Source organism: Acinetobacter sp. WCHAc060025, assembly GCF_004209355.1.
Lineage (GTDB): Bacteria > Pseudomonadota > Gammaproteobacteria > Pseudomonadales > Moraxellaceae > Acinetobacter > Acinetobacter wuhouensis.
In genome coordinates this window covers 173,014-230,684 of record NZ_SGSX01000002.1, presented here as the reverse complement: position 1 = coordinate 230,684, position 57,671 = coordinate 173,014, and the positions used below count along the sequence as shown (strand labels likewise).

Genomic DNA, 57,671 nt, shown 5'->3' with positions numbered 1-57,671 from the left:
GATCAGAATAGTGTGCATTTTTTAAGTGCGCAGGAGCAAAATAAATTTAAATCATTTTTATTGCTGGATACTTATCTGAATGAAAAACAAAATGAACTGAAAGCGTTTAATCAGCAATTCTTAAATGATGCAATGCTTAACCAGCGACGTTTAACCAATATTGGTACCTTTCGTGCTTATGTGACTGCTTATTTGAAACAACATTCGGGTATTTCACAAACGCAAACTGTCATGGTGCGTCAAATGCAACCGACCAGTGAGGGTTTACCTTTGGAAATTTATGCATTTGCTAACACCACGATTTGGGGTGATTATGAGATGATTCAATCTGATATTTTTGATCATCTGATGGCGATCTTACCTGAATTTGGTTTGAAAATTTATCAAGCACCGTCTGGCTCTGATTTGCAAGCGATGTTTCAGCAAAATCATGTTGTGAATCACGATCAGCATTTTTCGTCTTAATAAATAACCTGTGTTCGAAGTGGATTTTCACCAACTTTCGATACGCGGAATCGTCCTTCGCAATTGTTTGAGGCAGGACTAAACCTACAGGTTAATGTTTTTGCGATAATTTTGATATGTTTCGGTATGTGTCGAGTTCTGCGAAGGACAATGGTTTTGGTTACTTTTGCCGAAACAAAAGTAACTCCAACCGAAGGTTAATCCCCGATATATGAACAAAAACAATGAGACTCCGTCACAATGAACTTTATATAAATTATTAAAATAACGTATCAAACTCACATTAAATATTCAATTCATTGCACTTAGTTTGGGTGCAATGAGGGTTTCGTTATTCTAATTTTAAATTTTTTATTACACATAAAACTAAAGCCCCTTTCGGGGCTTTTCAATCTTATAGCTTCTCAACCAAAATACGGTCAATTTGCTTTAAACCAGTTTGCTTTTCATGGTTCTTACGACGAATTTTAATCAACTTGTCTTCTTGAAAATCCTGAAGTAACAACTCTACAGCAACCATTGATTCAAGTGGTAAATCTTGTCCGATCCACTTTTGCTCACCTGCATCCATTAAAGTGATTTCGTCACTAATTTGCTCATAAAGGCTCATATTTTCCTCACTTATGGAATTTAATCCATCATATCTCATGAAAACGAAATGACGCAGGACACTATATACCTTTTAATAAAAACTGCCAGCTCTTTCCTCTCTATTTCAGCATCATCATATAAGCTTTTAAATTAAAACAATTTTATAAATTTAAAATCACCTATTTTAATTCATGAGCAAGTCACTGGAGTCAACAATAAATCAGCATTCCGATTTACAAAATGATATGGGGCACCATAAGCATCTGCGTTGAATTGGATTTTTTTTGCACTCAATATGGCTTGTTTAAATTTTTCCAATTCTACAGCACTTTGCAAAAATGGATTTCCATAACTCTGACCATCCAAAACAATATCAAGATCATTCTGCTCTGCATTTAAACGATCAAGTCCACGATGATCCTCTATGACAAATTTACTTTTCTCATCAGATTCTATGCAATTCAGGCTCAAATTTAAAATCGCCCTTTTATCATTCATATTGATCAACATTTTATCGCTGGCTTTCTGATATTTTTCAGGATATTCAAGCTCTACATAAGTCCAATGCCCTATAGCGACCTTTGATAAAATGGTTTGCTCAAATTTTCCTTTATCATCCCACTGAACTTTGATTGTTTTTTCAAAAGCTTGCACTTGGGTTCATGCATTCAATCCAATCAAAGTGCCAATCATAAATGACTTTATACGAACCATAAGATTGTCCTTTTTATTTTTGTGCCCATAAAATATAAACTGCGCTGAAGCAAAGCATGGTAACCTTTTGTATTTCTTTTCAAGCCAAAGTCAAATAACGATACTTTTAAACTTTTTTGCAAAAAAAACGCTCCAATTTTGGAGCGTTTTTTAAACAGAAAATTTAATGATTTAAATTAAGCTGTTAATTCTTTTACTGCTGCAACAACGGCTTCAGTGGTAATACCGAAGTGTTGATACAAATCTTTAGCAGGTGCAGATTCGCCATAAGTCGTCATACCGATCACACGACCGTCAAGACCTACAAATTTCCACCAGTAATCTACATGTGCAGCTTCAACCGCAACACGCGCACGAATTGCAGATGGAAGAACAGCTTCACGATAAGCAGCATCTTGTTTTACAAACTCTTCAGCACATGGCATAGACACAACACGTACACCTTCAAGTTGCGCATACGCTTCCATTGCCAAGCCCACTTCTGAACCTGTTGCGATAATGATTGCTTTCAACTCGCCTTTTTCTTCAGCCAATACATAACCACCTTTCGCAACATCAGCAATTTGAGCTTCTGTACGTGTTTGGAAAGCCAAGTTTTGACGAGAGAAAATTAACGCTGTAGGACCTTCTTTACGTTCTAAAGCAGATTTCCAAGAAATAGATGCTTCTACAGTGTCACATGGACGCCAAGTATTTAAATTTGGAGTACCACGTAAAGATGCGATTTGCTCTACAGGTTGGTGTGTAGGACCATCTTCACCCAGACCAATTGAGTCATGGGTATACACATGAATCACACGTTGTTTCATCAATGCAGACATACGAACTGCGTTACGTGCATATTCCATAAACATGAGGAATGTAGCAACATAAGGAATGAAGCCACCGTGTAAAGCGACACCATTGGCAATCGCAGTCATACCGAATTCACGTACACCATAATGTACATAATTACCCGCAGCATCAGACTCAACACCTTTTGCGCCTTTCCAAAGTGTCAGGTTTGAACCCGCTAAGTCAGCAGAACCACCTAAAATTTCAGGCAATAATGGTGCAAATGCTTGGATTGCATTTTGGCTTGCTTTACGTGTTGCGATGGTTTCGCCTTTTGCATTCACTTCCGCAATATAAGCATCTGCTTTTGCAGCGAAATCAGCAGGTAAATCACCTTCTAAACGGCGTTTAAGCTCAGCCGCTTCAGTTGGGTATTTTGCAGCATAAGCAGCAAAAGTTTCATTCCAAGCTGCTTCAGAAGCAGTACCCTTAGCTTTGGCATCCCAAGATGTATAAACATCTTCAGGAATTACAAACGCTTCTTCTTTCCAGCCTAAAGCTTCACGGGTTAATGCAATTTCATCATTACCCAGTGGCGCACCGTGGCAATCTTCTTTACCTTGTTTATTTGGTGAACCTAAACCGATCACAGTTTTACACATGATCAATGTTGGTTTAGTAGTTTCAGCTTTTGCTTCAACAGTTGCAGCACGAATTGCATCAGCATCGTGACCATCAACTTTAAGTACTTGCCAGCCATACGCTAAGAAACGCTGTTCTGTATCGTCAGAGAACCAACCTTCTACTTCACCATCAATTGAAATGCCATTGTCATCATAATAAGCAACAAGTTTACCTAGACCCAAAGTCCCTGCCAATGAACATGCTTCATGAGAAACACCTTCCATTAAGCAACCATCACCCAAGAAACAGTAAGTGAAATGATCTACAACTTTAATGTCTTCTTTGTTGAATTGAGCAGCTAAAGTTTTTTCAGCAAGTGCAAAACCAACTGCATTGGCAATACCCTGACCCAATGGACCTGTGGTTGTTTCGATCCCAGGTGCATAGCCCAATTCTGGGTGACCTGGCGTTTTAGAATGTAATTGACGGAAAGATTTTAAATCTTCTATTGAAAGATCATAACCAGTCAAATGTAATAATGCATATTGAAGCATTGAGCCATGACCATTTGAAAGTACAAAACGGTCACGGTTCGCCCATTGTGGATTTGTTGGGTTGTGGTTTAAAAACTCACGCCATACCACATCAGCGATATCTGCCATCCCCATTGGTGCGCCTGGATGTCCAGAATTTGCTTTTTGCACAGCATCCATTGCGAGTACACGAATTGCATTGGCAATACGACGTTCATTCAGCGGGGTTGTCATAAATCTCAGTCCAATAATGGGTTAATAAATGTAGAAGATGAATACAAATTCAATAACGATCTATTGTCTTAAAAAAATATGTAAGCGTAAAGACTAATAATCTATATTTAACGTGCTTACACACAAGAGAACAAAAAATAGGCAAAATTTAGCAAAAAATCTAATTTCTTAGTCAACCTAAAATATCTTTTGAGAAACGAATTTGATTTCGACCCTCCGCCTTTGCTTGATACAAAGCGATATCGGCACTATTTAAAGAATTAAAGAGCTCTTAATAAGAAAAATTGATATGTTTATTCGTTTTAAAACCATCTAATTGAAATAATTTCATGCATTTTGGCTAAGATGTGCTAGTGCTTAGACTGAAGTCGATGTAACATAACGCGTCTTTATAAATTACTGCGATAGGACTTTCATGCGCGAGTATGCTGTTTTTACTTCGGAATCTGTGAGCGAAGGTCATCCTGACAAAATGGCTGACCAAATCAGTGACGCTATCTTGGATGCAATCTTAAAAGAAGACCCATATGCAAGGGTTGCATGCGAAACATTAGTAAAAACTGGTGCTGTCGTACTTGCGGGTGAAATCACAACAACTGCAAACGTAGATTTTGAAGCAATCGTACGTCATACAGTGAATGGTATTGGCTATCATCACACAGACTTAGGCTTTGATGGTTCTACGTGTGCTGTGATCAACATGATTGGTAAACAATCACCAGAGATTGCACAAGGTGTAGACCGCCAAAAACCTGAAGATCAAGGTGCGGGTGACCAAGGTTTAATGTTTGGTTATGCAAGCCGTGAAACTGATGTTTTAATGCCTGCTCCTATTTCATATGCACATCGTTTGATGGAAAAGCAAGCTGAATTGCGTCGTAATGGCACACTTCCGTGGTTACGTCCAGATGCGAAAAGCCAAGTCACTTTCGCTTATGAAAATGGCAAACCAGTTCGTCTAGATGCTGTTGTACTTTCAACTCAGCACGATCCTGAAATTTCACAAGCGAATTTAAAAGAAGCTGTGATTGAAGAAATCGTGAAGAAAATCATTCCAGCTGAAATGTTCCATGCAGAAACCAAATTCCACATTAACCCAACAGGTTTATTTGTGATCGGTGGTCCTGTAGGTGACTGTGGTTTAACAGGTCGTAAGATCATCGTAGATACATACGGTGGTATGGCGCGTCACGGCGGTGGTGCTTTCTCTGGTAAAGATCCATCAAAAGTTGACCGTTCTGCGGCTTATGCAGGTCGTTATGTTGCAAAAAATATTGTTGCAGCTGGTCTTGCAGATAAATGTGAAATCCAAGTGTCTTATGCCATTGGTGTTGCTGAACCAACGTCTATTTCAATCAATACTTTCAATACAGGTAAAGTATCTGATGAGTTAATCGTTCAATTGGTTCGTGAACATTTTGACTTACGCCCATACGGTATTACTCGTATGTTGAACTTAATCCAACCAATGTATAAGCAAACAGCTGCTTATGGTCACTTCGGTCGTGAAGGTTCTGATACAGCCTTTACTTGGGAAAAAACAGACAAAGTTGAAGCATTAAAAGCTTCTGCAGGTCTATAATTTATACAAAACCCATCATTCTTATCCTAATTTGAAGTGATGACAAAAAAGCCCAATCTATTTATTGGGCTTTTTTTAATTGAAAATTCATTACAATCTATAAAATAGTTCAACTTTTTAAGTGCATCAGGATGATCACAAGTTCAATTTAAAAAGGTAAATTATTTCAAATAGCATCGCTTTCATTAACCAGCCAAAGCACTTTCAATGTCTTTTTCTAAATCTTCAGGTTTAGTCGTTGGCGCATAACGGTTGAGTACTTCACCTTTTTTATTGATTAAAAATTTAGTGAAATTCCATTTTATACCATTGCCCAAAATTCCCTTACTGTTATTGGTTAAATAACGGAAGATCACATGTGCACTTGGGCCTTTTACATCAACCTTGGCGAACATCGGGAAACTCACCCCATAGTTACGTTGGCAATATTCACCGATTTGCTCGTTTGAACCAGGGTCTTGTCCACCAAACTGATTACATGGAAAACCCAAGACTTCAAAACCCTGATCTTTATATTTTTCATAAAGTTTTTCTAAGCCTGCAAATTGTGGAGTAAATCCACATTTACTCGCAGTATTTACGATCAATAAAACTTTCCCTTCATAATCTGAAAAAGATTTATTCTCGCCCTCTAACAGTTCAGCGTCAAACTGATAAACATTTGTCATGGATAAGTTTCCTCGTCGCCTTTTTCTTGTGTTTTTAATTCTAATGAAGCTGAATTCACGCAATAGCGTAAACCCGTTGGTTGAGGTCCATCTTCAAAGACATGCCCCAAATGCGCGTCACAGTGATGACATACGATCTCAACACGTTCCATACCATGTGAATGATCATCATGTTCTTCTATAGCAGAATTGTTGATGGCTTTAAAGAAACTTGGCCAACCACAACCACTGTCAAATTTTGACTCTGAAGTGAATAGTGGCTCTCCACAGCACCGACATACATAAGTCCCATTCTGCTTGGTATTCCAATATTTTCCAGTAAATGCAGGCTCAGTCCCTTTTTGACGAGTAATTTTAAATTCCTCTGGTGATAACTCTCTTTGCCATTCTCTGTCTGTTTTATTGAGTTTTCCCATGATTATTTCCTTTACTATCATGCTACTTAAAATAGGTTAATCGTATATTTACGTTATTCATCTTAAAATTTCTAGTCCTAAGTTCACAATTTACAAAAGACTTACATCAGAACTAATAGCAAAAAGAAAGCAATACAAAAATTAAAGTGAGCAAATTAATTTAATTTATCCTTTTTTGTGAGCAATTTTAGTGTTAATCTAAGCGCTGTTCTTGCTCAGGATTAGAAAATGTCGCAAAAAAAGAGCGTTATTTTTAAAAATCTGCTTCCTGTGATTCGACAATATCAACAGGATGGATTTACCCATGAAAAAATTGTTGCCTTACTTAGAGACGAACATAATCTTGATCTCGTAACAACTGAAACATTTAAAAGTTATTTATATCGTTATGCAAAAGTGAACTCCACTCTTTCCGAGAACCTCAAAATGCCGAACAGTATCCAAACCCCACGCGAAATAAAAAAATCGTCTAAGCTCGAGCATGTATGCTACGACATCCGTGGACCTGTGTTACGAGCGGCCAATGAGATGGAAGAAGCGGGCCATAAAATTATCAAGCTCAATATTGGCAACCCTGCCCCATTTGGTTTTGAAGCACCGCAAGAAATTATCAATGATGTGGCTTTAAATCTGCCGAATGCAATTGGCTATACCGACTCAAAAGGTATTTTCCCTGCACGTAAAGCAATCTGCCAGTATTATCAACAGAAAGGCATTCTCAATATGCATGTCAATGATGTGTATGTCGGGAATGGTGTATCAGAACTGATCGTAATGGCGATGCAAGGTCTATTGGATGATGGCGATGAAATGCTGATTCCAATGCCTGACTATCCACTGTGGACTGCTGCAGTGAATCTTTCAGGCGGTACTGCGATTCACTATAAATGTGATGACCAAAATTACTGGTACCCTGATATTGCAGATATGGAAAGCAAAATCACCCCGAATACGCGCGGGATCGTGATTATTAATCCAAATAACCCAACAGGTTCAGTTTATCCACGTCATGTTTTAGAGCAAATTGTTGCACTAGCTAAAAAATACGATTTGATTTTATTTGCAGATGAAATTTACGACAAAATCGTCTATGACGGTATTGAACATGTATCTGTTGCTGCGCTTGCAGGTAATCAATTATGTATTTCATTTAATGGCTTATCTAAAGCGTATCGTATTGCTGGCTATCGTTCAGGTTGGATGGCGATCACAGGTGATAAATCTCGTGCTGCCGACTATATTGAAGGTTTAGACATGCTCGCTTCTATGCGCTTGTGTGCCAACCATCAAGCACAGTATGCGATCCAAACAGCACTTGGTGGTTATCAGTCGATCAATGATTTGATTCGTCCAGGTGGACGTTTGTATGAACAGCGTAATATTGCATGGGAAATGTTGAATGACATTCCAGGTGTGAGCTGTGTAAAACCTGAGGGTGCAATGTACTGCTTCCCTCGCCTTGATCCTGAAATCTATCCAATTCAAGATGATGAAAAATTCATGTTAGATTTCTTAAAAGCAGAAAAAGTGCTTTTAGTTCAGGGAACTGGATTCAACTGGCCAACCCCAGATCATTTCCGTGTGGTGTTCTTACCTGCTGAAAATGAACTACGTGAAGCATTAACTCGTTTAAGTCGCTTCTTAGCTAAAATGCGTTAATTCTCCAACAATTAAATAACAGGCACTCTACTGAGTGCCTTTTTTACGTTTTCTATATTGTATTTTCGATTTACTCTAACAACACTTTTCAATTATAAATTTGAATGATTATTCAAAAAATAACATTTTTAAATAGATATGGGCAAAAGACCATTTTTTATATTAAGTTAAAAATCGGCATAGAAAATGCTTAAAACTTAAATAATAGATCAATGGATAGAAAAGGAACTTTTATGAAAAAAACGGTTACCGCCCTTGCGCTTTCGATTGGTATGCTTCTGCCATTCTCCAGTTATGCCAAAAATAATGTCGTCGTTGTTGCGACTGGTGGCACCATTGCAGGTGCAGGCGCCAGCTCAACCAATAGCGCAACTTATACCGCAGCAAAAGTCCCTGTCGACGATTTGTTAAATGCTGTGCCTCAAATCCAAAACCTTGCCAATGTTACAGGTGTACAAGCTCTGCAAGTTGCATCTGAAAGCATTACTGATAAAGAATTGCTTACCATAGCGCGTAAAGTCAATGAACTGGTTAAAAAACCTGATGTTAATGGTGTGGTGATTACCCACGGAACAGACACTTTAGAAGAAACAGCATTCTTTCTAAGTTTAACTGTTCATACAGACAAACCGATTGTCGTCGTGGGTTCGATGCGTCCACCTTCAGCACTTTCTGCCGATGGACCTTTAAATCTATATAGTGCTGTTGCACTTGCAGCAGCCGATAGTGCAAAAGGCAAAGGCGTTTTTGTGCTGATGAATGATAGTATTTTTGCAGCACGAGATGTGACCAAAACTATTAACATTCATACCAATGCTTTTGCAAGCCAATGGGGTGCTTTAGGAACGCTCGTTGAAGGAAAGCCATATTGGTTTAGAAATGTCGCAAAACGTTTTAATAACAGCTCAGAATTTAATATTGAAAATATTCAAGGTGATGCCCTACCTTTAGTTCAGATCGTCTATGGTTCAGGTAATATGCTGCCTGATGCCTATTTGGCGTATGCTAAAGCAGGAGCAAAAGCGATTATCAATGCAGGCACTGGCAATGGTTCTGTACCGAACTATATCGTTCCGACTTTAAATCAGTTACAACAACAAGGCGTGCAAATCATTCGCTCTGCACGTGTCCCACAAGGTTTTGTCTTACGCAATGCAGAACAACCCGATGATAAATATGGCTGGGTGGTTGCTCATGATTTAAATCCGCAAAAAGCCAAGCTTTTAGCAGCTTTAGCCCTGACCAAAACCAAAGATGCTAAAGAGATTCAACGTATGTTTTGGGAATATTAATTTTATAATTTAAATATAAAGTCTTGGAATTTAGATAAAAAAACCGTCAATGAATTTGACGGTTTTTGCTTTTATCAACTCTTTTATTTACATCAACTATGAATCAACTGACAAATCCAATTGATCAATAATATAAAGTGTATTGCTATCGATAATGTTCTTTTCTTGATCTAAATATTTTTGTTCTAAAACACCATCGGTTTCAGAAAAGCCATAATCATCATCATTCAAAACCGCCAAATGTTGCGCATCAATCACCCATAAACCTTCAACTTTATCATGTGGATACTGCAAACGCTCCACCAAATCCACGACTAAAGTTTTTGTAACTGGATGAATACCGTGTTGCGCTAAACCTTCCCAACCCGAACTTAAAACATACTGCTCTATCGTTTGCCCATCAATCAATAAACCCAGATTTTCATCTTGCTGAAAAGTTTCATTATTTTGAATACTTTCTAAATCGATTGCATTGCGAATATCTATTTTATAAACACGCTTAAACGCTTGCGGATTATCTTTATAAAAATCGTCATCACGTTCTGCAACTAAAAACTCGTTTGAACTTAATGCTGTGATTGCCGTATTTGAATAAGCAATTCCCTCTTGTTTGTATAAATATTGCGAAACTTGTTTATTTTCAAGGTTAATCATCACAATACGCACAAGGTCTGATTTCGAAAATGATGAATCAGGATTACTCATTGTGGATTGCATGATCCCTACTAAAGTTTTCTGATCTGGTGTGATCGTTAAACCTTCCATACCTCTATTTTGACGACGATTGGCAAATTCTAAGGGTAATAAATAGTCTGATTTTCGTCGTGTATCTTGTTCATAAGCATTGATGCGATCTATTTCGATGCCATTTGCATCAAAATGCACAATATGTGGACCATATTCATCACTCACCCAAAAAGTTCCGTCTCTTAAAGCCACCAATCCTTCTGAGTCCAAACCATATTCATCTGTGCCAAGTTCTAAGACTTGACCATGCTGATCGTATGCAATTTCTTTAGTCGCGCCAAAATGCTGATTGGGTAATCCTGTAATATTTCGCCCTGTTGGATCTTTAAGCAGGATTTCTTTTATTTTTTCAATCGTGCCATTTTCATGTAGCTGGAATAGTCCAATTTTAGGCGTATAACTTGGATCTAAAAATATTTTTCCTTTATCACCATTTACATCATAGGTTGTATTAGGCCCACGATCTGTCAAAGCATAAAATTGATTTCTTTCAGTTGGATGTGCCGATATTTCTGAACCAAAACCACCACAACGAATTTCTATAAAATTCCCTTGTTTTGCCCCATCTGGAATATTGTGTATATCTAAAATATCGTAAGGTAATTGCACGCCTTTGCTAAATTTTTTATAAATTTCATTATCTTGAATCATTATACACACCCTCATCTATAGTATTTTTTAGATTTAATATTACCGCTATTCATGTGCTTCATCTTCCTTAGACTTATAAATCCTCAGCTCTCTTCTCACGAATTTTTAAATAAACTTGCCATAATTCAGGGCAAAATTTTACTGCGAGCAGATCAGAATCACTGTCTTTTCCAAAAATTGAATACAATACGTAAGACCACTCCCAATCATCAAAATGTGGTTTGGCATCCAATAGGAATTGTAAGTTCTGAGCTTTTTGGAAGTGCTGAATATAATCAGGGTTAGATGGATGTTCTTGCATAGAACGGATTAATTTTAAAAATAATGGGAAAGTTTGCTGATCAATTCCATATTTTTTGACAAATGCGACCGTAAAATGTTGTTGAATCGATTGATGCCCATCATCTACAACATTTAAATACTGTTCTAACACATTTAAATATTTACGATCTTTTATTGCCAAAGCAAATACTGCAAATGTACTCGGTATCGCGCAATCTTCCGCCTCTAAATTGCTATACCATTCATGCTCTTTTAATGAAAGATTAATATATTCAATTATTTGCGGATGTAATTGTGGATATTTTACCGCACCTGAAAACAAATAGTTTTGCCCACATAATTGTAAATTTTCAATATTTAAGGCTTGCTGATGTGGGCTAACAAACTCGATAGAAAAACTACGAGGAAAATCCATCTTTAATAAATTATTAATAAAATTTAATGCCTTACAATAGGTTTCTTCATGATCATTTTTCGCTGAAATCGCAATAGTTGCAAAAGCATCGTTGGCTTGGCAAAGCAAATCTTTATCTTGAAAAAAAGTAAGTTGCTTATCAAATTGTTGTGAACCATTTTGTTTAAACTGTTGAAAAACTTCGGCATCCAACTCATTTACAATTTCAAAATATTCATTTGCAGTGACAGACTCATAACTTGCACCAAATTTCATATAACACGTTGCAACATAGCAAATGAATTTCAGTTTATCTAAATCTTGATTATCAAATTGAATTTTATTTCTGAAAGGCTTTGTAGGATACAACTCGAAAAAACCTTCATTTTCATTAGTAATCTCATAGTATTTTTTTATGACATTCTCTCGGATCCAATTTTTCAAATCGTAGCTAAAACCACCAAACCCACTCGCATCAATCTTCCTCAATTTCTCAAAAAAATCTTGGTAGATTTCAAGATTAAAACTTTTAATCTGAAAAAAATACTCAACAACTGAACTGTTTAAAAAAGATGGAGATGCATCAATACTATACGCACAGTATGAAGTTGCATCGGCTTTGCAATTATTATTTTCAATTGCTGAAATATAACGCTCTAACAAAGGCTCATTACCACTTATTTCAATAAGATATTCTTTTTCTGCCATATGTTTTCTACTAATTCAAAAAACAAATTAATCTAACACGATTTGATCTTTTTTATTGTCTTGAAATATTTATTATTACGAATAAAACCGTCTAAAAAAGAGGCTTTCGCCTCTTTCATTACTAATATTTACTCAGGTTTGGTCAATTCCGTCATCGGCCAGCGTGGTGTTGTCGTTACAGACAAACCATCCTGTTGCCCTGCTTTTAAACGTTGATAACCTGCAAAAGCAATCATTGCACCATTATCGGTACATAAAGCAGGTTCTGCATAATAAACAGTCGCTTTAATCTTCGCTAAATCAGCCTCTAAACGTTCACGCAAACGCTTATTGGCACTCACACCACCTGCAATCACCAAAGTTTTCAAACCTGTTTGTTTCAATGCTTTTACAGATTTTTTAACTAAAGTATCTACTAAGGCTTCTTGGAAAGATGCTGCGATATCAGCGTCACGATTTTCACCATCTAATTTTTTCAATTGAACTGAAACGGCTGTTTTTAAGCCACTAAATGAAAATTGTAAGCCTTGATGCAACATTGGGCGTGGAAATTCAAATGCGTCTTTATCGCCTTGTTCTGCCAAGCGAGAAATATTTGGACCACCTGGATAAGGTAATTTCAACATTTTTGCAACTTTATCAAAAGCTTCACCAGCAGCATCGTCAATCGACTCACCGAGGATTTCGTATTCACCGATGCTGTGTGCAGCCATCAACTGTGTATGTCCGCCAGAAACCAATAAAGCGATAAACGGAAATTTAGGCGGTGTTGCAGATAAAAGTGGTGCAAGCATATGACCTTCCATATGATGTACACCAATTGCAGGTTTATTTAATGCAAAAGCCAAAGTTCGACCGAACAAAGCACCTGTCATCAACGCGCCCATAAGACCTGGCCCACGCGTATACGCAACAGCATCAATCTCAGATTTCTTCACACTACTTTGTTCAAGTAGTTGATTAATTAAAGGAATAAGCTTTCGCACATGGTCACGAGATGCCAACTCAGGTACAACACCACCATATTCTGCATGCAATTTAATTTGACTATATAGCACCTGTCCTCTTAAGCCGACTTCACTGTCATAGAGCGCCAATCCTGTTTCATCACATGAAGTTTCTAAGCCAAGAACGATCATTAAATTGCCTTTTACCCGTTTCAAAATATTGCCAGAGCTATTATAGACTTGTGATATGAGATGTAAATGAGTAAAATACTGACCTTCACTTGTGATCAAGGGTAATTCGACCCTGATCTTATCCATAACTTAATGAGGATTCTTCATGCCACAAGTTAAATTGAAAGAAGGCGAACCAGTAGACGTAGCTATCCGTCGTTTCAAACGTTCATGCGAAAAAGCGGGTGTTTTAGCTGACGTTCGTAAACGCGAATTCTACGAAAAACCTACTCAAGAACGTAAACGTAAAAAAGCTGCTGCTGTTAAACGCTACCAAAAGAAATTGGCGCGTGAATCAGTACGTACTACTCGCCTTTACTAAGATTAATTTGTGATTGATTGACTAACCTGGACAAGATAAATGACTACTTTAAAAAACCAAATAACTGATATTTTGAAAGCTGCTATGCGTGCGAAAGAAATGGATAAGTTAACGGTAATACGTAGTCTACAGGCAGCAATCAAGCAAATTGAAGTCGATGAGCGCATTGAGCTTGATGATACTCAGGTTCTTGCGGTCATTGAAAAGCAAATCAAACAACGCAAAGAGTCGGTTAAAGCCTTTTTAGGTGCTAATCGCGAAGATTTAGCTAGTAAAGAACAAGCCGAAATTGAGGTTTTATCTCAGTTTCTACCTGAAGCTATGTCAGAGGACGAGCTTGATTCTCTCATTGCGCAGACTATTGAAGCGCAAGGTGCTACTAGCATGAAAGATATGGGTAAGGTGATGAATTCTCTACGTCCGATCATAGCCGGACGTGCCGATCCTGCACAAGTTTCTGCAAAAATTAAAGCAAAACTTGGCTAATTCCCACATCGCAAATCTTGATTTAAATATTTATATTTAAATATATTCTGTTTGATTTGGTCTATTTAACGATTTGAATAAAATTATTTTGCAATGAAGTAATTAAGGTTCAGGTAGATACGTTAAATAGTCCAGATTCATCAAATCCTCTATTCAATATTTTTTCTCAATCATTTATTATAAATTTTTATTTCTATTTGACTGATATTCCAAAGTAAATAACGCCAATATTATTGCTAATAAATCTAATCAATTTTAAATATTTTCAAATTATCAATATCTTACTTCTATTAACTTAAAGCAAATCACATTGAATATTATATTTTTTTAGCAATTGCATTTCAGGTGATAACATCACTTTATCAATTACATTTTGCTTGGTCATGGATTGCACTGAAAGCGGTAAATATTGACGATTTTGATCAGACACCTGATACATATCATCGACATATTTCTTAACAATGCCACAAAACTGTTGCTGTTGCTGGGGTGAAAATTGCGTGATTTTCGGATCTAAACTTCGTAGAAAAAACTTCATATCCGCACTGTATTGATTCGATATTTTTTCAACGGCACGCACATATTGATCTGGTACACCTGTAGCAATAGCAAGCTGAGCCGACATAGCAAGAATCAAAGTAAATATTATTTTCTTCATACGAATCAAACAGTTTTATTGAATTTTAAAAAACTTAGATTAACCTGTTTATAACAGAATAGAAAGTAAATTTTCTTTAATGGTTTAGATGATCGTATTTTAGATTTTCAACTTACGTTCGTCTTGCATGACTTTTAAGCGTACGTCAATTCGAGCGCTCATGGCATTGTTTTCTTTCGCCAAACGTTGCGCATGAAGCAATGATTTAATGGCATTCTCTTCATCCCCTGACCAATATTGTACCTCTGCACGATTACGCAAAACATTCACAGTACGCATCGGATTATTTTTATCTAAATTTGCAGCTTGTTGGAGTAACTGCCACCCCATAATGTCTTTACTATTTTTATTCACAAAACGATTCACCAACTGTTCAGCTTCTTTAGACTTCTGTTGTCGTATATAAACTTCTGCTAATTTATAACTTAAAGCTCTATTTTCTGGTGTAATTCGCTGTTTACTGATAATCGTTTGATATGCATCATCAATTTTATTTTTACCCAAATCAATATCGGTTTGAATGAGTGTGATTAATGCATGATCCGTGTTGATTTTTTTAGCCAAATCAATTTGAGTTTGTGCATTTTCATAATCACCCTGCATGAGATAAAACTCACTCAAAGCAATCAATCCTGCTATATTTTTATTTCTTGCAATCGCTTGTAGCTGGCGCTCTGTTGCCTGATTCGACACCACAGCTGTGTACCATTTAATAATATCAAAATCATATTGCAGATTACGATAAGGGATCCGCGGAAATTGGTTTGCTCTGAGTCTTGCTTCACTCATACGCTCAGTTGTCAGTGGATGAGTAAACCAGAAGTCTGGTAAATAGCTTAAGCGACTGGTTGCTCGATTCATGGTTTCAAAAAAATCAGCCATGCTTTCAGGATTAAAACCTGCCCCGTACATAAACTGCATGCCGATGCGATCTGCTTCACGCTCTTGGTCACGACTATAACTCAGTTGCTTATCCATGATAGCAGCTTGCGTTCCCATCATCACAGCACCACCAATATCACCATCGGCTTGTGATGCAATCGCCGCACCTACCAGAATACCTGCAAGTGCAAGTAAACCCTGCCCTTTAAATGCTTCCTGAGAGCGACTGTAATGACGTTGTGTTACATGCGCAATCTCATGCCCCATTACACTCGCTACTTCATCCATACTCCCTGAAGCTGTGACCATCCCAGTATTTAAGGCAAATAATCCTCCAGGGACTGCAAAAGCATTGATCTGTGGATCTTTAATCACCACCAATCCAACAGGCTGTCCAAGTTGAGTTTGGCTTAAAATACGCGAGAAAACCTGCATAAACTGATCTTCCAACCATGGATCTTGTATCACAGGCATTTGTTGCTGAACTTGACGATAGACTTTTTCACCAATCACTTTTTCTTTTTGTTGATCAATAAAACCTACGCCACCACCAATTTCAGGCACATCAAATTGAGCTCCTACCTTATTTTGATAAAAATCATTTGCAGAGCTCAAACTTGTAGTCAAACATAGACAAAGACTTAATAAGGTTTTATTCAAAGGAATTGCTCTTTTACTCTAACTATTTGAATATAACATCGAATTTAGGATAGATTTGCAATGAAGTGTAGTTTTGTTTTAACCAATAATATCGAGGAGGTTTTTACAATATTGTAAATTACCTCCTCTCCCACATTTTTAAAATTGTGGATTAACCAAATAACGCGGTGCGCGATCTTCCAAAGCATCGATTAAATTTTGATACGCCAATTCAGCCATTTTCTTACGTGTTTCTGCTGTTGCTGAACCAATATGAGGTAAAGTCACGACATTATCCAATTTGAATAATGGCGAGTCTTGCAAAGGTTCTTTTTGATATACATCTAAACCTGCTGCAAAAATCTGTTGATTACTTAAAGCATCGATCAAAGCCTGCTCATCTACCACCGAACCACGTGCAATATTGACAAAAACTGCATGCTTTTGCATCAGTGATAATTCATGCTTACCAATCAACGCCTTAGATTCTGAATTTAAATCCACAGCAACAACAACGAAATCTGATTGCTGTAATAAATCCTCCAAGCTTCGATATTGCGCATTGAATTGTTGGGCAACTTCTATTTTTTCACGGCGATTATGGTAAAGGATATTCATATTAAAACCATGAAAACCACGTCGTGCAGTTGCAGCACCTATATGACCAAGACCAATAATACCTAAAGTTTTGCCAAATATATCTTGACCGAATTGTGCTGTACCCACTGTACGCTTCCACTCGCCTTGCTTTGTCCATTGATCAAGCGAAGGTACTTTACGTGCTGCACTGACAAGCAATGTAAATGCTAAATCTGCTGTGGTTTCTGTGAGTACATGTGGTGTATTCGCCAACCATATTTTCTTTTGATTTAAATATTGAACATCATAATTGTCATAACCCACGCTCACAGATGAAATAATTTTTAGCTTTTGAGCGGTTGCCAAGTTCGATTCATTTAATAGTCGACCTGCTCCAACCATGGCATCAGCATCGACCACTTCCTTTCGAATTTGTTCATTCACATCACCCTGTTTCGGGTTAATTACCACAACTTGATATTGCTGTTCTAAGCGTGCCTGAACGTCTGAATCAATCTGACTAAAAACAATGACTTTTTTACTCATATCCCTGAACATCTCGTTAATGACTATGTCTAAAATAATAAGTTTTTTATCCAAATGGTATTTATTTCTGCATAAACTGCCATAAGCGACGCTTTAAAATAGGTTGTTCAATCATTTCTTGTAAACTTGCCAATTGAATCACTTCACTCTGATTTAAATGCGTTAATTGTCCTAAACTAATGATTTTACGCTCTTGACGTAGTCCATCGATAAAACCTTGAATATACATCGACGCACCTCGACCATCTTGAAATTGAAGCATTGGAAAAGGCCACTTAAGTTCAAAATACTGACCAAAAGCTGCATGTTGGATATTTCCCCATAAAGTTTTTTGATCATCATTCAGCTGAGTAGCATCCACAAAGATTACGCAATGTTCTATTTGATAAGCTTGAATTTCAAATGACGCGATTTCTAGGGCGGGTTCAACGCTGATCGCCGTTTGTTTTTGAATTTGTTCTGAAGAAGTGATCTCTTCTGTCTGTTGCGTTTCAGCATTCACTTTAAGCAGTGAAACTTCTGATTGAACTGCGCTTTCACAGCGTGCTAAGACATTTTCTGTGTTTTTAGTTAATGCTGTTATGGAATGATTAAAGTCTTTAAATTCAACTGTTGTTGCAATTTCAGCTTCATTTTGAGCAACATCACGATATAAAGTATTTTGATAATGACGTGTTTGAACATCGACCCGAGGAATCCAAAGGTCTATTCCCATTGCAGCTAAAATACTACGCTGATGCTCTGCTAAATTCACATTCATTACGATTCAGAAATTGGTTATTGAAAGTTAATTAAAGTCACTAGTGTAACGGTCTTTTCTCAAGTTTAGAGATGAAGTTTAAAGAAAATTTTGAAATAAAATGATGGATCAAAATTGATGCATGCAGATCAATTGCTTAGCCATTTTATCCTAACGCTATAATGATGTGACAAGAATGCCGTACTTTGCGGTTAAATACATCCCTGAACGAATAATATCTATACCATTGGCATGATGTACTTTCAGTTCTTGGGTCAAAACATCAAAATGTAAGGCATCAAAACAATCTTGATGCTGAGATAACCAACTTAAAGTATCTGCAAGCTGCTCGTCTACAATATAACTCTCAGTAGAAAAATCTTTAGCCATACAGCTCAAATATGTAAAAAAGAAATATTGTAGCTTAAATCATATAAGAGTGAGTGGATTAATATGGAATTGTTTAATTTGATCAAATGTAAATTGAATGAAAAGGTCTAAATAAATGAATAAAACCCAATCTCATGAATATTATTGTTATTTAAATCTCAAATTTGTTTGATTTTTTCTGTTTACCTATGATTTTGAAATTATTTCAAATATCACCATAGTTTAGTCATGTGCCATGAATGATTTCATATGGTGATATTTTTACACTTCGTTTAGAAAATTAATGATGAGCACCACACTTACGGCACTCTTTTATCACACTATTTTTTCCAATTTCATATTCAAAACTATGGATACACAATAATTTTCTAATCATCTGAAACATTGCAAAACTCCTTCTGACTATTTCGTCGTAAACGATAGTTTCATCCTAAAACATCAATACCTTAGCAAGGTATAAGATATATTTATCACATTTTATTCTAAAAATGTAAACTTTATTTTTCATTCTTTAGTAGTATATTCCAAACGTTTTTTCACATTAATTTCGATAGATTTTTTCATATTACGATAATTCTTAAACTATTGTTTTTATTGGTTAATAATTCACATAATCTAAAAAAATATTTGTCTTTTTTCTTGATTTAATCCGACTTTTATATAGGATGAAATAATAGCTTTTTCTATTTGAATCATCTTTCCCAATAGAAAGCTTTAGAAAAATTAATATTCAATATTTATCAATATGATTATAAAGGAATTTTATATGCAAGGATGTATGATGCAACAACCACTGTTAATCAGTAGCCTGATTGAACATGCGACTCGTTATCACAGTGATACAGCGATTATTTCAAAAAATACTGATGGTACGATCACCACAACCAATTGGGCTCAAGTTGCTGAAAACTCAAAACGCTTTGCCAACGCCTTATCTGATTTTGGACTCACACTTGGTGATCGTGTTGCCACAATTGCATGGAATAATCATCGACATCTTGAATCATGGTATGCCATCTCTGGAAGTGGTCTAGTGTGTCACACCATTAACCCACGTTTATTTCCAGAACAACTTATTTTTATTATTAATGATGCTGCCGATAAAGTGGTGCTATTTGATAAAACATTCCTACCTTTGATCAAAGCTGTTAAGCCACACACACCTACAGTCGAACACTTTGTCTATCTCGGTGCTTTTGATCAAGATGTTGCTGATGCAATTCCTGATGTTAAATTTTATGATGTATTGATTGCGAACCATTCTGCACAATTCGAGTGGCCTGAATTAGAAGAAAATACCGCGAGTTCGCTGTGCTATACCTCTGGAACAACGGGTAATCCTAAAGGTGCATTGTATAGCCATCGTTCCACCATTTTGCACACCTATGCCATCGCACTACCTGATTCACTCAATCTATCCGCAAAAGACGTCATGTTGCCTGTCGTACCAATGTTCCATGTCAATGCTTGGGGTACGCCTTATGCAGCAGCGATGGTCGGTTGTACCGTAGTACTCCCAGGTCCAGGCTTGGATGGTGCAAGTTTAGTACACATGATTGATGAATATAAAGTTAGCATCGCGCTCGGTGTTCCGACGATTTGGCAAGGTTTATTGGCTGCAGCTCAACAATCAGGTAGTAAGCTTGATAGCTTGAAACGTAATGTCGTTGGTGGTTCTGCATGCCCTGCTGCCATGATGAAAGCATTTAGAGATATTTATCAGTGTGAAACCATTCATGCATGGGGGATGACTGAAATGAGCCCTCTAGGTACAGGTAACCAACTTAAAGCTAAACACTTACAGTTGAGTGATGATGAAAAACTCAATATCCGTCTTTCTCAGGGTCGCCCACCATTCGGGGTAGATTTACGTATTACTGATGAAGAAAATGGTACCAATGAAGTCGCACGTGATGGACACACTACGGGTAACCTTCAAGTCAAAGGGCATTGGATTATTGACTCGTATTATGGTAAATCAAGCAATGCATTGAGTGCTGATGGTTGGTTTGATACAGGTGATATTGCTACGATCAATGAAGATGGCTACCTGCTTCTCAGTGATCGCGCCAAAGACTTGATTAAGTCAGGTGGTGAATGGATTTCATCCGTAGAACTCGAAAATATTGCCATGAATCACCCTGAAATTGCGATGGCTGCAGCCATTGCGGCTCAACATCCAAAATGGGATGAACGCCCAATTGTGATTGCGATTAAACATAAAGACAGCCAGATTACCGAACAAGATTTATTAGATTACTACAGCGATAAAATTGCAAAATGGCAAATTCCTGACAAAGTCATTTTTGTTGATTCAATCCCATTGACTGGTACAGGAAAAATGTTGAAACGTGATTTGCGTGAACTATATGGCAATGTCTTACTGACTGAATAATCAAATCCATATTTGAATCAAAAGTTAAATAAAATGCCCAATTCATATTGGGCATTTTATTTATAACAATTTCAAATTTAAATTTTTTTACATTTAAGTCTTAAGCCAGTTTTTAAATAAGCTAAATGAGTTGTGAATTTTGCACTTTAAGTATTTTATTTTTCATTTGCTTCGTTTGTGCTAAATCAAAACTCAATAAAAAAGTCTCTCCTGCAAATGTCACATTTTCGTGTAAAACACGCATGGTCTGCACAATCGCGTCTTCATCCACTTTACCGAATCCTTGCTTCAGGCTAAAACCAAGTACATAGCATGGAACATGTGCTAAATATTGAGTTTGTTTTCTCACCAAATAGACTTTTTTGATGTTTGAATAGGCTTTCAATTGCGACAACAACGCTTCCAATTCAATATCCGTTAAAGCATGTGGAATAAATTGATCTCGCGCTGTCACTTGCTCTCTTTCCTGCATCGCATTCTGTTCAAGCTCCACCCTATCTAATAAAAGCTGCTGATACTTATCCGCTAGGGTCGAACTCTGTTGAGATAAATAAAATTGTTGCAACGTTTCATATACTTTAACTTGATAAAACTCATTCAATTCAGCTGCGCGCTCTAAGATTTCACACCCCAAATCATTTTTTCGCTCAATCAAGAATTGTCCATAAATAAAATTGACACGTGCATTATCCGAATCCTGCTGATACAAGACTTCACAAAGCAGAAATGCGCGTTCAGGATCATGTGCAATACGCTCTGTTAAATCAATATGATCAATTTTTTCATCTTCAGTCAGAATTATATTTTGTTCAATTTTCTGATTGAGCTCATCCAAATATTCCTTCTGCTTTTGAATATTCTGATAATGATTCTGCCAGCTTTCGAGTACATCACTTTGCCATTTTTGATCAAAAATTTGAGTAATTTCAATCAAACGAGAACCGAGTAATCGATCAGATTTAGCTTCATTGCTCACCCATGCAACTTTGGCAGACTGTCCGATTGCATCTAAACGATCTTGTAAAGATGGATGTGTATCCTCAAAGCTGGTTTTTAGGCTCAAAGATTGATTTAACCAAAGCTGTGTTTTGTCATTTTGCGCAAAGTCTGTTAATCGTTGGACATAACCCAAATAAGGTGACACATTTGGTTTTGGCATCTCTTCTGCATGCTTAAAAATGGTCGGCCAAAATTCTTCATTTAAATAGCAACCGACTATATTTACTGTACTTAAAGTTTCAGCAACTGTTTCAGCAGAAGTTAATTCTACTGAAATTCTATCCGCTTCGTACTCGTTCGCTCGTGCAATTGGAAATGAATAAGCTGCAAAATAAGGTACAAATCGCTTAAAAAACGGACGAAATATAATATCAATTCGGCTGGCATTTTGTTCAACCAACATATAGAGCTGTGACCAACGAATACGTTGCCGATAAATCCAATTGGCTGCTCTGGCATGATTTTTCGATAAATGTCCAAATTCATGTGCTAAAACTGAGGTTAATTGCTCAGTTGAAAGCGATTGCATCAAAGGCAAACCAATAATCAAATAATTTTCATCATGCCCCAAGATACCCAATCTTGGGCGTTGTACCACTGCTGCATTGAACTCTTCTGTAATGAGCACATGATGAAAATGTGGCGAATTTAATTGTTCACGCAGTCGATGAATAATCTGAAACAATTCTGGAGCATCTTGTTGAAAAATTTCAATACCTTGTGGTTTATCTACACTCACCCAAAGTGAACGAACAATGACATATAGAAATATTGCCACTAGAATGATAATTTTAATTGCAAAAGCCTTCAGCACAAGAATGGATAAACAAGCCAAGACCAATAAAATCAGTAGAACAATCACACCAAAAGCAATATACAAATTACCCAACCAAGCTAAAAGCGTCACCTTTGCTTGATATTTTTTAGGATTTTCCTTTAAAGCCTGTTCTAATTTCTCAATACGTTTTTGATCATACATTTATTATTTTTCCAAACTTAAATCGGAGTAAAGCAACGCAGTTACAGCATGGAATAATTTATTTATTAAATCAACTTAAACCTCTTTTTATCGACAATATGCAAACTGACCCGCAAATAAAAACTCGGACAAATTGCCCGAGTTTTCTAGTTAACCATTTTTTTCTAAGCACTTAAACTCTTAGGCTAGAATCTCCAGTGATAGAACAAATCGATGGCTTTCTCAAGTGACTGACTCGCTTCCAAATATAAACGTTTATTCATTTGATAACGCAAGGTTAATTTATTCACTGGAGTAAATACACCTACACCATAACGAATATAAAGATCTGGTGTGATATAACCCGTCAAACTGACTTGCGTATCATCACCAGTACCTTGTGCATCAAACGACAAACCACTTAGACCAAAAGTACGTCCAATTTGATTGGTAAATGCCCGAGTTCCACCCAAACCTAAACTAATCCCTGCCGCTGCAATAGTATTATTCACATCAGATTTAAAGCCTTCCGCATTACTCAAACCACTCGAACCTTCATTAATACGACCTGTAATCAACGCATTCATCGCTTCTTGATCAGACAGTCCTGCATCATTATAAACCTGAATATTCGGACTCGTCGCTGTACCTGTAACACGGATACCCACCGTACTGCCTGAAATGCTCTTATTGGTATCAACATCAAGCGTTGGATTTGCCAATGGTCCATTGAAACGTGCAATTGCACGATTTAAATCAAGACGCTGACCATAAGCTTCGATCACGACTTTTTGGCTCACACCAATTGCACCATTGGCACGCATAGCGCTTTCTAAACCGCGTTGTGATAAATACAAACGCCCAATCAGAGGAATACGACTATTAAAGCCTTGGAAAATAACTTTATCACCTAAGTTCACAGAAACATCAGCACGAATATCCCAAGGTTTCGCGGCTTTTAAAATAGCCAGTTGGTTTTGTCCTTCTTTGACGATCCGAACATCTGGAGATACGTTCACCACTGTTGCACTTGATTCAGGCATTGAAATCAACGCACTTGGCACATCAACTTTACCATTAACTTTGATACGACGACTTAAAGGTAAGGCATCCAGTTGTATATCGGTATCGACCACTGCTGTGATCAATGGCGCTTGACGAATTAATAATTTATCGCCTTTCACACGCAATTGGACATGTGGATCATTTTTCCAATCAATTGAGCCATTAATCTGACCGACACCACGACCACTGTTGAATGCACCATTAATCGTTGCAGTATCTTGGCGTATTGACGAATAGAGTTGAATGTTATTTAAATTGACAGGCAGTGAAATCATACTAATTTCACCATTGCGCAATCTTAAATCACCATCAAACAACGGCTGAGTCAAAGTTCCACTGATTTTCCCTGCCAATGACAAGGTTCCATTTAATTTACGTACATCTGCTATAAATGGTTTTAATATCTTCAACTGAACTTCATTAAATGCCACTTCACCGCGCATTGGTTTTGAATCGACGTATGGATTGACAACCACACTCGCATAACCAGTACCAATATTCGGTGCTTTTAAATCTACACGGAGCAATAAACCATCTTTGATGCTTTTTGCAATAACACTGGCTTCATCATATTCCATAGAAGTTGATGGATCATTCGGATCTTCAGCCGCTAAACCGATTTGACCTTTTTGCGTTACTAATTTTGCATCTAACTTCGGCTGAGTACCTTGTGCCCATGAAGCTCTTGCATAACCATTTAGCTTACCTGTTAATGCCAAACCTTCTGGCATAAAGGCTGCAAAATCTTGAAGATCTAAATTTTTAGTGATGAATGAAACATTACCATTTTGCTTACTTGCACGAATTGGCTGATCAAAGCACAGTTGGCTTTGTTGGCTCATCCAACAATGTTGACCAACAAACAATTCCGTTTTTGCCGAATTGAAAATTACAGGTGCATTTTGTTGCTGTAGCAAATGTACACGGACTGAGTCAAATTCACCTTTTTGAATTTGCCCTAGCCAATCATTTTTCTGGGTAAATCCACCCGCAAGTTGTACATAGAATTTAGAATAATAGTTCCAAGCTTGAACTTGCAATAAATGTGCCTTGTATGTTCCAGATAGGGTCATGGCAGCATGTTGAATTTCTCGATCACTACTGCGCAATGTATCCATTTGCGCCACCATTTTAGATGGTACGGTATCAGAGGTTGGCATTTCCCCTTTTAAACTCAGCTTTTTAATACTTAGTGTGTCGCCAAAGGCAAAATTATCAACGGCTAAATTAGCTGTAGCACTTAAGCGAGGTTGAGCTTGTAAATTCAAATAACCATAAGCTTTACCACGCAAGCTTGGATACAGTTCATACAACGCAGGTGCATTCACTTTTAAACGTAGGTTTTGTGCATTTCCTGTTGCTTGAACTTGGTTTTGTGCATAAGACAAGAATAGGTCATTTGCCTCAAACTGTTGTGGCATAAATCTTTTTTGATTATTGTTTAAAACAACAGCTAGGTTACCTTTTCCACGTAAAGGCTTACCATTAATCATCCCTGCAATATTTAATTGCTGAATATTAATTCTTTTTAGTTGATCAGACCAATTGCCTTGTGTTTTAACATTACCAGAAACTTCACCACGTACAGCAGAGACAAAGTATTGTGGTTTAAAGCGAACCAATGAGGCATTGATGTCCCAACCAATTCCATTGCTGATATGCACCAAACCATTGGCAAGTATTTTTCCAGCGATACCATCATGCTGAAATTCACTAATTTTGATGAGTTCAGGTGTTCCTGCAACTTTAAGTTTGAGTAAGCCACTGCCTTGTTTCATTTGTGCTGCATTTAATGCACCGTCGTAATTCACCGCAAAGCCTTTAAAAGCGCCACCCGCTTTTTGATCATGGAAAAGTACAGCAGCGGTGCTCTTGCCTGTTAACTGAATTGTTTCAGCATTGGCTTGACCAGCCATGCGCCCCGTTAAATTAATCGACTCTAAGTTGATAATTTGCTGATTTGGTTGTGCATATCCACTGGCTTTGAGCTGACCATTGAGTAAATTAACTGGTGCTGTATCAATGATACTTTGCGGATTAAAATTCTTCGCATTTAATAAAGCGTTCCATTTTAACTGGCGTTTCTCATCTGGTAATTCTACAACCGCACTCCCCGATAAAGCGCCTTGATCAGCTAGATAATTGAACTGTGGTACATGTAAGTCATTGCCTTTTAGATCAAGTTGAGCATCGTATTTTCCAGCAGGTAGACTGCCTTTTTCATGCTTTTTCACTACTGTTGCGACATGAATATTTTGCTGACCTTCAACAAGTGCTAATTTGACTTGCCCTTGCTCACTACTCAACCAACCAACATAGGGTACCGCACGATCAATATTTTTCCATGCAACATCCATTAACATCGGTTCAGGTTTTTTACCTTTTTGCTCTGCCTGATCTAATCGTACATTCCAATTTTCATACTTATCAAAATCCACTTTTGCAGATAAATGTAAGCCTTGTTTTAATTCGCCAACTGAACCAATCTCAGCATCTAAAGATGGGGGTAAGAAATCCTGTACCACTTGTGGAATCAGCTTGTCTTTTGGATTTAGACGATCTAAACGACCTTTAATATCCCAATGCACATGATCTTGCCAACTGACTAACCCAGCCGCATTGATTGCGCCCCCCATCAACTGAGCATTTAAATTATTAATATTGAGCTGATGTAATAAATCGGTATGTGCGGATGCAGTGTATTGTCCCTGTGGAATATTCTGTCCACTCAAATCTGTATTTAAATCTAGATTTAAACCTTTAATATCACCTTGGAATGTCGCTTTACCTGATTTCGCCAACAATTTTTGCTCAAGTAAAAATGGCAAATGGTAATCTTTAAAAATTAAAGCACCATTCATTGGTACATTTGGACGCATCGGATGAACAATCGCCCAACCTGTCAACATATCAGGCGTCTTGGTTGCAATACCTGCTCTGATCGTACCCAATGAACCACGCGCATGTACATAAATGTCTTCAACATTGATACTTTTTAAAGAGGGTAATTTTACAATTGCTGTTGCATTTAACGGATAATCACCTTGTTTAAAGTCCATATTCCCTGTGGCATTACGTACTGACAGATAGCCCATATCCATTTTGGAGTTTTTAAATTTGAGCGCAGTTTCAGACCACAATGTATCTTCAAGATGAATATCATTAAAACTTATTTTTGATGAGGCAGTTTTTATTTCAAGATGATCGACATCAGCTTTATCTAAACGCAAAACAAAAGGCAGTTTAATTTCGTTGAATTTGAATGGTTCATCACTAGGTGGTGATTTGCTGATGATTTGTAAATTGTTAACATCGGCATGGCTCAAATGAATTTCTTTATCTAGAATTGCGCGCCAACCCAATGATACATCCGCACGATCAATTTTCACATCGACAGGTTTGAGCGTTACCAAAATATTTTTGAGAATAATACCTTTGAGTAAGTTACCACCTTCATATTCATAATGAATAATTTTCTGACTAGAAGCGACACGGTCTAATAAAAACTTACTGCCTTTATCCGTACTAAACATAATGACCAATGCCGTAATCAAGAGAATGATCACCAAAAGCAAAGACATCAGAACATTACGTAACCAATGACGTTTTTTTGCCTGCTCTTGCTCTAGTTGATCATTTTGCTGTTCATTTTGAACATCTTGATGCTCTTCATCAGCCATAATATTTCCAGTAATTCTCTTATATTTTTAGTCGATTAAAGTTGCGAACCAATAAAGAAGTGCAGTCGAATTGGATGCCCAGGATCGGATATACCGGACGCGACATCTAAACGAATTGGACCAATTGGAGATTTCCAACGAATCCCTAACCCTAAACTGTATTCTGAATCATTACTAAATGACTTGTCGTAAGCATTACCAAAATCACTGAAGATTGCACCACGCCAACCTTCTTTAAATTGGTAATTGTATTCCAAAGTACCTACAGCTAAACCTTGACCACCCACTTTATAACCATATTCAATTGGAGAAAGGCTCTTATAATCAAAACCACGCAAGCTTTGATCTCCACCCGCGAAGTAACGTAAATTATAAGGAACTTTCTCAAAGTCTTTGGCAAAAATATACCCCACATTCAAGCCACCTACGACTTGGTGATTATCATTTGCCCCAAAAGAATATAAACCTTTCCAATCTGCACTGGTAATCGCCATATCTGTATCAGACAGTAACGATCCACTACCTAATTGAATTTTATAACTTTGTTTATAACCACGGGTTGGGTTAATACGGTTATCACTTGTCGTTTTAGTCGCTTCATAACCAAGCAATAAAGATTGTTGTTCTTGATTTGAACCTGGAATCAAAAAAGCATCTGGAATATTGGAAATATCGACTGGACCATCTTGAGTGACGCGGTCTAAACGATAACGCACGCCCAAAATATGTTGCCACTCTCGACGCGAACCTTTGATAATACGGTCTACCCCTGCAACAGCAGACTCAATAACCAAATCCATGTCATTACCAATACCATCCCTAGTTTCACGCTCATAACCTGCGACTAAACTAATATAGTCATTCAGTGGATGCTTATATGGAATGTTGTAGCGTGCATCTATAGATTGGCGGATCTGAGACAATTCCATATTGGCGTCAAAAGAATGCCCTAAATGATTGACGATGGCACGGCGGTATTGTCCACGTAAACGAACACCTGTATCCGTTCCATAACCAATACCTGTTTCTAAACTATTTAAACGATCTGCATTCAAAGTCACAATTACTGGAATTTTTTTAGTTTCACGCGCTTGCTCACGCATCGCATCTTCATCCAATTCTTTTTCTTTTTGCTGGGCTTGTAATTGTTTCAAATTAGGATTTACACCCGAATTCTGAGTCCCCGCAAACTGATTCTCATTGACTACATTCTGGGTCACTTCCTTATTGGAAACATGCGCCTTTTCCACACCAGTCTGTTCAGTAAATACAGATTCAGCGACTTTTTCCTGATCCACCAATGCTTGTAGATCTGCAGGAAGCTCTAGTGGTTTTACAATTGCATCAGGCTTAACAGCATCTACTAAAGTGTAGTTAAAATAACGCGAGTTGGTTAAGTTATTGGCTAAACCATTGACACGCCATGCCGTATAGTCTGCCCCATCTTTCCAAGGTGCTAGTGTTTTGAGAATTTTTAAATCAATAGGCAATGGCTTAGATGGATCACTCATTCTAAATTCGACATCAGCCAATTTATAACGATCACCCGTTTCATATTTTAAATCAATTTTGGCCGTATTTTGAGGTTGCTCAACTTTGACATCATGTAAGCGCCAATAGCTATCAAAAAAACCATTGTTTGAAGCAGCGTCGCTAATCCGCATTTTCATGGTTTCATAAGCACCATGATGCAGAATATCTCCCTTATCTAAATCTGGTAATACGCTAATCACTTGGAATTGTGCAAGCTTCGAGCCTGCCCCAGAAAACTCTATATTTTGATCAACAATTTTAACTGGATTATTCGGTGTTACATCCACATGTAAAGCATTATCACCCGCTTTGGAAAATTTAAATTGTGTATTGTAATACCCGACTGCTTGTGCCGCTTGAACCGCTAGAGTACGCAGTTGAGGAACCGAACCATTAAAATCAGAATAAGCTTCCTGAGTAAATGTTCCAAGTTTTGCTTTTAAATTATTGGTGAGAATCGTAGGCGCACCTGAAACCGATACACTAATTTTTGCAATTGCCACACCATTGTCTTGAGGGCCTCGAACACGATTTACAATCCGTTTAAAAAAGCCTGGTTTCTCTTGCTCAGCTTCTACATTTTCTGAATCATTGCGATCGACTAAGGTCGTACCTGATGCATTTTCACGGACATCAATTTTATTGTCTGCGCGAATAGTCTGAATCAATTGATCAACATTAATAGGCGCCTGAGTGATTTCAGACATTTCTATTTGTGTCGCTTCACTTACACCGACTTCTGGTACTTTCGTTACACCATGTTCAAAATTTTGTGCTTCTGTTTTGGCAGCTTCAGCTGTTTGATAAATTTCATTTGCTAAAGACTGATCAATAGATACTGCTGGTAACTCTTCAAGATCTTCAAACTGAATTGGTTTAAAGTCATTTTGAACACCTAAACCTTGTTGTTGCTGTTGCAACATTTGAGTGCTGTCAAATTGATCAATATGTTGTGCATCTTTGATTTTTTGATCTAACTGATCTATTTTTTCGTTCGATACACCTTGTTGTAATGCAGCAGATTCTAATTGTTCTGCACTATGCGTAATTTCACTTTTCACCTCAGTCGGATTCGAACTGTTTGAAATCTGTTCAGCATTACTTACAGGTACAGCAAAAATACTTAAAAAAACACTTGCGCATAACATTTTATTGATATGATACCAATCGAAATGTGGCTGTATAGAATAAGCAAGCACTGATTTTTTAAACTGATTTTTTGCTGGCATACCAAGCTCGAATAACCTGAATTTATGGAAAGTTAATTCTGTTTAAAAAGAATCTTTCAAAACACTCAAAACAATTGGTTTTAAACATGATTTAAGGTTAAAACATCATACATGATTTTGCACGAGAGTTACTATTTTCAAACATTTCTTCTAAATAACTAAATGAAGTCAACTCAATGGAAAAAAATAAACATATCTTAGGTACACGACGGTTTTTACCGATGTTCCTGACCCAGTTTTTTGGGGCTTTAAATGACAATGTGTTTAAACAATCACTGCTTTTAGTGATTACCTATGGATGGATTCAACAACAAACTGCCGCAGTCAGTACCTTAAATAATGTCGCTGCTTTGCTCTTTATTTTACCTTATTTCATCTTCTCTGCGACCGCTGGGCAAATTGCGGACAAATATGAACGTTCATTTTTAGTCCGAAACATCAAAATATTAGAAATCGTTATTATGCTGATTGCGACAGCAGGATTTTTATTGGGCAATTTATGGATTTTATTGGTTGCTCTATTTTTAATGGGAACGCACAGCACCTTTTTTGGTCCAATTAAATATGCCATTTTGCCTGAAATATTGAAACCGAATGAACTGATGTCAGGGAATGCGCTGTTCCAATCTGGGACATCTATTGCAATTTTAGTGGGAATGATCTTAGGTGGTGCGGTCATTTCACTTTCGCAAGGCAATATGGTTTGGATTTGTTTAACCATCTTGGCGATTGCAGTTTTAGGCTATTTATCTAGCCGATTTATTTTAGAACAACCCACTTCAAATGCTGATTTAAAAATAGATTGGAACTTTTTCCGCACCAGTTTTCAGACTATTAAATATGCCAAAAGCCTTCCATTAGTATTTCTCGTATTGCTTGGAAATTCATGGTACTGGTTCTACGGCGCAACCTATCTGACTCAAATCCCACAGCTGACACAACAAAACCTACATGCCAATGAAAATGTCGTCAGCCTTTTACTGACTTTCTTTTCTGTTGGTATTGGTGTCGGTTCATTACTGTGCCGTAAAATTGGTGGCGCAAGTGTAAATATTAAAATGGTGCCCATCGGTGCTATAGGTTTAACTGCATTTGCACTTTACTTAGCTGGGAGTTTAGCGTTTGTTCCTGTAGTTACTGGAGATTTGCTTACCGTCGGTGATATGTTTAGCTCAGGTTTAGTCTATTATCATGTGATGCTTGCTGTAACACTTCTTGGTATCAGTGGTGGTTTTTATATCGTTCCCCTTTATGCCATGATGCAAGCTTATGCACCGAAGTCGCATCGTGCGCGCGTTGTTGCAGCGAACAATATTTTTAATGCAATATTTATGGTTTCATCTGCAATTTTCTCGATTATTATCTTAAGTATTTTGAAAATAGATATTAAAATTCTATTTTGTATTACTGCTGTACTCAGTGCTATTTTTAGTATTTGGTTACTGACTCGTTTAAAACCATTAGTGGCTACAACTCAAGTGTCTTTGGAGGACTAATATGCGTCAATATACGGGCATCGACAAATTGATCAATTCATTCGATCAAGCTTTAAGAAGTTTAGTGCCTGGCGCAACTTCTGCTCAACGTACCAATCCTTCAAATGAAACTGAAACCAAACTTGCAGTGAGTGAAGCTCGCCATGTTGCAGGTTTAATGCGTGTCAACCATAGTGGTGAAGTTTGTGCACAAGCACTTTATCATGGTCAAGCTTTAACAGCGAAACTTCCCAATGTCCGTCGTGAAATGGAATTTGCTGCGATCGAAGAGCAAGATCATTTGGCATGGTGCGAAGATCGCTTAAAAGAATTAGATAGTCATACCAGTCTACTTAATCCAGTTTGGTATGGGCTCTCTTTTGGTATGGGCGCACTTGCAGGTATTGCAGGTGATAAATATAGTTTAGGCTTTGTAGCTGAAACTGAACGCCAAGTCAGTATGCATTTACAACATCACATTAGCCAGTTGCCTGCACAGGATGAACGCTCGCGTAAAATCCTAGTGCAAATGAATGAAGATGAATTACATCATCGTGATACCGCTTTAGATGCAGGCGGTGTAGATTTGCCGATTCCAGTAAAAATCACCATGACTGCGATTTCTAAATTGATGACCAAAACCAGTTATTTTATTTAAATCTTAAAATTTTAAATCGTATAAGTTGAATATGAAGACCTGTTTTTATAACAGGTTTTTTTATCTTAAATATTCAGCAAAAAATTACTCAGGCTTTAAATCTTTTACATTTCTCAGACCATCACCATCCAATGCTAAAATAAGTAATCCACCTTCCCCTGCATCAAAACATCCAACTGCTTGCCATTGACTCGGCTTAAACCACGTATAATTTTGTTGATACCGATAATTTTCAGGTAATTTTTCAGTATATGCGAGTTGTAAAATCCAACCTTTCGGGCAATTCCATTGTGTCCCTTTCGCTTCAAATTGATAGTCTTGCGCAACTTCAATCAACAATTCACGATGCAGTTCAAAGGCTTGTGCCGAATACTGACCTAATTTCACAGGCTGTGGAAAATATGCTCTCGCTAATCCAATACGTGCATCATTCGGAAGTAATTCAATATCATGCTCAGAATCTCCATCACGATTTACCCACGTCCCCTTCGGCAATATAATTTCACCATAAGGCAACGCTGTTTCAAGCTGAACATTCTGTTTTTTCACGATATTAAATCGGGCACGATCTGTTGAAATATCACTCACCCAAATCATGCACCATGAAATAACAACCAGTATTGGAAATACACTTAACAGCACTAACAAACCTTTCACCATTGTGTCAGCAAATCGGCTTGTTGTTCCTTTACCTCGACGATAGTATTTCCAGCCACCCCATATTGCAAAAATGACCAATACATTGATAAAGGTAAGGAATAAAACAATCACGCCACCTGCACCAGCGCCATATCCTAAGCCCATGATTGTTTTCCTATAAACTGATGCAACTCATTTACCCGACATATACTTTTGGAATGTCGTTTCAAAAGCATGCAATTTGTATTCTATCTACCTTTTAAAAGTTATGACATAGTCAAAATACGATGCATTATCCGCACTTATTTTCAATTTTATGGGTTAACAATTTAAGCCAGTATTCATTTTAAAGCACCGACCTATTTTCATTATCAACTAATGTTACGCAGTAACATCAAAACATTTTTTATTTCTCAATAGAATTGGATACGCGGTAACGTCATCCGCAACGTGTTTGAGGCAGGACTACATCTATAAGTTAATGTTTCTGCGATATATCAATCAAAAGTTGGTAGTTGACGAGTTTTGCGGTGAGAAGCGAAGCTTCGCAAGATGGTTTCCTTGCGCAGTTTCACTGCTCATTTTGCCGAAACAAAAGTAGGTCAAGCTGAAAGCTAATCCTGAAATTGAAATTTTCGATGTACGACTCCGCCGAGTGTGCTCTAAAACTATTTGAAAGGTGCATTGTTTTTTTAAGTGCGTAACATCAATTATCAATAAAAAAAGCCCGTGGAAACGGGCAAGTTAAAACCAATCTTATTTATTTTTTCGTTAATTTCTTCGTTAAAAAATCAACAGCTTTGGCATAGTGTGATGGTGTCACACGCTGAATCAAATCTAAAATTTTTGCATCAGTGCCAATCAATACACGCGCTTTATCTTGTTTAACTGCATCTAAAATCACTTTAGCAGCAACTTCTGGTGGTGTTTTGAGTACCTTATTAAATGAACGACTGGCTTTCTCAGGATTCATGCCTAAAGCACGAATGCTATCACTCATCCGTGCCGAATTGGCAATATTAGTACGAATACCGCCTGGATGCACTGAGGTTGCACTTACACCTGCATTTTCAATGTCTAATTCTTGACGTAAAGATTCGGTAAAACCACGCACTGCAAATTTAGTCGCGTTATAGGCACTCTGTGAAGGTTGAGCTGTTAAACCAAATAAGCTCGAAGTATTGATAATATGCCCTTCACCACTTTGTTTCAAATACGGTAAAAAGGCTTTCGTACCATAAACCACACCCCAAAAATTGATATTGAAAATCCATTCCAATTCATCATAACTCATCCCCTCAACGGTACTTGCAAGTGCCACACCTGCATTGTTGAAGATCAGATTAATTTGACCAAATTCATTGAAACAACTTTCTGCCCATGCATAAACTGCCTCACGATTTGCTACGTCTAATTTTGTGATGCTTACTTTTACAGGGTAATCTTTGAGTAAATTTAAAGTTTCAACCAAACCTTGTTCATTCATATCACTCAATGCCAAATGCGCACCTTGTTGTGCCAATTGAATCGCAAGTTGACGTCCAATGCCTGAACCTGCACCCGTAATTGCTGCCACTTTCTGATTAAAATTTTTCATGAATGAATGTCCTAAAACCAAGTCACAACTTGATTCATTATAAATATTTGAATTGAATAATTTTAGAGTACAAAATTAAGCGACATGAATAAAATGATATTTTCTAATATTTTATTATGAATTTTATACATACTGGAAATGATTTTAAAATCTAGTCTAATTAGTTTAGGCAGAGGTCGTTTACTAGATCAAATAATATCTCTGAAATATATTATATCCGAAGCCCATTCTAAACTTTTACCAATCGAGCATGAAATCCCTTCATCAGCAAGATGAATAAATTGATCCGGTATAAATGAATATAAAACTCCATTTTCAAAACTTATCCAAAATTCAGGTGGTGGTGTATCACAAGCATCGAAAAAACCTTGCGTCGCACCTTCAGCCATACCATCATCCAATTGATCATCAACTAATAAAGCTAATATTTTCCCGATGATAGGTTCCATTGAATCTTCTTGTTCAAAATTCATTCTTTTTTGAATAACAACATTGATATAACGATTCACATAAATATGATATTGCTCAGTATTTTGTGCACATATATGATAAAGAAAATCACGATCAGCAAACTGCCAAAATCCATCTTTGATATGCTTCTGAGCTTGATAGAGATAATTAATATTTTGGATAATAGGTAAATAATGTTGTAATTTTATTGGATTCATTCATGACAACACATGACAGGAAAGTCATGTAGATTATGCACAAATTTTTCATTTTCCCAAATATCCAACATCGGAATTTTCACATCCAATGCTAAAGGCAGTTTTTTTGGATTAAATTGCATTTGAGATAAATCCGTTCCCCATGCAATCAGATCAACATCCAAAGAAATTTGATGTGATGGACGTACACGTCCTGAATCTGCTTCCATTTTTTTTAATAAAGCAATCATGTCATTTACAGAGAAATGACTTTTGACGAGACACGCAGCATTCCAATAATCCGCACCGACACCATCACGACATGGAATTAGATAAATTTTAGAAAACGTTACTTCGCCCAAATGACAGATTTGAGCAAAAGCATTTTTAAAATTTTGTTGAGGATGGTTGTTACTCGCCAGTGCTAAGGCGAATATCGTTGCGGTGTCGTTCAAGACGAATTCCTACAGAATTTGCTTGCGGGATAATAGCAGGCTTACGGATCGTAATCATAATTGATTCAACCACTGGATAGGTAGTAAAAAGTGCATTTAATACTAACTTAGCTGCATGTTCGATCAATTTCGGGGCAGCTTCTTGAATCACTTTGGTTGAAATTTCACAAATTTCCGCATAATTCAAAGTATCGTCTAATTCATCTGAATTGGATGCTTGCTCTAAACTGGTTTGAATCGTGATATCGAGCATTAAAGGCTGAATGATTTGACGTTCCCAATTGAAACACCCCACCACTGTATCGACTTTTAACCCTTCAATGATAATTGCATCCATGAATGTTCCCTTAGAATCCCCCCTTGCGGAGTATGCTCCTCACCTTTTATAAGGGGGACTTCCAACTCTCTAATTTACAATATAAAAGAAAGCTCCTCCCTTTTATAAAGGGAGGTTGGGAGGGATTATTTAATCTATGAAGTTTACTTAGAAAATCAATGCTTCAACAACGAAGCAGGATCTAAATCTTGCACCATTTGCAAACGCTGATCAGCATAAATATCAGTATACGGCGCAAGCACACGCATGAAACGATCAAAATACAACATTTGCTTAAATAACAATGCGAAATCACGTGGGAAACGGATACCGTGACGCTCACCTACGCCAACCATATCCATCATGATGTCATTTAAATCTGAAGGATTCGAAGTCATGATTTGTGCAGGATCAGCCAATAATACGCCACTAAATAAACGCTCTAAATCATCTGCAAGCACTTTGGTATCAATCTGCTGACTGGTCATGCCCATTTTCAGCATATTTTCAGCCATGAGTGGATAATCTGTCTTTTGCAGCGCATCCATAAATGCCATACACGCTTGCCAAACTTCAGGTTTTAATTGACCAACAATACCAAAGTCAATAAAGCCGATACGACCATCTTCAAGCAACATCAGATTGCCTGCATGTAAGTCTGCATGGAACGATTTACATAGCATTAGACTACCAAACCACGTATTCATCGCGGTGATCAATACTTGAGAAGGATCTTTAGCCACCTTCTTCACCACGTCAAAGTCGGTTAATGGTACACCGTATAAACGTTGCATGGTGAGTACACGACGAGTTGAATATTGGTGATAAACCTTTGGCGCAGTCGCAGCGGTATTTTGTGAAACATTTAAATAATTTACAAAATCATCGAGGTTTTGTGCTTCTTCAATAAAATCAACTTCACGCACCATACGGGTTTTAATTTCATCGACAATATCTGCCAATGAAGCAAATTTAACCTTTGGCACAGCTTTTTCTAAAATTTTTGTCGCCCAATGCAAAACATTCAAATCTGTATAGAGAATGGTTTCCACACCCGGCTTTTGTACTTTAATCACCACATCTTCGCCACTGACCAATTTCGCGGCATGTACTTGTGCAATGGATGCTGAAGCAAGTGGCTTTTCTTCAATTGAAGCGAAGATTTGACTTAAATCACGCCCTGCAAATTCAGAAGCTAAGACTTCTTGTACATAGCTAAATGGCAATGATGGAGTTTGATCTAAACAGCCTTGAAATTCTTCAACATATTCACGTGGAAAAAGTGATGGCGTACTGGCAATAAATTGTCCTAACTTAATATAAGTAGAACCCAGCGACTCAAACGTTTCACGCATTAACTTTGCATTACTCGGTTTTTCAGTCGCATATTTAATGCCTGCTTTGGCTGCGATCACCGCAGTTTCCCCCACTCGGGCAACTGAACGCAGACCATCTAGAAAGATATTATTTTTCATAATGTCAAAATAAAATTAAATTTGTCTGAGTGTAGCAAATTATTGAGCATTTGCAGTATGGCTTGCCTGACAGTTTGGACAATCTCTATCTTTTTCAAAGGCTAAAATTCGTTGTTTCATTGTTAAACCATCCCAAAGCATCAATTTTTGCTTGAGTGGTGTTGCACCTAAACCTAAAAAGAGTAATGCGTGATGGGCTTGTAAACTCGCCATCACATTCGGTGTGGTTGCTAAAACACCTGAATCTGCACAACGTAAACTTTCATTTGCCTGTTGTTCTTTTGGGAATAGACATTCATAACATGCTGAATCCCCTTCGACCATAAACAATTGCCCCTGAAAGCCAATCGCAGAAGCACTAATTAACGGGACTTGTGATGATGTGCAAACTTGATTAACGAGATAGCGTGTCGTGAAATTATCACAACCATCGAGGACTAGATCTTGCTGTGAAATCAAATTTTGTGCATTTGATTGATCTAACTTATATGTATAACTTTCAACTTGAATAAATGGATTGATGCCTTGTAATCGTTTGGCAAGAATTTCTGCTTTGTAAAAGCCAACATCTTGTTCTGTATAGGCTATTTGGCGTTGTAAATTACTGATCTCAATGGTATCTGCATCGATTAAAGTGATTTTACCGACACCTGCACGCGCGAGTAATTCTGCGGTAGTACAACCAATCCCACCACAACCAACGATCAGCACATTGGCAAGTTTTAATTTTTCCTGTGCGTCTATGTCCCATCCATCTAACAAAATTTGACGTGAATAAAGGTGCATTTCTGCTTCGGTGAGTTCGAGGTCTACATCAAAAGAATTTGTCACTGCACAGCCTAAATTAATTACTGATTATAAATATTACACATGTGATTATAACGAAAAATACGCGCTTTTAGATAAAAACCATTCGTACAATCAATTTTCAACTTAGAAGATTTTTATTTAACTTTTTCTCATGAATTAATTTTAAATTGAAAAATAATTCATTTCATTCTAGATTAATTGAAAATAATTTTTCAATCGGACTTCAATCATGGAACTTGACCGCTACGATAAACAAATTCTTGAAATTTTGACGCATGAAGATATTAACCTGAATGAATTATCTGAACGAATCAATCTATCTGTCAGCTCTGTACATCGTCGGATCAAACACCTGATTGAAACCGATATTATGACCAATTTAAAACGTGATATTAATTTTCAAAAATTAGGTTTTAAACTGCATGTAATTTTACAAATCTCACTCAGTAAACACGATACTGATACCTTTGCTAAATTTCTAGAAGAACTTGAAAATATTCCTGAAGTCATTAATGCGTTTTTAGTGACAGGACAAACAGCGGATTTCTTGGTCGAAGTGATTGCCAAAGACATGGAAAATTACAGTGAAATTTTACTCAAAAGAATCGGGAAAATTGATCATGTCGTTGCACTCCATTCAAGTTTTGTGATTAAAGAATATAAACAAGTATTTAACTGTACTGGTTTGTTGAATCGGGTTTAATTAAAAAGGCTCATCACATGAAATTCTACGCATCTGAAGAGTATCAACCACATTGCCAAAAACTTTTTGAACACTACCAGCGGAAAATTAAATTAGTCATACCAAATGCTCTGATTGAACATATCGGTGCATCATCTATCCCTCATGCAATCTCAAAAGGCGATTTGGATATTTATATTGCTGTGGAACAATTTGTTTTTGAAAATGCAATTCAAAAATTAATCACTTTAAATTTTCAAGAAAAGAAAGAAACACTGAGAACACACCAACTGTGCATGTTGGAATCATTGAATAACGACGAGGTTGCTTTGCAATTGATTGTAAAAGGTTCAGAATTTGAATCATTCATTATTTTTAGAGATACCCTAAGGCAATCTAGCGAATTGGTTCAACAATATAATGCTTTAAAAAGTCGTTGTTCTCATTTAAATATGGATGATTATCGTAGCGAAAAAAATATGTTTATAGCCAAAGTTTTAAGGAATCCAACTCAAAAAACAATAAAAAACGCACTCTAAGGTGCGTTCTTCTATTCAAATTAGATACTTACATCGCGTCTAATTCAGCCATTACTTCGTCAGTGAATTCAACGTTGGTATAAACGTTTTGAACATCATCTAAATCTTCAAACATATCAATCATTTTTACGATTTTTTTCGCTTGATCAATATCAGAAATCAATGCTTTTGTTGATGGGTTCATCGTCACTTCTGCATTATCAGATTTTAAACCCGCTGCTGTTAAAGCATCTTGTACATCACCAAATGCTTCAGGAGTTGTGATGACTAAGATCTCTTCTTCATCCACTTCGATGTCTTCTGCGCCTGCTTCCAAAGCGATTTCCATGATTTTATCTTCTAAAGATACATCTTCAAAAGAAATTTCACCACGTTTCGTAAACATATAAGCCACTGAACCCGCAGTACCTAAATTACCATCCGTTTTAGAGAAACAGTGACGAACATCTGGAACAGTACGGTTTAAGTTATCTGTCATTGTTTCCACAATCACAGCTACACCACCAACACCATAACCTTCATAAGTGACTTCTTTCAAGTCAGCATTTTCTTCACCACCAACACCACGCTGAACAGCACGGTTGATGGTATCGCGTGTCATATTTGCGACCAATGCTTTTTCAACAACAGCACGTAAACGTGGGTTAGATGCAACATCACCACCACCTAAACGAGCTGCTGTTACGATTTCACGAATAAATTTTGTGAATACTTTAGCGCGGCTCGCATCTTGTTTTGCTTTACGATGCTTTGTGTTAGCCCACTTGGAATGACCCGCCATGCGAAATATGCTCCTGTAGATTGGCCTTATGCCATATCAAATTTTTTGCAATTCTACCATAAGCGCTTTTTTTTGAAAAAGGGCTTATTTTTTAGATTTAGAATAAATTAAGTATTTTTTTGTTCAGGAATCACAATATCCAAGCCTGTATGCTCTTTATATAAGCGCTTGATTTCCGCCAAATCTTGATCTAAGTCTGTTGGATAGATCTTTCCAAAAATCCCACCCTGCTTTGTTTTAGAGTTTGCATACATCAAAACAATCGGAACACCAGCTGCTTTGGCGATATGCCAAAAACCTGTACGAATCGGTTTACGTGCTTGACCTCGTTCTGCGCGAGTTGCTTCAGGCGCAATCACCAAATTGAACTCATCATTATTTTGAAAATGCTCAACCATTTGCGAAACAATGTCTTTATTTGATTTACGATCAACTGGAATGCCCCCTATTTTTTCTAAAATAGGTTTCATTGGACCTTTAAATAGTTCTTTTTTAATTAAAGTATGAATTTTTATATCGTAAATTTGGAAAATAGCGAGTGAAAGGACGGCATCCATCATTGAAGTATGTTCAAAACCAATAATAACTTGTTTTTTTTCTAATACACTTGGATCAACTTCGTATGACCAACCCGATAGCTTAAAAGTAAGCTCTCCTAACAACTTTTTCATAGAAACCTGATGTCATAAAATCGTAATACGCAAATTGTCGGAGTAAAAACTAAAAAAAACAATCTCTATTCTGATTATTTTTTTACATTTGTATATTTATTTTGTTATCTATATTCTCCAATGAGTAAAAAGTAAATTTACTTAAAATGTGAAATAGTTTTTTCAATCTAAAATTTATGATAATTACCGCATATAAAAAATCCAACATTCATAATAAAAAACAATGGTATAAGTGATTTTTTGTATTAAAATTAATCAAATAAATATATTCAGATTTCGATGAATCATATAGACTTTAGTCTTAATGAGCCACAAGCTCAAAATTCGAAAATGCGCAAAAGGATTGCAGCATGCTTATTACATTATTTGTTGTTATTGTTTCAGTATTTTTGATCATATGTGCTTGGAGCGCATTTGATATTTATTTAGATAAACGTAAACAAGCCAATCAATCACTCAATGTAATCGCCCAAAGTACTGATGATCATCAATAATTTAATATCTCCCCCTAAACAATGTTTAAAATTTATCCATTAAATTTAAGTACTTGTTAAAGTTCTTGTAATTCAATTTTATTTTCGCTAGTATTCTTCAACGAAAATACTTGCAATAGCAGTATTTATAGGGCCTGTAGCTCAGTTGGTTAGAGCAGCGGACTCATAATCCGTTGGTCCACAGTTCAAGTCTGTGTAGGCCCACCATATAAAACAACCACTTACGTGCATTAATCGTAAGTGGTTTTTTTGTTTTTAGATTTTAGTAAGCACATAGTAAGCAAAATAAATCAACTTTAAGAATCTAAAGAAAGATACTTGAAATTGCTTCAACCAAACAGTGACTTGTGGAATGCAGCGAATTCCAAATTTGGACTGTTTATAAACTGGGTAATTTGAGGATGAGTAACCAAGAGGTTTTCTTCTTGTATTGATAGATTTTTAATGTCTTCACTCCACTCTTTTTCCCGATACTGTCTCCAATTAAACTGTACCTTTAATGGTCTATTATAACCCATAGTATTTATCGCAAATATTTGTTCGAAAAGCTCATCAAATAAAAGCACATGAGAACGATGTAAGTGGCTATTTTTTTTTACAAGCTGATCTAAGCTTGCAATGATAATAGAATTGCAATCATTGATTAGACTATGACTGCCTATGGTATAGCCCCATCGATGAAGTAAATACAACACAGCTAGACTATTTAAGGAGCTGAATTGAGCAATATTAATTAGATCTTCTTTGTTAAATTCTCTCATCGAATAAAAATCTTTATCCCAAAGCACTTCTGTTAGGTAACCAGGGAGTTTTCGTAGCTGAATTAAAATTAATTCTTCATCTTGTGGTTGATTGCTTAGATCACTCCAAATCTGATGAGTTAAAATTTCTGCTGATCCTATGACCTTCAAGTCGACGATTTCTAGCCATTCATTCTGAGGGGTTGAAAGCCCATACTTATATCTTTTAAATAAGTTATTATCTTGATTTTTATCAATATTATTATAGATTAATTTTGTAAAAGCGTAGTCTGTTTTAATGTTGTAAAAGTGGGACAATTGATTAAAACAGAAATCGTACCAAGTAATAGTTTTTACATATTCAATACGTGATCTTGAATGTCGTCCCACAATGGTTTCCTCAACATAGCTATGTAATAGGGTAAAGAAAAAATATATATCTATACAATATTTTTACCCTAAAAAAGATGTTTTGATAAGTCAAAAGATATCTAGAGACATCTAAAATGAATGAAAAACTGCTACTTACTACTGCTGAAGCTGCTCGCCTTTTAGGGATGCAGCCACAGACTCTTCGAAAATGGGCAATCTACGAAAATGGACCAATTTCTCCCAAAAGGCACGGTCGGTTATTGCGTTGGAATCGTAATGAGATTCTAAAGTTTGCTGGTGAAATCAAGTAATTTTTTTATGAATCCAGCATTTTTTGCTGGGTTCAACTAAAAATTAAATCACTGATTTAAATCTCATTTTTTCTAGTGCAGTACATAAACATCTACTTGAATTTATTAAGTAGACAGGAAGAGCTTTGCTTGAATTTTTGAATATGGTAAGAATTAAGATGTTGAAAATAAAATTAGATGAAGAACACCCTATATTAAGTACACATCCTTTAACTGGACAAGTCACTTCTTCATCTACATTTGAAGAGTTTTCTTTAAACTTTATAAGAGACGATCAAATTTCAATCGAGAGTTACATACATCCACACTATCCTGATTTGGATTGCGGTGGGTGCAATGTTTTTAAACTTGTGAATAATTCTAATCTGAATTTTGTGACTGGTTATTTGATTGTGGGGGTAGGTTATCAATACGATATATCCTATGAACCCCACAAAGGCATAGAGCGGCGGAAAGTAGCACTTCAAATTGGTGATGGTGTATTAGTCAATCGGTTGTTGAGTAAAACGAAATTATCGCGAGTGGTTTTGACTGATGAATTGGATGTTTTTTTAAAAATTTGTTTTACAAAATCATATGTAATTTACTTGCCAGATCTTATATTGGGGTTGCAAGAAGTAGAAAGCTTGTTACCTGAATCTGTTTTGATCATAACAGCTAATTATGACGAAGTCACTCAACCTCACGTAAGGTTTAGTAGAGAAAACTTCTCTACGCTATCGTCTACCGATGTTCAAGAGCAGATTGACGCCATTTATGCCTCATATATTGATTTACTAAAACATAAAAGTGTAGAAAGTGAGTCAAAAATTCAGTCATCAAATTCTTGGCCTGCCTTATCAACTTTAAGTTTAGTTAATCAAAATACACCACAAGAGTATCCCCTTTGGGCTTTTCCGACATTAATCGCAAATGCAATTAAAAAAACAGCACATATTCATAAAGTTCCAATCTCCGTTGCAGGACAAACTTACTTAGGTGAATTGGCTTTTTTGGCACAAGGACATATCGATGCTCCTAGTGATAAAACGATCAAGGGTCAACCTTGTAGCCTTTTTACCATTACGATCTTCCCAAGTGGTGCAGGCAAAGATAATTGTATTAATGATGCCTGTTATGTTTCTAAAACTATAGAAAAAAGCAGTATGGCATTATATGAGAAAGAGTACGATGAATGGATTAGATCAAAAAATGAATTAACTGAGCCAAAAGTTCCTTTGGCTAGATTCAAAAAACTTACAATACAAGGACTGATTTCATTAGTAAAAAAAAGCGATCAAAAAAGTTTTACATGGACAACTGGCGAAGGGGCATATCTATTTTCTGGATATACCATGAAAAGTGAAACGGTAGGCGAAGCACTTAGTGTGATTAATAATTTACTGGATGGGGAATCTATAAGTAATGTGTTGAAAGGCAGTAATATTGAATATGTAGATGGTGTTCGTTTTTCAATCAATATTGGTGTGCAAGATGTGATTGCCTACCCGGCTTTGCAAAATGAGTTATTACGAGAGCAAGGTTTTTTAGCGCGTGCCTTAATTGTTTTTGCCGAACCTTTGAAGAATGTTCAAATCACAAAACAGGATCGATTTATAAGGCCAGATCAAGATACAGACCTCAAGGCATATTGGAATTTATGTGAGAAAATCTTATCGGATGTTCCAAAAGCTTTAGACTGTGCAAATGCTCATATGGTTATTTTGAAAACTGAAGAGGCAGACGATCTGCATATTGAATATGAAAACTTTGTATTGCGTGAAGTTGAAAAAAATGGACGATATGCTTTCATACACTCGTATGCAAGGCGCACTGTTCAGTATGTTTTAAGAGTCGCTGCAATTTTCGCATTTTTTAAGCAAGAGAACGTGATTACATCTGAAACGATGAAAGGTGCTATAGGTATCTGTAGGTATTCTTTAGAGCAGTGGATTGATTATTATGCTAAAGATAGTAAATCTGACAGTGAAATTTTGCTGGAGTGGCTAAAAGATCAGTATCGGAAAGGTAATAAAAAGGTTTTAAAATCGAGTATCAATCAAAAGCATGCAAAATTTAAGTCAGCTAAGCTACGAGATGCTGCTTTGCAATATTTAATTGAAACCTATCATGTTCGAATCGAAACACTAAATAATAGTGACTATGTAGTTTTACATCCAGAACTTGTAGAAAATTTATCTAATTAATCTAAATCCAGGTAACTTATTGAAATATAGTTAAAGTGATTTAGATAAGTTGTTTTTCTAATTATCTAAATCATCTAAGTTAGATGATTTAGATATCTTAAATAAAGTTCATCTATTTTTAAAACATTATAATTCAATGTGATAGTCTTAATTTAGATAGCTAGATAACTTTTTAATACCAAATTTTTTTTGAAAATCACTCAACACTTCATCGTAAATAGTACTCACATTAATTAACTCTAATTGATTAAAACCATATCTTTCAAAAAACTGCTGATCAACAAAATAGGCGACTGCCTCATAACTATTCAGATGTTGTGCTACATCAAGCTGATTACAAAATATTGTATTAAACTGAAGTTGTAACGCCGTAGTTTCAATAATCTTTGTTGCTATTATTTTAGCAATTTGACGGACATTTAAATTTCGAATAGCTGGGTGTATAGCAATAGGGATTTGGCCTGGTGAATTGCTCATAATAGACTCCAAGTGAATTTACTTAAATCGTCTGTTATGAAAGAATGTAAATGTAGAATGTCGAAATTTTACAATCTTTCATTTCAGTCATTTTGAATGAAAAGCATGAGTGCTTTATTGTCGAGATAAGGCACTCATGCATATACAATACTATTCATATAATTTTCCTCCTTAAATTTCTTTTAAAGATGTCTTTTTGTCGAAATAGACAATAAAATACTGTCAATATATATATGAAAACTTGTCTAAATAGTCAAGTTTATATTGTCGATTTATGGTGTTTTATGTTGATTGAGATGGATTCAGAGCTGTTTTGTGCACGGCTCAAAGAAATAAGAACACAAAGAAAAATGACACAGCAGGATATTTCTGAAAAAACTGGAATTCCAGCGACCTCAATTTCGCATATTGAAGCTGGCTCTCGAAAGCCATCTTTGGAAAATTTTTATAAGCTCATTATTGTTCTGAATGTGTCTGCAGACTATCTCTTAGGTCGTACAGATCAATACTCTGATCTAGGCACCGATCCAATTTCAAAATCTATTCAAGGCTTACCTGAGTCAGAAAGAGAGATGATTCAGAAGTTCATCTTGTCTTTGCAAAAGTAACACATCCGTATTGATATATTAAATGTAGTAAACCTATGACTCTTCTTGATTTAAAAGACTTAGAAACCCATTTGTGGGAAGCGGCGCATATTATTACTGGCCCCATAGATGCGTCAGACTATAAGACCTATATTTTCCCGATTCTGTTCTTCAAGCGCATTTGTGATGTTTACGATGAAGAATTAGCAGATGCGATTAAAGAAATAGGCGATGAAGAGCTTGCTCGTGGACCAATGTTTCACCGTATTGATATTCCTGAAGGCTGTCATTGGGATGATGTCATCGCCCATACGCAAGATGTAGGTCAGCATTTAAAGGAAGCCTTCAATAAAATCGAACAGGCCAATGAAAACTTATATGGTATTTTCGGCGATGCGAGTTGGACCAATAAAGAGCGCTTATCGGATGAGCTTCTAATTACCTTACTTGGTCATTTCAATAAATATCATCTGGGTGTTGATGAGGTCCGAAATGATGATATGGGGCGTGCATACGAATATCTGATTAAACGCTTTGCCGATAAAGCCAATAAAAAAGCTGGTGAATTCTACACTCCCCGCTCTATTGTACGTTTACTTGTAAACATACTAGATCCCAAAGCGGGTGAAAACATCTACGACCCAGCCTGCGGTACTGGTGGTATGTTGTTGGAAACCATTCACCATGTTGCAGAAAATGGCGGTGATCCACGTTCTTTGACATTGAAAGGTCAAGAGAAGAACCTGACAACGGAAGCCATCGCACGTATGAACTTGTTCCTACATGGACAAGAAGACTTCCAGATTGTACGTGGTGATACGCTACTTGAGCCTAAATTCCTGCAAAACGATCAGCTTGAGCAATTTGATTGTGTAATTGCCAATCCACCATTCAGCTTAAAAGAATGGGGTTATAACAAATGGTCATCAGATCCATATGCACGTAATGTCTATATGGTTGAAGAGCCTGATGAAAGCAGTGAAGACCCTGAAAAAACCAAATTGGTACGTAAAACGTTCTTAGCACCAAAAACCAACGGCGATTTTGCTTGGATTCAACATATGTTGGCCTCAGTCAAAGCTGAAGGTCGTATGGCAGTAGTATTGCCCCACGGCGTATTGTTCCGAGGTGGTTCAGAGCTCGAAATTCGTAAACAGCTTTTATTGTCGAATCAGCTTGAAGCTGTGATTGGTGTGGCACAAAACCTATTCTATGGAACCGGTATTGCCGCTTGTATTTTGGTCCTACGAAAAGATAGGAAACCTTTACAGCAAAAAGATGGAATCGTGGTGAATGCACCAGTTCTGTTTATTAATGCTGAAGAGATTTTTACCAAAGGCCGTGCTCAAAACACATTGAGTAATGAGCAGTCTGATGAAATTTATGACCTTTACATCAAAGCTAAAGAAGAAGGACAGGAAATCATTGGTCAGTCTCGTTGGGTGCCCTTTGCTGAAATTGAAGAAAATGAATTTAACTTAAATATTGCACGTTATGTTCAGAAGCCTTTAGAGCAAGAGACCATAACGTTAGAGCAGGCTTTAAGTGACTTCACGACTAAAATGGCAGATTTAGAAAAAGCTGAACAAGAGTTAGAAACGTTGTTAAAAGCCCAAGGTTTTAAGATTAAGGATGTAGGTTAAGCAAATGGCAAGTGAAAATGCAAAATTAGAAGACCTACTTTGGGGTGCTGCCGAATTCCTCCGTGGGCAAATTGATGCTTCCGACTATAAGCAGTATGTCTTCCCTCTTCTATTCTTTAAGCGTTTGTCGGATGTATATGATGACGAGCTTGCGGATGCTCGTACAGAAATGGGTACAGATGATTTATTTGATGCTGAATATTTCCATCGCTTCCAAATTCCAGTTGAAGCAAGTTGGCAAACAGTTAAAGAAACCACTCAAGATATTGGTAAAGCCATTCAAACAGCATTACGCACGATTGAAGCTAAAAATGAGCGTTTAGCTGGCGTATTTGGTGATGCGCAGTGGACCAATAAAGAACGCTTACCAGACCATCTATTAAAAGACCTGATTGGGCACTTCAGTAAGATTGATTTGGGTTTACATAAAGTCAAACAAGATGATCTTGGTCAGGCTTATGAATACTTGATTAAGAAATTTGCAGATGATTCAGGTCATACGGCGGCGGAATTCTATACTAACCGTACTGTGGTGCATTTCATGACGCGTATCATGGAATTAAAACCAGGTGAAACCGCTTACGATCCAACTTGTGGTACGGGTGGGATGTTGCTCAATGCTGTGATGGACCTTCGTGAGAAAGGTGAAGAATGGCGTAGCGTAAAGCTCTATGGTCAAGAGGTGAATTTACTTACCTCTGCCATTGCACGTATGAATATGTTCTTACATGACATTGAAGAGTTTGATATACGCCGTGGTGATACTTTAGGTGAGCCTAAGTTTATTGAAAATGATCAGCTTAAGCAGTTTGATGTGATTTTAGCGAACCCGCCGTATTCGATTAAGAAATGGGATCGTAAGAAATTCTCAGCAGATCCTTTCCATCGCAATATGTATGGTGTACCGCCACAAGGCTGTGCCGATTATGGCTTTTATACGCACATCATTAAGAGTTTAAAACCGGATACAGGTCGTGGTGCGATGTTATGGCCACACGGCGTATTGTTCCGTGATTCAGAGTTTGAAATTCGTAAGCAAGTGATTGAATCAGACATTATTGATGCCGTCATTGGTTTAGGTCCAAACCTGTTCTATAACTCGCCAATGGAGTCTTGCATTGTTGTTTTGGGAACCAATAAACCTAAAGAGCGCAAAAATAAGATTCTCTTCATTAATGGTGTTGAGCATGTAACACGTGAGCGTGCGCATAGCCGTCTTTCTGAAAAAGACTTAGAAGTATTGGTTAATGCTTACTTTAAGCCTGAAAAGAGTGATATTGCACGTTTGGTGGATTTAGATGAAGTCCGTCAAAACAACCATAACCTTTCTATTCCCTTATATGTGTCTTTAAAGAAAGAACAAGAAACGGTATCGATTGATCAGCTTTTGGATGATTGGGTAGATAACCGTAAACAGTTAAAAGATTTAGTTGCAGATTTGATGAAAGATTTAAAAAGTTTAGATGTTCAATCAGTGGAGCAAGATGTATGAGTACTGATTTGAATATGGAATATCAAGAAGTTAAGTTTGGTGAGATTGCCAAGCATATTTCTAAGCGTGTTGAGCCAAGCGAAACGACTTTGGAAATTTATGTAGGCTTAGAACATCTTGATCCTGATAGTTTGAAGATTACTCGCCACGGCGTACCCAGTGATGTTGCTGGTCAAAAGTTATTGGTAAAAAAGGGCCAGATTATTTTTGGTAAGCGCCGTGCCTATCAGCGTAAAGTTGCAGTAGCAGATTGGGATTGTATTTGTTCTGCACATGCAATGGTGCTTGAAGCTATTCCGGGAAAAATTTTACCTGAGTTTTTACCGTTCTTTATGCAGTCTAATCAGTTTATGGAAAGAGCGGTCGATATTTCAGAAGGTTCGCTGTCTCCAACGATTAAGTGGAAAATATTAGAACAGCAACTATTCAAAATTCCTATGATTGATGATCAAAAAAGAATAATAAGATTGTGTCAATCAACACAAGGTTTGGAAGATAGTATTTCTCAAAGTATCCAAGCTTTCTCTAAGGTTAGATTAAAGGCTTGGATAGAGTTGAAAAAAATATTTGAAGGAAGTTCATTTATTAATTTATCTGATTGTGCCAATGTTATTGACCCTCACCCAAGTCATAGAGCGCCTGAAATAGATACTGATGGAATTCCTTTTATTGGTATTGGGGATATTGATATAAATGGGATTATCGATTTTTCAACAGTAAGATTAGTTTCTAAAAATGTTTTAAAAGATCATAAAAAACGTTATCAAATTACTGATAAAGTTTTTGGTTTTGGTCGAGTAGCTTCAATAGGAAAAGTTATTGAGTTTAAGAATACGAATGGAGATTATGTTATATCTCCAACTATTGCGTTAGTAGAAGTTAAAAAAGAAGATGATTACGAGTATTTTCGGTTATTAATGAGTTCATCTTATTACATGGATTTAATAAAACCATACTTAACAGGAAGTACCAGAGTATCTATAGGTATGAATAAACTTCGTGATATTAAAGTCCCTTATATTAAAGATTTAGAAAAAAGGGAAAAGGTAATCAATATTATGAAGTATCTCGAAAATATTGATAAATGTTTAGTTGTAAAACAAACGAATATAAAAGAAATAAAGCTATGCAGCTTAAATAAACTTTAATACGAGAGAAAAATGTTTAACGAATCAAATGGACCAGAAGAAGCAATTGTCCAAAAACTACAAAATTTAGATGGGGTGAAGTGGGAATTTGTATCGGGGGATACAATTCCTAAAACTCCGCAAGATGTCTTGGTGGGTACTTGGCTTAAGCAGGCGTTGATTAAACTCAACCCTGCCATCCAAGCCAATCCAGACTATGCGGATGAAGTCATCTATAAACTGCGTGCGGTATTCCTAGATGCCAAACATACAGGTTTGGTCAAAGCAAATGAAAACTTCTATGAATGGTTAAAAGCAGAGAAGTCATTACCTTTTGGCGAGAATGGTGAGCATGTCACCATTCACATGATTGACTACAACAATCTTGCTAATAACCATTATGTGATATCAAAACAAGTCCATTTTATTGCAACCACAGAAGCGTATTTCGACATTGTCTTATACGTAAACGGTATACCGCTTGTAGTTGGTGAAATGAAGACAGCAACCCGTCCAGCTATAAGTTGGGAAGACGGCGCTGCTGATTTCTGTGGTGGGACAAAAAATTATTGGAGTAATGTTGCTCCTTTTTTTGTGCCTAACTTACTGTGTTTTGCATCAGAAGGTAAAACATTTGCCTACGGCGCAATCAATGCACGTCTAAAAGATTGGGGACCATGGCATAAAACCGAACAGCGAGACGAAATTTTACCGGGAATGGCATCAGTACTTGAAAGTGCAGCAGGTTTGCTTAATCCAAATACACTGTTAAAGCTACTGCAATCATTCACGCTATATTCATCAGTGAAAATCGGTAAGACCTTAGCACCGACAAAAATTAAGATTCTGCCACGTTACCCACAGTTTGAAGCAGCATCACAAATTGTAGACCGTGTAAAAGCAGGCTACCCAAAGAAAGGTTTGATTTGGCATTTCCAAGGTTCAGGTAAATCATTACTTATGCTGTACGCAGCGCAAATGCTACGTGCAGATGCAAAGCTTAAGAATCCGACTGTATTGGTAGTAGTAGACCGTAAAGACCTAGATGGTCAGATCAATGACACCTTTGGTGGTGCAGATATTAAGAATCTAGTACCTGTGCAAAGCTGTAAAAAGCTTGGTCAGCATATTGAACAGGACAGTCGTGGCATTCTCATCACCACCATCTTTAAATTCCAAGATGTAGAGATTGAGCAAGACAATGCCAAAGGCTTAAATGACCGAAGTAATATCATTGTGCTTGTAGATGAAGCACACCGTACTCAAGAAGGCTCACTGGGTGAGAAAATGCGTTGGGCTTTACCAAATGCGTTTTTCTTTGGTTTAACGGGCACACCAATTTCAGGACTAGAAAAGAATACCTTTAAGCTCTTCGGTGCTGAAGAAGATGAAGGTCGCTATATGAATAAATATAGCTATAAACAGTCTATCCGTGACGCTGCAACCAATCCTGTGAAGTTTGAACCTCGTTTGGCTGAACTACGTGTAGACCGTGAAACGATTGATGCTGAGTTTGAAAAACTCGCACAAGAGAATGAGCTGACTGATGAACAAAAAGCACAGCTTTCACGCCGTGCAGGTAAGTTGGCGCTTATGCTGAAAGCACCTAAGCGTATGCAACGAATCAGCGATGACATTGTTGAGCACTTTAATTCGCATGTTAAGCCTAAAAAGCTTAAAGCGATGGTGGTGGTTTATGATCGCGAGGCTTGTGTGCAAATGTATTACTTACTGAAAGAAAAACTCGGTAAGGACAGTGTTGAAGTCATTATGAATGTGGACCGTGCGCCAATTGAAGTGACGGACGGTGATAAGCAAGGAAAGCTCAATAAAGACTGGCGCCGTTGGAAAGAAGAGCTTAAGTTGCCGGTAGAAAAGGATGATTTTGAGCGTTGGCAAAAAATTGATGCTGATAGCCAAACACAGAAAGATATTTTAGAAGGTTATAAAGATTCAGAGAATCCATTACAGATCATTATCGTAACAGCGAAATTGCTCACAGGCTTTGATGCGCCAATTTGCTATTGTATGTATTTGGATAAACCGCTTCGAGATCACACCTTACTTCAAGCGATGTGTCGAACGAACCGTCTTTATGAAAAAGACGGATTTAAAAAAGAGATGGGCTTAATTGTCGATTATCTTGGTGTGTTTGAAAATCTACGCACGGCGCTGGCTTATGACCCTGAAGATATTGATAAGGTGGTTGAAGCAATTGAGAGTTTTAAAGAACTATTCCAACCAGCCTTACAGAAGTGTTTAGATTTCTTCCCGGGTGTAGATCGAACAGTGGAAGGCTTTGAAGGCATTATGGCAGCCCAAGAATGCCTGCCTACCAATGAAAAACGAGACAACTTCGCTCGTGCATTTGGTGTGGTGAATAAACTGTGGACAGCGATTTACCCAGATAATTTTTTAAATCCACATCGACAAGATTTTAAATGGCTGGCGCAGATTTATGAAAGCATTCGTCCTGCAACAGGTACAGGCTCGTTAATTTGGGCAGCACTTGGTCCTCAAGTGATTCAGATGATTCACGAGAATACGGATGTGAATCGTATTCGTGATGATATTAGTTCACTGACTATGGATGAGCATGCAATCTTTACCCTTACAGAAAAAGAGCAAGAGCGTAAAGCAAGACAGCTTGAAATCAATTTGCTTGGTCGCTTACGTGGTCATGATGATCCACGCTTTGTAAAACTCGGTGAGCGTTTAGAAAAACTTCGTCAAGACTATGAAGCAGGTGTGATTAAAGCCATTGATTGGTTGAAAGGCTTGCTTGAGACTGCAAAAGAAACCGTTCAGGCTGAGCGTGAAACCGGGGATGCACCAGTCACTGAGCTGGATAATAAAGAGGCTTTAACTAAACTATTTATTGAAACTCGACCTGAAAAAACACCAGATATTATTCGTCAAATTGTTGAACAGATTGATGAGATTGTAAAAGTAACACGTTTTGACGGCTGGCAGACTTCGGTAAGTGGTCCACGAGAAGTACAGAAAGCCTTGATTATTACGTTGAATAAGTTTGGTTTAGGTAAAGATAAAGAGCTTTTTGAAAAGGCTTATGGGTATATCAAGGAGCATTATTAAGATGGATTTTCAGGTTTTAAATCGGACTACTTGGTTGCCTAATGAAGGTAGAAATACTGCATATCTACGGATCGATAACTGGAATGATTATCTATATTACACATTATTCCAAGTAAAAATATTTGATGGAAATGGAAAAGGATATGAACTTGGAGATGTTAAAATTGCCTATAAAGGACAAGAGGAAGGTGGTGCTAATGCAACATCTGAAAAAATAGAAACACATTTTTCTAAGCTTTCAGAAGACTTTTTTTCTCTAGGGAATAGTACTGAATACTATAAAAAGTTAAGTACCATGCCTAAAGAGACTAGAACAAATTATTTAAATGGATTAAATGATTTAGTTGCTCATCCAGAATTAATACCAATAATTGAAGGTGAGAAAGTTTTTGGCACTTCATTGTTAAGAGATGTATACATTGCTTCAATTCGAGGTAAATTTAGAAGTGTTTTAGATGGCAATAATGAATCGACACCGTTTCAATTTCATTTTATTCGGGATGAAACTGAAGAAATTGATGGGATTAAGCTTTATTTTGATGTGGGAGTGGATACGAAACCTCCAACAAATATCCATGCACTCATAGGTCGTAACGGAGTAGGTAAAACGACTCTATTGAATGGAATCATTTCAGCAATTAGAAATCCTGAAAATAATCAAGAATGCCGAATAGAGCCCCTAGATCATAGATATAACTCGAATGATAAAGATTATTTTAGCTCATTAATCTCAGTATCTTTTAGCGCTTTTGATCCATTTGTACCTCCAGTAGAACAACCCGATCCTGCAAAAGGTACTTGTTATTTTTACTTAGGTCTAAAAAAGCCGGGTGATGATGAGAAAATATTGGGTTTTAAAGAATTAAGAAAAGAATGTATTCGTTCATTAATGAACTGTTTTGTGCAAAAAGATAAGGCACAGCGTTGGTCAAATGCTATTCAGAAGCTATCTTCAGATGTTAATTTTGCAGAAATGCAGTTGGAAAAGTTTTCTGAATTTTATGAGGAGTTGGCTGAGAAATATCAATTACATAGTTATGAAAATGAGGTTGGATATAAAAATAGTAAGCAGCATATGCAGAAGGAATATGAGGCTTATGTTTTAAAAATTTTACAACGTATGAGTTCAGGCCATGCGATTGTATTTATGACAATAACTCGACTGGTTGAAAAAGTTGATGAACGTTCATTAGTACTATTAGATGAACCAGAAAGTCATCTACATCCACCGCTATTATCAGCTTTTATACGTGCTTTATCTGATCTTTTGGTAAGTAGGAATGCTATAGCAATTATCGCCACACATTCTCCTGTTGTGCTTCAAGAAATACCTAGGTCATGTGTATGGAAATTATTTAGACGAGGGACAAGTAGTGAGGCAGATCGTCCAAAAATTGAAACTTTTGGTGAGAGTGTAAGTGATTTGACTACCGAAATTTTTGGGTTGGAAGTGGTAAGTTCAGGATTCCATAATCTATTACAGGAATCAGTTAATGAGGGAAAAACATATAAGGAAATATTAACAGAATTTGATAATCAAATTGGGATCGAAGGAAAATCCCTACTTAAAGTCATGATTGCAGATCGAAACAGAGGTAATTGAAGTTGCAAAAAATAGAACTGCCTTTAATTAATTACAGCGATCTGATAGATACATGTGCAGAAGGAATTGTAAGAAATGAAAGTCTTAAAAATTCTTTAAATGTAAATAAAAGTCAATTAATTGAGGATGCTGCTACATATCAAGAATATGGGAATACTGGAAAGATTTATCAGTTTGAGCCTTATTCTGTGATTTTGGATATGGGGCCATTCCCCCTGCACACCGTTTGCTTTAAAGATCAGTTTACTAAAATTTATGATTCTTATTTCGTGCCAGAAACAAAAGCAACGAGAGAAACATACAATGCTATTTTGAATGCAGCCAAAGATGAGTGTCCTTTTTGTGGTGGTGTAGGAACACCAACTAACTTGGACCATTTTTTGCCTAAAGCAGAGTTTCCTCAATTTAGTATATTGCCATTAAATTTAGTTCCAGCATGTCGCGACTGTAATATGGGATCTAAGAAAGTTTCATATGCTAAAACTGAAGAAACTCAAACCATTCATCCATATTTAGATCATTCATTTTTTTTTAATGAGCAATGGATAACAGCTAAATATATTATAGATGATCCTGATGAGCTAGGTTATCTTGAATATTATGTTTCATGCCCATCTCATTGGACTGATGTAAATAAAGATAGAGCTCTAAATCATTTTAAGGACTTTGGTATAGCAAATAGATATGCGAAACATGCTAATTCATCAATTAAAAGTGAAGTACGGCGTATTAGGCGTCAAATTGATGCTAACGTAAATATCTTTGAAATATTAAAAGACCATCTTCTCGTGGCAAAAAGAGATAGTCCATTTAAAAACCATTATTTTTCGGGTTTCTATGATGCTTTTTTTGTTTCTTTGGTAGAAAATTATACTCGAAAAGATGGCTTATCAAATTGGCATAAAGACTTAGATATTTAAGAAATTAATGATTTTATAATAGACCTCTTGCGAAAGTATCGTTTTGCCTAATTTTTGAATTGGCTAAAACCTTATTAAATGTAGCTTTAGGCTGTTTAAATTTTGACTAACGCAAGAGTCTAATATTAAAAAGTAAGATTAATTGTATGTGTGAAATTAGATTTCACTGTTAAATGAAATTTTTAATCCTTTTTTAATTAGTAAAATTTTAGGGGTAATATGAATAGATCACTTTTTATTGAACCAATGAATATTCAACAATTGTTGGATAAGAACTTTTTTATTCCGGCCTATCAGCGAGGATATAGATGGGCTCCTCAGCAAGTTAAAGATTTTCTAAATGACATAAACCAATTTGAACCTAAAATTAATGACAAAGGTGAAAAATCCTGGTACTGCCTTCAACCACTAGTACTAAAGCCAATGGATACTGAATCTGTAGCTATTAATGGATTGGATACGGAAAAAATTTGGTATGAGGTGATTGATGGACAACAGCGATTAACAACTATTTTTCTAGTAGTCCATTACATCAATGAAATGTGGAAAGGAAAATCTAAACATAAAGAGTTCACTTTAAAATATCAAACTCGCCAGTCTAGTTCTAATTTTTTAAATTTTTTAGAAGTTGATGCTACTAATAATGATGTAATTATCAATGATCAGAATATTGATTTCTTCTTTATTAGTACAGCTTATCAAGCTATTCATAAATGGGCTGAAAATTTAAAAAACTGTGAAGAATTAAATGAAGATGAATTTGGTTCAAAAATAATTCATTACACAAAAGTAATTTGGTATGAGACAGAAAGTGATTCTGTAGAAGTCTTTACTCGTTTAAATGTAGGAAAAATTCCATTAACTAATGCAGAGTTGATTAAGGCATTATTTTTAAATAAAACTAACTTTATTGAACTTGATGATAAAGATAAGGCTAAAATAAGATTGCAACAGATTGAAATTTCAACGGAATGGGATCGCATGGAATATGCCTTGCAGAATGATTCGTTCTGGTATTTTTTAACTGATAAAAAAGTTTTGACTACTCGAATAGACTTAATTTTTAACTTAATATCTAAAAAGACGATTCATCATGATGAATTCTTCACTTTTAGATTCTTTTCAGAAAAATTAAAAAAAGATAAAATCAAAGACATTTGGGGTGAAGTTAAGCAATGTTTTCAAACACTTGAGGAATGGTATCAAGATCGAAAACTATATCATAAAATTGGTTACTTGATTGCTATCGGTTATAGTATTAATGAA

At 36.6% G+C, this 57,671-nt stretch carries 49 protein-coding genes and 1 tRNA gene (2 of these 50 only partly in view); 23 read left to right on the top strand and 27 right to left on the bottom strand.

From position 1 onward, the window contains the following. A protein-coding gene (locus EXE09_RS02705; protein WP_130116257.1) for a mechanosensitive ion channel family protein crosses the window boundary here: on the top strand, nt 1-465 show its 3' end. It extends 807 nt beyond the left edge of the window; only the last 465 of its 1,272 coding nucleotides appear in the window; its start codon lies beyond the left edge, outside the window; the stop codon is at nt 463-465. A 394-nt stretch (nt 466-859) separates the two neighbouring features. Here EXE09_RS02705 and EXE09_RS02700 read toward each other — a convergent pair whose 3' ends face one another. The 3 genes from EXE09_RS02700 to tkt all read right to left on the bottom strand — a co-directional run bounded on the left by EXE09_RS02700 (nt 860) and on the right by tkt (nt 3,935). Next, nucleotides 860-1,075 carry a hypothetical protein gene (locus EXE09_RS02700; protein WP_068976156.1) on the bottom strand — a complete coding sequence of 72 codons (216 nt, stop codon included), beginning with the start codon at nt 1,073-1,075 and terminating at the stop codon, nt 860-862. A 170-nt stretch (nt 1,076-1,245) separates the two neighbouring features. Further along, nucleotides 1,246-1,710, bottom strand: coding sequence for a hypothetical protein (locus tag EXE09_RS02695; protein ID WP_130116256.1), 465 nt, complete (start codon nt 1,708-1,710; stop codon nt 1,246-1,248). Nucleotides 1,711-1,946: 236 nt separating this feature from the next. Next, nucleotides 1,947-3,935 (bottom strand): transketolase, encoded by a 1,989-nt coding sequence (tkt, locus tag EXE09_RS02690; protein ID WP_130116255.1) that lies wholly within the window; start codon nt 3,933-3,935, stop codon nt 1,947-1,949. A 415-nt stretch (nt 3,936-4,350) separates the two neighbouring features. Between tkt and metK the strand changes: the two genes are divergently transcribed. Continuing rightward, complete coding sequence (gene metK / locus EXE09_RS02685; RefSeq protein WP_068976160.1) at nt 4,351-5,517, top strand: methionine adenosyltransferase; 1,167 nt, start codon at nt 4,351-4,353, stop codon at nt 5,515-5,517. A 185-nt stretch (nt 5,518-5,702) separates the two neighbouring features. On the opposite strand, the gene EXE09_RS02680 is transcribed toward metK, so the two are convergent. Both EXE09_RS02680 and msrB read right to left on the bottom strand, forming a co-directional pair. After that, the gene (locus tag EXE09_RS02680; protein WP_068976161.1) at nt 5,703-6,185 is read right to left on the bottom strand and encodes a glutathione peroxidase; all 483 of its coding nucleotides are present in this window, start codon (nt 6,183-6,185) and stop codon (nt 5,703-5,705) included. Continuing rightward, complete coding sequence (gene msrB / locus EXE09_RS02675; RefSeq protein WP_068976162.1) at nt 6,182-6,601, bottom strand: peptide-methionine (R)-S-oxide reductase MsrB; 420 nt, start codon at nt 6,599-6,601, stop codon at nt 6,182-6,184. The genes EXE09_RS02680 and msrB overlap by 4 nt, the downstream gene beginning before the upstream one ends. A 228-nt stretch (nt 6,602-6,829) precedes the next feature. Between msrB and EXE09_RS02670 the strand changes: the two genes are divergently transcribed. After that, nucleotides 6,830-8,260: a pyridoxal phosphate-dependent aminotransferase gene (locus EXE09_RS02670; RefSeq protein WP_111858695.1), complete on the top strand. Its 1,431-nt coding sequence runs from the start codon at nt 6,830-6,832 to the stop codon at nt 8,258-8,260. A 233-nt stretch (nt 8,261-8,493) separates the two neighbouring features. Continuing rightward, complete coding sequence (locus tag EXE09_RS02665; RefSeq protein ID WP_068976164.1) at nt 8,494-9,552, top strand: type II asparaginase; 1,059 nt, start codon at nt 8,494-8,496, stop codon at nt 9,550-9,552. Between the two features lie 96 nt (nt 9,553-9,648). Here the strand turns inward: EXE09_RS02665 and EXE09_RS02660 are convergent, their stop codons facing one another. The 3 genes from EXE09_RS02660 to tsaD all read right to left on the bottom strand — a co-directional run bounded on the left by EXE09_RS02660 (nt 9,649) and on the right by tsaD (nt 13,473). Continuing rightward, nucleotides 9,649-10,950, bottom strand: coding sequence for an esterase-like activity of phytase family protein (locus EXE09_RS02660; protein ID WP_228257139.1), 1,302 nt, complete (start codon nt 10,948-10,950; stop codon nt 9,649-9,651). Nucleotides 10,951-11,023: 73 nt separating this feature from the next. After that, nucleotides 11,024-12,334: a DUF6138 family protein gene (locus tag EXE09_RS02655; protein ID WP_130116253.1), complete on the bottom strand. Its 1,311-nt coding sequence runs from the start codon at nt 12,332-12,334 to the stop codon at nt 11,024-11,026. 128 nt (nt 12,335-12,462) lie between these two features. After that, nucleotides 12,463-13,473 (bottom strand): tRNA (adenosine(37)-N6)-threonylcarbamoyltransferase complex transferase subunit TsaD, encoded by a 1,011-nt coding sequence (gene tsaD, locus EXE09_RS02650; protein ID WP_130116284.1) that lies wholly within the window; start codon nt 13,471-13,473, stop codon nt 12,463-12,465. Between the two features lie 145 nt (nt 13,474-13,618). On the opposite strand from tsaD, the gene rpsU reads away from it, so the two are divergent. Both rpsU and EXE09_RS02640 read left to right on the top strand, forming a co-directional pair. Beyond that, on the top strand, nt 13,619-13,834 hold the full coding sequence (rpsU, locus tag EXE09_RS02645; protein WP_001136722.1) for a 30S ribosomal protein S21: 216 nt from the start codon (nt 13,619-13,621) through the stop codon (nt 13,832-13,834). A 39-nt stretch (nt 13,835-13,873) separates the two neighbouring features. Then, nucleotides 13,874-14,320, top strand: coding sequence for a GatB/YqeY domain-containing protein (locus tag EXE09_RS02640; protein ID WP_130116252.1), 447 nt, complete (start codon nt 13,874-13,876; stop codon nt 14,318-14,320). A gap of 295 nt (nt 14,321-14,615) precedes the next feature. On the opposite strand, the gene EXE09_RS02635 is transcribed toward EXE09_RS02640, so the two are convergent. The 5 genes from EXE09_RS02635 to EXE09_RS02615 all read right to left on the bottom strand — a co-directional run bounded on the left by EXE09_RS02635 (nt 14,616) and on the right by EXE09_RS02615 (nt 18,753). After that, nucleotides 14,616-14,978: a hypothetical protein gene (locus tag EXE09_RS02635; protein WP_068976168.1), complete on the bottom strand. Its 363-nt coding sequence runs from the start codon at nt 14,976-14,978 to the stop codon at nt 14,616-14,618. A gap of 99 nt (nt 14,979-15,077) precedes the next feature. After that, complete coding sequence (locus EXE09_RS02630; RefSeq protein ID WP_130116251.1) at nt 15,078-16,520, bottom strand: M48 family metalloprotease; 1,443 nt, start codon at nt 16,518-16,520, stop codon at nt 15,078-15,080. Nucleotides 16,521-16,658: 138 nt separating this feature from the next. Continuing rightward, on the bottom strand, nt 16,659-17,624 hold the full coding sequence (locus EXE09_RS02625; protein WP_130116250.1) for a 2-hydroxyacid dehydrogenase: 966 nt from the start codon (nt 17,622-17,624) through the stop codon (nt 16,659-16,661). Nucleotides 17,625-17,685: 61 nt separating this feature from the next. Continuing rightward, the gene (locus tag EXE09_RS02620; RefSeq protein ID WP_130116249.1) at nt 17,686-18,384 is read right to left on the bottom strand and encodes a hypothetical protein; all 699 of its coding nucleotides are present in this window, start codon (nt 18,382-18,384) and stop codon (nt 17,686-17,688) included. A 156-nt stretch (nt 18,385-18,540) separates the two neighbouring features. Beyond that, a complete protein-coding gene (locus EXE09_RS02615) occupies nt 18,541-18,753 on the bottom strand; it encodes a hypothetical protein (RefSeq protein ID WP_068976172.1) in 213 nt (70 codons plus the stop codon). A 766-nt stretch (nt 18,754-19,519) separates the two neighbouring features. Here EXE09_RS02615 and EXE09_RS02610 point away from each other — a divergent pair. Beyond that, the gene (locus EXE09_RS02610; RefSeq protein ID WP_130116248.1) at nt 19,520-21,148 is read left to right on the top strand and encodes a long-chain-fatty-acid--CoA ligase; all 1,629 of its coding nucleotides are present in this window, start codon (nt 19,520-19,522) and stop codon (nt 21,146-21,148) included. Between the two features lie 121 nt (nt 21,149-21,269). On the opposite strand, the gene EXE09_RS02605 is transcribed toward EXE09_RS02610, so the two are convergent. The 3 genes from EXE09_RS02605 to EXE09_RS02595 all read right to left on the bottom strand — a co-directional run bounded on the left by EXE09_RS02605 (nt 21,270) and on the right by EXE09_RS02595 (nt 30,612). Further along, entirely contained in the window at nt 21,270-23,126 is a 1,857-nt protein-coding gene (locus tag EXE09_RS02605) for a M48 family metallopeptidase (RefSeq protein ID WP_130116247.1), read from the bottom strand. Between the two features lie 185 nt (nt 23,127-23,311). Continuing rightward, nucleotides 23,312-27,850, bottom strand: a complete 4,539-nt coding sequence (locus EXE09_RS02600) for a translocation/assembly module TamB domain-containing protein (RefSeq protein ID WP_130116246.1) — start codon at nt 27,848-27,850, stop codon at nt 23,312-23,314. 35 nt (nt 27,851-27,885) lie between these two features. Continuing rightward, nucleotides 27,886-30,612 (bottom strand): autotransporter assembly complex protein TamA, encoded by a 2,727-nt coding sequence (locus EXE09_RS02595; protein WP_130116245.1) that lies wholly within the window; start codon nt 30,610-30,612, stop codon nt 27,886-27,888. 176 nt (nt 30,613-30,788) lie between these two features. On the opposite strand from EXE09_RS02595, the gene EXE09_RS02590 reads away from it, so the two are divergent. Then, on the top strand, nt 30,789-32,108 hold the full coding sequence (locus EXE09_RS02590) for an MFS transporter (protein WP_130116244.1): 1,320 nt from the start codon (nt 30,789-30,791) through the stop codon (nt 32,106-32,108). A gap of 1 nt (nt 32,109) precedes the next feature. Further along, on the top strand, nt 32,110-32,745 hold the full coding sequence (gene coq7, locus EXE09_RS02585) for a 2-polyprenyl-3-methyl-6-methoxy-1,4-benzoquinone monooxygenase (protein ID WP_130116243.1): 636 nt from the start codon (nt 32,110-32,112) through the stop codon (nt 32,743-32,745). A gap of 84 nt (nt 32,746-32,829) precedes the next feature. Here coq7 and EXE09_RS02580 read toward each other — a convergent pair whose 3' ends face one another. From EXE09_RS02580 to EXE09_RS02550, 7 genes are all read right to left on the bottom strand, one after another. Beyond that, nucleotides 32,830-33,549, bottom strand: a complete 720-nt coding sequence (locus EXE09_RS02580) for a hypothetical protein (RefSeq protein WP_130116242.1) — start codon at nt 33,547-33,549, stop codon at nt 32,830-32,832. Between the two features lie 595 nt (nt 33,550-34,144). Next, complete coding sequence (locus EXE09_RS02575) at nt 34,145-34,981, bottom strand: SDR family NAD(P)-dependent oxidoreductase (RefSeq protein ID WP_130116241.1); 837 nt, start codon at nt 34,979-34,981, stop codon at nt 34,145-34,147. A gap of 188 nt (nt 34,982-35,169) precedes the next feature. Next, nucleotides 35,170-35,649, bottom strand: coding sequence for a hypothetical protein (locus EXE09_RS02570; protein WP_130116240.1), 480 nt, complete (start codon nt 35,647-35,649; stop codon nt 35,170-35,172). After that, nucleotides 35,646-36,083, bottom strand: coding sequence for a 2-amino-4-hydroxy-6-hydroxymethyldihydropteridine diphosphokinase (locus EXE09_RS02565; protein WP_130116239.1), 438 nt, complete (start codon nt 36,081-36,083; stop codon nt 35,646-35,648). Before EXE09_RS02565 ends, EXE09_RS02570 begins: the two co-directional genes overlap by 4 nt. Continuing rightward, entirely contained in the window at nt 36,040-36,420 is a 381-nt protein-coding gene (folB, locus tag EXE09_RS02560) for a dihydroneopterin aldolase (RefSeq protein WP_068976182.1), read from the bottom strand. The genes EXE09_RS02565 and folB overlap by 44 nt, the downstream gene beginning before the upstream one ends. A 155-nt stretch (nt 36,421-36,575) precedes the next feature. After that, nucleotides 36,576-37,874 carry an ABC1 kinase family protein gene (locus EXE09_RS02555; protein ID WP_068976183.1) on the bottom strand — a complete coding sequence of 433 codons (1,299 nt, stop codon included), beginning with the start codon at nt 37,872-37,874 and terminating at the stop codon, nt 36,576-36,578. Between the two features lie 39 nt (nt 37,875-37,913). Continuing rightward, complete coding sequence (locus EXE09_RS02550; RefSeq protein WP_165382026.1) at nt 37,914-38,705, bottom strand: HesA/MoeB/ThiF family protein; 792 nt, start codon at nt 38,703-38,705, stop codon at nt 37,914-37,916. A 208-nt stretch (nt 38,706-38,913) separates the two neighbouring features. Between EXE09_RS02550 and EXE09_RS02545 the strand changes: the two genes are divergently transcribed. Both EXE09_RS02545 and EXE09_RS02540 read left to right on the top strand, forming a co-directional pair. Continuing rightward, complete coding sequence (locus EXE09_RS02545; protein ID WP_068976186.1) at nt 38,914-39,387, top strand: Lrp/AsnC family transcriptional regulator; 474 nt, start codon at nt 38,914-38,916, stop codon at nt 39,385-39,387. 17 nt (nt 39,388-39,404) lie between these two features. Next, nucleotides 39,405-39,905 (top strand): GrpB family protein, encoded by a 501-nt coding sequence (locus EXE09_RS02540; RefSeq protein ID WP_130116238.1) that lies wholly within the window; start codon nt 39,405-39,407, stop codon nt 39,903-39,905. Between the two features lie 28 nt (nt 39,906-39,933). On the opposite strand, the gene EXE09_RS02535 is transcribed toward EXE09_RS02540, so the two are convergent. Then, complete coding sequence (locus tag EXE09_RS02535; RefSeq protein ID WP_068976187.1) at nt 39,934-40,686, bottom strand: YebC/PmpR family DNA-binding transcriptional regulator; 753 nt, start codon at nt 40,684-40,686, stop codon at nt 39,934-39,936. A gap of 107 nt (nt 40,687-40,793) precedes the next feature. Then, entirely contained in the window at nt 40,794-41,357 is a 564-nt protein-coding gene (locus EXE09_RS02530) for a 1-acyl-sn-glycerol-3-phosphate acyltransferase (protein ID WP_068976188.1), read from the bottom strand. Nucleotides 41,358-41,707: 350 nt separating this feature from the next. Between EXE09_RS02530 and EXE09_RS18700 the strand changes: the two genes are divergently transcribed. Continuing rightward, the gene (locus EXE09_RS18700; RefSeq protein ID WP_161553511.1) at nt 41,708-41,851 is read left to right on the top strand and encodes a hypothetical protein; all 144 of its coding nucleotides are present in this window, start codon (nt 41,708-41,710) and stop codon (nt 41,849-41,851) included. 130 nt (nt 41,852-41,981) lie between these two features. Continuing rightward, nucleotides 41,982-42,058: transfer RNA gene (locus EXE09_RS02525), tRNA-Ile, on the top strand. Between the two features lie 122 nt (nt 42,059-42,180). Here EXE09_RS02525 and EXE09_RS02520 read toward each other — a convergent pair. Then, a complete protein-coding gene (locus EXE09_RS02520) occupies nt 42,181-42,981 on the bottom strand; it encodes a hypothetical protein (protein ID WP_130116237.1) in 801 nt (266 codons plus the stop codon). A 116-nt stretch (nt 42,982-43,097) separates the two neighbouring features. On the opposite strand from EXE09_RS02520, the gene EXE09_RS02515 reads away from it, so the two are divergent. Next, the gene (locus EXE09_RS02515; RefSeq protein WP_130116236.1) at nt 43,098-43,274 is read left to right on the top strand and encodes a helix-turn-helix domain-containing protein; all 177 of its coding nucleotides are present in this window, start codon (nt 43,098-43,100) and stop codon (nt 43,272-43,274) included. A 158-nt stretch (nt 43,275-43,432) separates the two neighbouring features. Beyond that, the gene (locus EXE09_RS02510; RefSeq protein ID WP_165382025.1) at nt 43,433-45,460 is read left to right on the top strand and encodes a DUF3987 domain-containing protein; all 2,028 of its coding nucleotides are present in this window, start codon (nt 43,433-43,435) and stop codon (nt 45,458-45,460) included. Between the two features lie 147 nt (nt 45,461-45,607). Here EXE09_RS02510 and EXE09_RS02505 read toward each other — a convergent pair whose 3' ends face one another. Then, on the bottom strand, nt 45,608-45,937 hold the full coding sequence (locus EXE09_RS02505) for a hypothetical protein (RefSeq protein ID WP_130116234.1): 330 nt from the start codon (nt 45,935-45,937) through the stop codon (nt 45,608-45,610). 284 nt (nt 45,938-46,221) lie between these two features. Here EXE09_RS02505 and EXE09_RS02500 point away from each other — a divergent pair, with 284 nt between their 5' ends. The 8 genes from EXE09_RS02500 to EXE09_RS02465 all read left to right on the top strand — a co-directional run. After that, nucleotides 46,222-46,545 carry a helix-turn-helix domain-containing protein gene (locus tag EXE09_RS02500; RefSeq protein WP_130116233.1) on the top strand — a complete coding sequence of 108 codons (324 nt, stop codon included), beginning with the start codon at nt 46,222-46,224 and terminating at the stop codon, nt 46,543-46,545. Nucleotides 46,546-46,580: 35 nt separating this feature from the next. Further along, the gene (locus EXE09_RS02495) at nt 46,581-48,167 is read left to right on the top strand and encodes a type I restriction-modification system subunit M (RefSeq protein WP_130116232.1); all 1,587 of its coding nucleotides are present in this window, start codon (nt 46,581-46,583) and stop codon (nt 48,165-48,167) included. 4 nt (nt 48,168-48,171) lie between these two features. Beyond that, nucleotides 48,172-49,659 (top strand): type I restriction-modification system subunit M, encoded by a 1,488-nt coding sequence (locus tag EXE09_RS02490; RefSeq protein WP_130116231.1) that lies wholly within the window; start codon nt 48,172-48,174, stop codon nt 49,657-49,659. Continuing rightward, entirely contained in the window at nt 49,656-50,807 is a 1,152-nt protein-coding gene (locus EXE09_RS02485; RefSeq protein ID WP_130116230.1) for a restriction endonuclease subunit S, read from the top strand. Before EXE09_RS02490 ends, EXE09_RS02485 begins: the two co-directional genes overlap by 4 nt. A 12-nt stretch (nt 50,808-50,819) precedes the next feature. Continuing rightward, complete coding sequence (locus EXE09_RS02480; protein WP_130116229.1) at nt 50,820-53,882, top strand: type I restriction endonuclease subunit R; 3,063 nt, start codon at nt 50,820-50,822, stop codon at nt 53,880-53,882. Between the two features lies 1 nt (nt 53,883). Next, nucleotides 53,884-55,485 carry an AAA family ATPase gene (locus tag EXE09_RS02475; protein ID WP_130116228.1) on the top strand — a complete coding sequence of 534 codons (1,602 nt, stop codon included), beginning with the start codon at nt 53,884-53,886 and terminating at the stop codon, nt 55,483-55,485. A 2-nt stretch (nt 55,486-55,487) separates the two neighbouring features. After that, nucleotides 55,488-56,405: an HNH endonuclease gene (locus EXE09_RS02470; RefSeq protein ID WP_180001281.1), complete on the top strand. Its 918-nt coding sequence runs from the start codon at nt 55,488-55,490 to the stop codon at nt 56,403-56,405. A gap of 219 nt (nt 56,406-56,624) precedes the next feature. Then, nucleotides 56,625-57,671: the 5' portion of a DUF262 domain-containing protein gene (locus tag EXE09_RS02465; RefSeq protein ID WP_130116227.1), read on the top strand. The gene runs 681 nt beyond the window's last position; 1,047 of the gene's 1,728 nt are visible here — the first part of the coding sequence; its start codon is at nt 56,625-56,627; its stop codon lies beyond the right edge, outside the window.

Excerpts from the sequence above, each read along its gene's own strand:
- EXE09_RS02700 (WP_068976156.1), bottom strand. The coding sequence starts at position 1,075 with ATGAGCCTTTATGAGCAAATTAGTGACGAAATCACTTTAATGGATGCA.
- tkt (WP_130116255.1), bottom strand. The coding sequence starts at position 3,935 with ATGACAACCCCGCTGAATGAACGTCGTATTGCCAATGCAATTCGTGTA.
- metK (WP_068976160.1), top strand. The coding sequence starts at position 4,351 with ATGCGCGAGTATGCTGTTTTTACTTCGGAATCTGTGAGCGAAGGTCAT.
- EXE09_RS02680 (WP_068976161.1), bottom strand. The coding sequence starts at position 6,185 with ATGACAAATGTTTATCAGTTTGACGCTGAACTGTTAGAGGGCGAGAAT.
- msrB (WP_068976162.1), bottom strand. The coding sequence starts at position 6,601 with ATGGGAAAACTCAATAAAACAGACAGAGAATGGCAAAGAGAGTTATCA.
- EXE09_RS02670 (WP_111858695.1), top strand. The coding sequence starts at position 6,830 with ATGTCGCAAAAAAAGAGCGTTATTTTTAAAAATCTGCTTCCTGTGATT.
- EXE09_RS02665 (WP_068976164.1), top strand. The coding sequence starts at position 8,494 with ATGAAAAAAACGGTTACCGCCCTTGCGCTTTCGATTGGTATGCTTCTG.
- EXE09_RS02660 (WP_228257139.1), bottom strand. The coding sequence starts at position 10,950 with ATGATTCAAGATAATGAAATTTATAAAAAATTTAGCAAAGGCGTGCAA.
- EXE09_RS02655 (WP_130116253.1), bottom strand. The coding sequence starts at position 12,334 with ATGGCAGAAAAAGAATATCTTATTGAAATAAGTGGTAATGAGCCTTTG.
- tsaD (WP_130116284.1), bottom strand. The coding sequence starts at position 13,473 with ATGATCGTTCTTGGCTTAGAAACTTCATGTGATGAAACAGGATTGGCG.
- rpsU (WP_001136722.1), top strand. The coding sequence starts at position 13,619 with ATGCCACAAGTTAAATTGAAAGAAGGCGAACCAGTAGACGTAGCTATC.
- EXE09_RS02640 (WP_130116252.1), top strand. The coding sequence starts at position 13,874 with ATGACTACTTTAAAAAACCAAATAACTGATATTTTGAAAGCTGCTATG.
- EXE09_RS02635 (WP_068976168.1), bottom strand. The coding sequence starts at position 14,978 with ATGAAGAAAATAATATTTACTTTGATTCTTGCTATGTCGGCTCAGCTT.
- EXE09_RS02625 (WP_130116250.1), bottom strand. The coding sequence starts at position 17,624 with ATGAGTAAAAAAGTCATTGTTTTTAGTCAGATTGATTCAGACGTTCAG.
- EXE09_RS02620 (WP_130116249.1), bottom strand. The coding sequence starts at position 18,384 with ATGAATGTGAATTTAGCAGAGCATCAGCGTAGTATTTTAGCTGCAATG.
- EXE09_RS02615 (WP_068976172.1), bottom strand. The coding sequence starts at position 18,753 with ATGGCTAAAGATTTTTCTACTGAGAGTTATATTGTAGACGAGCAGCTT.
- EXE09_RS02610 (WP_130116248.1), top strand. The coding sequence starts at position 19,520 with ATGCAAGGATGTATGATGCAACAACCACTGTTAATCAGTAGCCTGATT.
- EXE09_RS02605 (WP_130116247.1), bottom strand. The coding sequence starts at position 23,126 with ATGTATGATCAAAAACGTATTGAGAAATTAGAACAGGCTTTAAAGGAA.
- EXE09_RS02600 (WP_130116246.1), bottom strand. The coding sequence starts at position 27,850 with ATGGCTGATGAAGAGCATCAAGATGTTCAAAATGAACAGCAAAATGAT.
- EXE09_RS02595 (WP_130116245.1), bottom strand. The coding sequence starts at position 30,612 with ATGCCAGCAAAAAATCAGTTTAAAAAATCAGTGCTTGCTTATTCTATA.
- EXE09_RS02590 (WP_130116244.1), top strand. The coding sequence starts at position 30,789 with ATGGAAAAAAATAAACATATCTTAGGTACACGACGGTTTTTACCGATG.
- coq7 (WP_130116243.1), top strand. The coding sequence starts at position 32,110 with ATGCGTCAATATACGGGCATCGACAAATTGATCAATTCATTCGATCAA.
- EXE09_RS02580 (WP_130116242.1), bottom strand. The coding sequence starts at position 33,549 with ATGGGCTTAGGATATGGCGCTGGTGCAGGTGGCGTGATTGTTTTATTC.
- EXE09_RS02575 (WP_130116241.1), bottom strand. The coding sequence starts at position 34,981 with ATGAAAAATTTTAATCAGAAAGTGGCAGCAATTACGGGTGCAGGTTCA.
- EXE09_RS02570 (WP_130116240.1), bottom strand. The coding sequence starts at position 35,649 with ATGAATCCAATAAAATTACAACATTATTTACCTATTATCCAAAATATT.
- folB (WP_068976182.1), bottom strand. The coding sequence starts at position 36,420 with ATGGATGCAATTATCATTGAAGGGTTAAAAGTCGATACAGTGGTGGGG.
- EXE09_RS02555 (WP_068976183.1), bottom strand. The coding sequence starts at position 37,874 with ATGAAAAATAATATCTTTCTAGATGGTCTGCGTTCAGTTGCCCGAGTG.
- EXE09_RS02545 (WP_068976186.1), top strand. The coding sequence starts at position 38,914 with ATGGAACTTGACCGCTACGATAAACAAATTCTTGAAATTTTGACGCAT.
- EXE09_RS02540 (WP_130116238.1), top strand. The coding sequence starts at position 39,405 with ATGAAATTCTACGCATCTGAAGAGTATCAACCACATTGCCAAAAACTT.
- EXE09_RS02535 (WP_068976187.1), bottom strand. The coding sequence starts at position 40,686 with ATGGCGGGTCATTCCAAGTGGGCTAACACAAAGCATCGTAAAGCAAAA.
- EXE09_RS02530 (WP_068976188.1), bottom strand. The coding sequence starts at position 41,357 with ATGAAAAAGTTGTTAGGAGAGCTTACTTTTAAGCTATCGGGTTGGTCA.
- EXE09_RS18700 (WP_161553511.1), top strand. The coding sequence starts at position 41,708 with ATGCTTATTACATTATTTGTTGTTATTGTTTCAGTATTTTTGATCATA.
- EXE09_RS02515 (WP_130116236.1), top strand. The coding sequence starts at position 43,098 with ATGAATGAAAAACTGCTACTTACTACTGCTGAAGCTGCTCGCCTTTTA.
- EXE09_RS02510 (WP_165382025.1), top strand. The coding sequence starts at position 43,433 with ATGTTGAAAATAAAATTAGATGAAGAACACCCTATATTAAGTACACAT.
- EXE09_RS02505 (WP_130116234.1), bottom strand. The coding sequence starts at position 45,937 with ATGAGCAATTCACCAGGCCAAATCCCTATTGCTATACACCCAGCTATT.
- EXE09_RS02500 (WP_130116233.1), top strand. The coding sequence starts at position 46,222 with ATGTTGATTGAGATGGATTCAGAGCTGTTTTGTGCACGGCTCAAAGAA.
- EXE09_RS02495 (WP_130116232.1), top strand. The coding sequence starts at position 46,581 with ATGACTCTTCTTGATTTAAAAGACTTAGAAACCCATTTGTGGGAAGCG.
- EXE09_RS02490 (WP_130116231.1), top strand. The coding sequence starts at position 48,172 with ATGGCAAGTGAAAATGCAAAATTAGAAGACCTACTTTGGGGTGCTGCC.
- EXE09_RS02485 (WP_130116230.1), top strand. The coding sequence starts at position 49,656 with ATGAGTACTGATTTGAATATGGAATATCAAGAAGTTAAGTTTGGTGAG.
- EXE09_RS02480 (WP_130116229.1), top strand. The coding sequence starts at position 50,820 with ATGTTTAACGAATCAAATGGACCAGAAGAAGCAATTGTCCAAAAACTA.
- EXE09_RS02475 (WP_130116228.1), top strand. The coding sequence starts at position 53,884 with ATGGATTTTCAGGTTTTAAATCGGACTACTTGGTTGCCTAATGAAGGT.